At 50.2% G+C, this 57,671-nt stretch carries 58 protein-coding genes (2 of these 58 cut by a window edge); 19 read left to right on the forward strand and 39 right to left on the reverse strand.

Annotation, left to right across the window (positions count from 1 at the left end; all coding sequences use genetic code 11):
- From smc to PAEVO_RS14550, 11 genes are all read right to left on the reverse strand, one after another.
- On the reverse strand, window positions 1-491 hold the beginning of the coding sequence (gene smc, locus PAEVO_RS14500) for a chromosome segregation protein SMC (RefSeq protein WP_100538173.1). 3,079 nt of this gene lie to the left of the window's left edge; the window shows 491 of its 3,570 coding nt (coding positions 1-491); its start codon is at window positions 489-491; its stop codon lies off the left edge, out of view.
- A 205-nt stretch (window positions 492-696) separates the two neighbouring features.
- Entirely contained in the window at window positions 697-1,395 is a 699-nt protein-coding gene (gene rnc, locus PAEVO_RS14505; RefSeq protein WP_071220044.1) for a ribonuclease III, read from the reverse strand.
- Between the two features lie 12 nt (window positions 1,396-1,407).
- Window positions 1,408-2,646 carry a beta-ketoacyl-ACP synthase II gene (gene fabF / locus PAEVO_RS14510; protein WP_100538174.1) on the reverse strand — a complete coding sequence of 413 codons (1,239 nt, stop codon included), beginning with the start codon at window positions 2,644-2,646 and terminating at the stop codon, window positions 1,408-1,410.
- Window positions 2,647-2,807: 161 nt separating this feature from the next.
- Entirely contained in the window at window positions 2,808-3,041 is a 234-nt protein-coding gene (gene acpP / locus PAEVO_RS14515) for an acyl carrier protein (protein WP_006211375.1), read from the reverse strand.
- Window positions 3,042-3,150: 109 nt separating this feature from the next.
- Entirely contained in the window at window positions 3,151-3,900 is a 750-nt protein-coding gene (gene fabG, locus PAEVO_RS14520) for a 3-oxoacyl-[acyl-carrier-protein] reductase (protein WP_100538175.1), read from the reverse strand.
- Window positions 3,901-3,946: 46 nt separating this feature from the next.
- Window positions 3,947-4,879 carry an ACP S-malonyltransferase gene (gene fabD, locus PAEVO_RS14525; protein WP_100538176.1) on the reverse strand — a complete coding sequence of 311 codons (933 nt, stop codon included), beginning with the start codon at window positions 4,877-4,879 and terminating at the stop codon, window positions 3,947-3,949.
- Between the two features lie 50 nt (window positions 4,880-4,929).
- Complete coding sequence (locus PAEVO_RS14530; RefSeq protein ID WP_100538177.1) at window positions 4,930-5,919, reverse strand: beta-ketoacyl-ACP synthase III; 990 nt, start codon at window positions 5,917-5,919, stop codon at window positions 4,930-4,932.
- A gap of 8 nt (window positions 5,920-5,927) precedes the next feature.
- On the reverse strand, window positions 5,928-6,914 hold the full coding sequence (gene plsX / locus PAEVO_RS14535; RefSeq protein ID WP_100538178.1) for a phosphate acyltransferase PlsX: 987 nt from the start codon (window positions 6,912-6,914) through the stop codon (window positions 5,928-5,930).
- A 24-nt stretch (window positions 6,915-6,938) separates the two neighbouring features.
- The gene (fapR, locus tag PAEVO_RS14540; RefSeq protein WP_036664034.1) at window positions 6,939-7,505 is read right to left on the reverse strand and encodes a transcription factor FapR; all 567 of its coding nucleotides are present in this window, start codon (window positions 7,503-7,505) and stop codon (window positions 6,939-6,941) included.
- Window positions 7,506-7,693: 188 nt separating this feature from the next.
- A complete protein-coding gene (gene rpmF / locus PAEVO_RS14545; protein ID WP_006211382.1) occupies window positions 7,694-7,867 on the reverse strand; it encodes a 50S ribosomal protein L32 in 174 nt (57 codons plus the stop codon).
- A gap of 53 nt (window positions 7,868-7,920) precedes the next feature.
- Window positions 7,921-8,430, reverse strand: coding sequence for a YceD family protein (locus tag PAEVO_RS14550; RefSeq protein WP_100538179.1), 510 nt, complete (start codon window positions 8,428-8,430; stop codon window positions 7,921-7,923).
- 198 nt (window positions 8,431-8,628) lie between these two features.
- Between PAEVO_RS14550 and PAEVO_RS14555 the strand changes: the two genes are divergently transcribed.
- Window positions 8,629-9,864: a nucleotidyltransferase gene (locus tag PAEVO_RS14555; protein WP_100538180.1), complete on the forward strand. Its 1,236-nt coding sequence runs from the start codon at window positions 8,629-8,631 to the stop codon at window positions 9,862-9,864.
- On the opposite strand, the gene PAEVO_RS14560 is transcribed toward PAEVO_RS14555, so the two are convergent.
- On the reverse strand, window positions 9,854-10,894 hold the full coding sequence (locus PAEVO_RS14560; RefSeq protein ID WP_100538181.1) for a SepM family pheromone-processing serine protease: 1,041 nt from the start codon (window positions 10,892-10,894) through the stop codon (window positions 9,854-9,856). The genes PAEVO_RS14555 and PAEVO_RS14560 overlap by 11 nt on opposite strands.
- Before the next feature lie 113 nt (window positions 10,895-11,007).
- Between PAEVO_RS14560 and PAEVO_RS14565 the strand changes: the two genes are divergently transcribed.
- Entirely contained in the window at window positions 11,008-12,240 is a 1,233-nt protein-coding gene (locus PAEVO_RS14565; protein WP_100538182.1) for a nucleoside recognition domain-containing protein, read from the forward strand.
- Here PAEVO_RS14565 and coaD read toward each other — a convergent pair.
- Entirely contained in the window at window positions 12,218-12,733 is a 516-nt protein-coding gene (coaD, locus tag PAEVO_RS14570) for a pantetheine-phosphate adenylyltransferase (RefSeq protein WP_100538183.1), read from the reverse strand. The genes PAEVO_RS14565 and coaD overlap by 23 nt on opposite strands.
- Window positions 12,723-13,328, reverse strand: a complete 606-nt coding sequence (rsmD, locus tag PAEVO_RS14575; RefSeq protein ID WP_100539459.1) for a 16S rRNA (guanine(966)-N(2))-methyltransferase RsmD — start codon at window positions 13,326-13,328, stop codon at window positions 12,723-12,725. Before rsmD ends, coaD begins: the two co-directional genes overlap by 11 nt.
- Window positions 13,329-13,805: 477 nt before the next feature.
- Here rsmD and PAEVO_RS14580 point away from each other — a divergent pair, with 477 nt between their 5' ends.
- From PAEVO_RS14580 to PAEVO_RS14585, 3 genes are all read left to right on the forward strand, one after another.
- Entirely contained in the window at window positions 13,806-14,015 is a 210-nt protein-coding gene (locus PAEVO_RS14580; protein ID WP_100538184.1) for a DUF5316 family protein, read from the forward strand.
- Window positions 14,016-14,100: 85 nt separating this feature from the next.
- Complete coding sequence (locus tag PAEVO_RS33835) at window positions 14,101-14,274, forward strand: hypothetical protein (protein ID WP_165789667.1); 174 nt, start codon at window positions 14,101-14,103, stop codon at window positions 14,272-14,274.
- Window positions 14,275-14,510: 236 nt separating this feature from the next.
- Window positions 14,511-16,484, forward strand: a complete 1,974-nt coding sequence (locus tag PAEVO_RS14585) for a stalk domain-containing protein (RefSeq protein ID WP_100538185.1) — start codon at window positions 14,511-14,513, stop codon at window positions 16,482-16,484.
- A gap of 278 nt (window positions 16,485-16,762) precedes the next feature.
- Here PAEVO_RS14585 and PAEVO_RS14590 read toward each other — a convergent pair whose 3' ends face one another.
- Together PAEVO_RS14590 and PAEVO_RS14595 are read right to left on the reverse strand one after the other, a co-directional pair.
- A complete protein-coding gene (locus PAEVO_RS14590) occupies window positions 16,763-16,870 on the reverse strand; it encodes a YjcZ family sporulation protein (protein WP_243390772.1) in 108 nt (35 codons plus the stop codon).
- Window positions 16,871-17,075: 205 nt separating this feature from the next.
- Window positions 17,076-17,330 carry a helix-turn-helix domain-containing protein gene (locus tag PAEVO_RS14595; protein WP_100538186.1) on the reverse strand — a complete coding sequence of 85 codons (255 nt, stop codon included), beginning with the start codon at window positions 17,328-17,330 and terminating at the stop codon, window positions 17,076-17,078.
- 178 nt (window positions 17,331-17,508) lie between these two features.
- On the opposite strand from PAEVO_RS14595, the gene PAEVO_RS14600 reads away from it, so the two are divergent.
- Entirely contained in the window at window positions 17,509-18,180 is a 672-nt protein-coding gene (locus tag PAEVO_RS14600) for a tetratricopeptide repeat protein (RefSeq protein ID WP_100538187.1), read from the forward strand.
- A gap of 88 nt (window positions 18,181-18,268) precedes the next feature.
- On the opposite strand, the gene PAEVO_RS14605 is transcribed toward PAEVO_RS14600, so the two are convergent.
- The 4 genes from PAEVO_RS14605 to rpiA all read right to left on the reverse strand — a co-directional run bounded on the left by PAEVO_RS14605 (window position 18,269) and on the right by rpiA (window position 20,711).
- Entirely contained in the window at window positions 18,269-18,904 is a 636-nt protein-coding gene (locus PAEVO_RS14605) for a GDSL-type esterase/lipase family protein (protein WP_100538188.1), read from the reverse strand.
- Window positions 18,905-19,033: 129 nt separating this feature from the next.
- Window positions 19,034-19,465, reverse strand: coding sequence for a GNAT family N-acetyltransferase (locus PAEVO_RS14610; RefSeq protein ID WP_100538189.1), 432 nt, complete (start codon window positions 19,463-19,465; stop codon window positions 19,034-19,036).
- A gap of 30 nt (window positions 19,466-19,495) precedes the next feature.
- Entirely contained in the window at window positions 19,496-19,945 is a 450-nt protein-coding gene (locus PAEVO_RS14615; protein WP_100538190.1) for a MarR family winged helix-turn-helix transcriptional regulator, read from the reverse strand.
- 49 nt (window positions 19,946-19,994) lie between these two features.
- Window positions 19,995-20,711 (reverse strand): ribose-5-phosphate isomerase RpiA, encoded by a 717-nt coding sequence (gene rpiA, locus PAEVO_RS14620; RefSeq protein WP_100538191.1) that lies wholly within the window; start codon window positions 20,709-20,711, stop codon window positions 19,995-19,997.
- A gap of 89 nt (window positions 20,712-20,800) precedes the next feature.
- Here rpiA and PAEVO_RS14625 point away from each other — a divergent pair, with 89 nt between their 5' ends.
- Window positions 20,801-20,998: a hypothetical protein gene (locus PAEVO_RS14625; RefSeq protein ID WP_100538192.1), complete on the forward strand. Its 198-nt coding sequence runs from the start codon at window positions 20,801-20,803 to the stop codon at window positions 20,996-20,998.
- An 82-nt stretch (window positions 20,999-21,080) separates the two neighbouring features.
- Here PAEVO_RS14625 and PAEVO_RS14630 read toward each other — a convergent pair whose 3' ends face one another.
- The 3 genes from PAEVO_RS14630 to PAEVO_RS14640 all read right to left on the reverse strand — a co-directional run bounded on the left by PAEVO_RS14630 (window position 21,081) and on the right by PAEVO_RS14640 (window position 22,838).
- Window positions 21,081-21,656 carry a macro domain-containing protein gene (locus tag PAEVO_RS14630; protein WP_100538193.1) on the reverse strand — a complete coding sequence of 192 codons (576 nt, stop codon included), beginning with the start codon at window positions 21,654-21,656 and terminating at the stop codon, window positions 21,081-21,083.
- 69 nt (window positions 21,657-21,725) lie between these two features.
- A complete protein-coding gene (locus PAEVO_RS14635; RefSeq protein ID WP_100538194.1) occupies window positions 21,726-22,157 on the reverse strand; it encodes a hypothetical protein in 432 nt (143 codons plus the stop codon).
- Window positions 22,158-22,214: 57 nt separating this feature from the next.
- Window positions 22,215-22,838 (reverse strand): TraX family protein, encoded by a 624-nt coding sequence (locus PAEVO_RS14640; protein WP_100538195.1) that lies wholly within the window; start codon window positions 22,836-22,838, stop codon window positions 22,215-22,217.
- Between the two features lie 216 nt (window positions 22,839-23,054).
- Here PAEVO_RS14640 and PAEVO_RS33840 point away from each other — a divergent pair, with 216 nt between their 5' ends.
- Entirely contained in the window at window positions 23,055-23,228 is a 174-nt protein-coding gene (locus PAEVO_RS33840) for a glycine zipper domain-containing protein (RefSeq protein ID WP_165789668.1), read from the forward strand.
- A gap of 68 nt (window positions 23,229-23,296) precedes the next feature.
- On the opposite strand, the gene PAEVO_RS14650 is transcribed toward PAEVO_RS33840, so the two are convergent.
- The 4 genes from PAEVO_RS14650 to PAEVO_RS14665 form a co-directional block, all read right to left on the reverse strand.
- Entirely contained in the window at window positions 23,297-26,518 is a 3,222-nt protein-coding gene (locus PAEVO_RS14650; protein WP_100538197.1) for a cellobiose phosphorylase, read from the reverse strand.
- A 109-nt stretch (window positions 26,519-26,627) separates the two neighbouring features.
- Entirely contained in the window at window positions 26,628-27,638 is a 1,011-nt protein-coding gene (locus PAEVO_RS14655) for a LacI family DNA-binding transcriptional regulator (RefSeq protein ID WP_100539461.1), read from the reverse strand.
- 149 nt (window positions 27,639-27,787) lie between these two features.
- Window positions 27,788-28,996, reverse strand: a complete 1,209-nt coding sequence (locus tag PAEVO_RS14660; RefSeq protein WP_100538198.1) for an SLC45 family MFS transporter — start codon at window positions 28,994-28,996, stop codon at window positions 27,788-27,790.
- 4 nt (window positions 28,997-29,000) lie between these two features.
- Complete coding sequence (locus PAEVO_RS14665) at window positions 29,001-29,738, reverse strand: glycerophosphodiester phosphodiesterase (RefSeq protein ID WP_100538199.1); 738 nt, start codon at window positions 29,736-29,738, stop codon at window positions 29,001-29,003.
- 224 nt (window positions 29,739-29,962) lie between these two features.
- On the opposite strand from PAEVO_RS14665, the gene PAEVO_RS14670 reads away from it, so the two are divergent.
- Together PAEVO_RS14670 and PAEVO_RS14675 are read left to right on the forward strand one after the other, a co-directional pair.
- A complete protein-coding gene (locus tag PAEVO_RS14670; RefSeq protein WP_100538200.1) occupies window positions 29,963-30,409 on the forward strand; it encodes a MarR family winged helix-turn-helix transcriptional regulator in 447 nt (148 codons plus the stop codon).
- 8 nt (window positions 30,410-30,417) lie between these two features.
- A complete protein-coding gene (locus PAEVO_RS14675; protein ID WP_100538201.1) occupies window positions 30,418-31,656 on the forward strand; it encodes an MFS transporter in 1,239 nt (412 codons plus the stop codon).
- 150 nt (window positions 31,657-31,806) lie between these two features.
- On the opposite strand, the gene bcbE is transcribed toward PAEVO_RS14675, so the two are convergent.
- From bcbE to PAEVO_RS14700, 5 genes are all read right to left on the reverse strand, one after another.
- Window positions 31,807-33,111 (reverse strand): bacillibactin exporter BcbE, encoded by a 1,305-nt coding sequence (bcbE, locus tag PAEVO_RS14680; protein ID WP_326114106.1) that lies wholly within the window; start codon window positions 33,109-33,111, stop codon window positions 31,807-31,809.
- A gap of 85 nt (window positions 33,112-33,196) precedes the next feature.
- Window positions 33,197-34,900 carry a methyl-accepting chemotaxis protein gene (locus PAEVO_RS14685; RefSeq protein WP_100539462.1) on the reverse strand — a complete coding sequence of 568 codons (1,704 nt, stop codon included), beginning with the start codon at window positions 34,898-34,900 and terminating at the stop codon, window positions 33,197-33,199.
- Between the two features lie 312 nt (window positions 34,901-35,212).
- Window positions 35,213-37,543, reverse strand: a complete 2,331-nt coding sequence (helD, locus tag PAEVO_RS14690; RefSeq protein WP_100538203.1) for an RNA polymerase recycling motor HelD — start codon at window positions 37,541-37,543, stop codon at window positions 35,213-35,215.
- Between the two features lie 293 nt (window positions 37,544-37,836).
- Window positions 37,837-38,895 carry an FUSC family protein gene (locus PAEVO_RS14695; RefSeq protein ID WP_100538204.1) on the reverse strand — a complete coding sequence of 353 codons (1,059 nt, stop codon included), beginning with the start codon at window positions 38,893-38,895 and terminating at the stop codon, window positions 37,837-37,839.
- Between the two features lie 107 nt (window positions 38,896-39,002).
- On the reverse strand, window positions 39,003-39,692 hold the full coding sequence (locus PAEVO_RS14700; protein ID WP_100538205.1) for a phosphatase PAP2 family protein: 690 nt from the start codon (window positions 39,690-39,692) through the stop codon (window positions 39,003-39,005).
- Between the two features lie 192 nt (window positions 39,693-39,884).
- On the opposite strand from PAEVO_RS14700, the gene PAEVO_RS14705 reads away from it, so the two are divergent.
- Window positions 39,885-40,529 carry an SDR family oxidoreductase gene (locus PAEVO_RS14705; protein WP_100538206.1) on the forward strand — a complete coding sequence of 215 codons (645 nt, stop codon included), beginning with the start codon at window positions 39,885-39,887 and terminating at the stop codon, window positions 40,527-40,529.
- A 184-nt stretch (window positions 40,530-40,713) separates the two neighbouring features.
- Here PAEVO_RS14705 and mnmH read toward each other — a convergent pair whose 3' ends face one another.
- Both mnmH and selD read right to left on the reverse strand, forming a co-directional pair.
- Entirely contained in the window at window positions 40,714-41,766 is a 1,053-nt protein-coding gene (mnmH, locus tag PAEVO_RS14710) for a tRNA 2-selenouridine(34) synthase MnmH (protein ID WP_100538207.1), read from the reverse strand.
- A gap of 39 nt (window positions 41,767-41,805) precedes the next feature.
- Window positions 41,806-42,858 carry a selenide, water dikinase SelD gene (selD, locus tag PAEVO_RS14715; RefSeq protein ID WP_100538208.1) on the reverse strand — a complete coding sequence of 351 codons (1,053 nt, stop codon included), beginning with the start codon at window positions 42,856-42,858 and terminating at the stop codon, window positions 41,806-41,808.
- Window positions 42,859-43,153: 295 nt separating this feature from the next.
- Between selD and PAEVO_RS14720 the strand changes: the two genes are divergently transcribed.
- The 3 genes from PAEVO_RS14720 to PAEVO_RS14730 all read left to right on the forward strand — a co-directional run bounded on the left by PAEVO_RS14720 (window position 43,154) and on the right by PAEVO_RS14730 (window position 46,021).
- Window positions 43,154-44,224: a permease gene (locus PAEVO_RS14720; RefSeq protein ID WP_100538209.1), complete on the forward strand. Its 1,071-nt coding sequence runs from the start codon at window positions 43,154-43,156 to the stop codon at window positions 44,222-44,224.
- 134 nt (window positions 44,225-44,358) lie between these two features.
- On the forward strand, window positions 44,359-45,543 hold the full coding sequence (locus PAEVO_RS14725; RefSeq protein ID WP_100538210.1) for a peptidyl-prolyl cis-trans isomerase: 1,185 nt from the start codon (window positions 44,359-44,361) through the stop codon (window positions 45,541-45,543).
- Between the two features lie 133 nt (window positions 45,544-45,676).
- On the forward strand, window positions 45,677-46,021 hold the full coding sequence (locus tag PAEVO_RS14730) for a LytTR family transcriptional regulator DNA-binding domain-containing protein (protein ID WP_009590070.1): 345 nt from the start codon (window positions 45,677-45,679) through the stop codon (window positions 46,019-46,021).
- Between the two features lie 88 nt (window positions 46,022-46,109).
- On the opposite strand, the gene PAEVO_RS14735 is transcribed toward PAEVO_RS14730, so the two are convergent.
- Window positions 46,110-47,054 (reverse strand): hypothetical protein, encoded by a 945-nt coding sequence (locus PAEVO_RS14735; RefSeq protein WP_243390773.1) that lies wholly within the window; start codon window positions 47,052-47,054, stop codon window positions 46,110-46,112.
- Between the two features lie 87 nt (window positions 47,055-47,141).
- Here PAEVO_RS14735 and PAEVO_RS14740 point away from each other — a divergent pair, with 87 nt between their 5' ends.
- Window positions 47,142-47,912 carry a YwaF family protein gene (locus tag PAEVO_RS14740; protein ID WP_100538211.1) on the forward strand — a complete coding sequence of 257 codons (771 nt, stop codon included), beginning with the start codon at window positions 47,142-47,144 and terminating at the stop codon, window positions 47,910-47,912.
- Between the two features lie 106 nt (window positions 47,913-48,018).
- Here the strand turns inward: PAEVO_RS14740 and PAEVO_RS14745 are convergent, their stop codons facing one another.
- The 4 genes from PAEVO_RS14745 to PAEVO_RS14760 all read right to left on the reverse strand — a co-directional run bounded on the left by PAEVO_RS14745 (window position 48,019) and on the right by PAEVO_RS14760 (window position 53,820).
- On the reverse strand, window positions 48,019-49,011 hold the full coding sequence (locus PAEVO_RS14745; RefSeq protein ID WP_100538212.1) for an aldose 1-epimerase: 993 nt from the start codon (window positions 49,009-49,011) through the stop codon (window positions 48,019-48,021).
- Window positions 49,012-49,139: 128 nt separating this feature from the next.
- Window positions 49,140-50,870 (reverse strand): glycerol-3-phosphate dehydrogenase/oxidase, encoded by a 1,731-nt coding sequence (locus tag PAEVO_RS14750; RefSeq protein ID WP_100538213.1) that lies wholly within the window; start codon window positions 50,868-50,870, stop codon window positions 49,140-49,142.
- A 187-nt stretch (window positions 50,871-51,057) separates the two neighbouring features.
- Complete coding sequence (gene glpK / locus PAEVO_RS14755; protein WP_100538214.1) at window positions 51,058-52,548, reverse strand: glycerol kinase GlpK; 1,491 nt, start codon at window positions 52,546-52,548, stop codon at window positions 51,058-51,060.
- Window positions 52,549-52,617: 69 nt separating this feature from the next.
- On the reverse strand, window positions 52,618-53,820 hold the full coding sequence (locus PAEVO_RS14760; protein WP_243390873.1) for an ROK family transcriptional regulator: 1,203 nt from the start codon (window positions 53,818-53,820) through the stop codon (window positions 52,618-52,620).
- Between the two features lie 431 nt (window positions 53,821-54,251).
- Between PAEVO_RS14760 and PAEVO_RS14765 the strand changes: the two genes are divergently transcribed.
- The 4 genes in view from PAEVO_RS14765 to PAEVO_RS14780 are tightly spaced (at most 47 nt apart) and all read left to right on the forward strand, a layout consistent with a single transcriptional unit that may run on beyond the window.
- Window positions 54,252-55,514: an ABC transporter substrate-binding protein gene (locus tag PAEVO_RS14765; RefSeq protein WP_100538216.1), complete on the forward strand. Its 1,263-nt coding sequence runs from the start codon at window positions 54,252-54,254 to the stop codon at window positions 55,512-55,514.
- A 47-nt stretch (window positions 55,515-55,561) separates the two neighbouring features.
- A complete protein-coding gene (locus PAEVO_RS14770) occupies window positions 55,562-56,503 on the forward strand; it encodes a carbohydrate ABC transporter permease (RefSeq protein WP_100538217.1) in 942 nt (313 codons plus the stop codon).
- A 16-nt stretch (window positions 56,504-56,519) separates the two neighbouring features.
- Complete coding sequence (locus PAEVO_RS14775) at window positions 56,520-57,356, forward strand: carbohydrate ABC transporter permease (RefSeq protein ID WP_100538218.1); 837 nt, start codon at window positions 56,520-56,522, stop codon at window positions 57,354-57,356.
- Between the two features lie 43 nt (window positions 57,357-57,399).
- On the forward strand, window positions 57,400-57,671 hold the start of the coding sequence (locus PAEVO_RS14780; protein ID WP_100538219.1) for a Gfo/Idh/MocA family protein. It continues 751 nt past the right edge of the window; only the first 272 of its 1,023 coding nucleotides appear in the window; the start codon lies at window positions 57,400-57,402; its stop codon lies beyond the right edge, outside the window.

A 57,671-nucleotide genomic window follows, 5' to 3' on the forward strand; every position in this document is an offset into this window, starting at 1 on the left:
GCTTCCTCAAATATCCCCCGGCGATCTTCTGAACGTGTACTCAAAATTTCCTCAATGCGGCCTTGTCCAATGATGGAATAGGCTTCTTTACCGATTCCGGTGTCCATGAACAGCTCCGTAATATCCTTCAGCCGGCACGATTGCCGATTAATGAAATACTCGCTGTCCCCGCTCCGGTGCACCCGTCTGGTTACAGTCACTTCATTAAAATCCAGCGGCAATACATGATCCTCGTTATCCAGCGTAAGGGAGACTTCTCCATAATTAACCGCTTTGCGCGCATCGCTCCCGGCAAAGATAATATCCTCCATCTTGCCGCCGCGAAGCGATTTGGCGCTTTGCTCGCCAAGCACCCAGCGGATTCCATCGGAAATGTTACTCTTACCGCTGCCATTCGGACCTACAACGGCTGTAATTCCCCGGACAAATTCCATCTCCGTCTTGTCGGCAAACGATTTAAATCCTGCTAACTCGATCCGTTTCAAAAACATATTCGACCTATCACCTCTCCTGCTATTGTACCATAAGTAGAATCGGCTTCACCGCCGTCTTTGGACGAGGTCCATCTACATTGTAAGCAGCTGTCCCTTTACAAAAGACAGACAACGAAAAGAGCAAAAAACAGTCATCCTATCCGGGTCCGGTTATCCGCTTGACTGCTCTTTGCTCTTTGTTTGTCATCACATCAGCGAAGCTTTAGGCATCCGCACGTTTCAGCTGCTTTAAGGCTACTGCCGCTGCCTGCTGCTCGGCTTCTTTCTTGGATCTGCCGCTTCCGCGTCCAAGACATTCGCTTCCCATGTATACCTCCGAGACAAACTCCCGCTCATGTGCCGGTCCTCGCTCTTCTACGATACGATATTCCAGTGCGCCCATGCCGTGATGCTGGGTCAGTTCCTGAAGCTCGGTCTTATAATCGCTCATCTGCGGACGACCGTTGACGGTCACCGTGGGAAAGACATGGTCGCTCAAAAACCGGCGAACCGCTTCCAATCCCTGATCCAGATAAAGCGCCCCCACAAATGACTCAAATACGTCTGCCAGAAGAGCCGGGCGGGTTCGACCGCCCGTCATTTCCTCTCCTTTGCCTAGCAGAACGTAACGACCAAAGTCCAGACCTACAGCGAATTGCACCAGGGAGGGCTCACATACGATAGCAGCCCGCAGCTTGGTTAACTCGCCTTCCGGACGGTCCGGAAAAAGGTTGTATAAGAATTCACTCACCGTCAGCTCCAGAACAGCATCTCCTAGAAATTCAAGACGCTCGTTGTCCTGGCTCTGACTGAAGCGATGTTCGTTTACATAAGATGCGTGGGTAAAGGCCTGCTTCAGCAGCATTGCATTGCGAAACTGGATTTGAAGTTTATGCTGTAACTGCTTCAGATCTCCACTCAACACACTGTCCCCTTACTCGGCGTATTTTTTTAGGATAATCGTAGCATTATGCCCGCCAAATCCGAACGAATTGGACATGACGATATCCAAATCGGCTTTACGCGGGTGATTCGGTACGTAGTCAAGATCGCATTCCGGATCTTGATCCTCCAGGTTAATCGTTGGTGCAATGGTTTGGTTCTTCAAGCTCAGTCCGCAGATAACCGCCTCAACGCCGCCGGCAGCTCCAAGCAAATGACCTGTCATCGACTTGGTTGAACTAACGGCCACTTTATAGGCATGGTCACCAAGAGCCATCTTAACGGCCTTCGTTTCCGAGCGGTCACCCACCGGCGTTGAAGTCCCGTGAGCATTAATGTAGTCCACTTCCTCGGGAGCAATGCCCGCGTCGCGGATCGCCATCTTCATGCAGCGAGCTGCTCCGTCCGGATCCGGCTCGGTTATATGATGGGCATCGGCACTAAGGCCATAGCCAACCACTTCGGCATAAATTCTGGCTCCGCGCTTCAACGCATGCTCCAGAGATTCGATCACGAGCACGCCTGCGCCTTCACCCATAACAAAACCGTCGCGGCCGGTATCGAACGGCCGGCTGGCTTTCTCCGGCTCGTCATTGCGGGTTGACATTGCACGCATAGCGCAGAAACCAGCCATCCCTGTTGGACGAATGGTTGCCTCCGCCCCGCCGCAGATCATGACATCCGCATCACCGCGCTGAATCAGACGGTATGAATCGCCGATCGAATGCGTTCCGGTGGCACAAGCCGTAACCTGTGTGGTGTTCGGACCCTTGGCTCCCAGATTGATCGACATCTGGCCTGAGGCCATGTTGGCGATCATCATCGGAATAAAGAATGGGCTTACACGTTTCGGGCCCTTCTCGAGCAGGATATTATGCTGATCCTCCCAAGTTCCCAAACCGCCGATACCCGATCCGATCGAAACGCCAACCCGCTCTGCATCCGCATTCACGCCAATTTCAAGACCACTGTCCTCAAGCGCCTTCGAGCCGGCTGCAACCGCAAGCTGTACAAAACGGTCCATCCTGCGGGCTTCTTTGCGATCCATGTAATCCTCCGGATTAAAATCCTTCATGGATGCTGCGATCTGCGTGGTGTAATCACTCACATCAAATGCCTCGATGCGGGATACGCCAGACTTGCCTTCCATTAAACTGTTCCAGAATGTATCCAGGTCTTGACCAATCGAGGTCATGACTCCCATTCCTGTTACAACGACTCTATGTTTCAAACAGACTCACCTCTATATGGACTGCCCGTCCATCTATGAAGCCGCAAATGCAGACTCATGATAACGACGGCAGTAATAATCTATCACTTGTTCGTACTGAAGCTTGGATTGAATGTGGAGAAGTCCCGTCTTGCTAAAGAACGGGACTTAACTGTAATGACTTAGGTATGAGATTGTATGTAATTTACAACTTCACCTACGGTCGTAATTTTCTCCGCATCTTCATCAGAGATCTCCATATCAAACTCATCTTCCAACTCCATCACCAATTCAACTACATCGAGAGAATCAGCTCCAAGGTCGTCTTTGAAAGATGCTTCTAATGTTACGTCGGCTTCGTCAACACCCAGGCGGTCGATAACGATGCGTTTCACGCGTTCCAATACATCGGACATCCGGCTCACCTCCTCTTGGTAATTATACGAGATATGACTTCAAATTGCCATAGAAGGCATTTGAAAACGATTTAATGCCCGGCGGCCAGCGCCGGAACATTGGCGGCGCCTACATATACATGCCGCCATCCACATGCAGCACTTGTCCAGTCATATAGGATGCACTGGAAGATGCTAGAAAAGCAACCACGCCGGCAATCTCCTCCGGCTGACCCAGTCGGGCGAGCGGAATTCCGCCAAGCAGGCCTTCCCGCATGTCCTCAGGAAGTTCCCGGGTCATATCGGTGTCGATAAAACCAGGAGCCACGGCGTTCACCGTAATTCCACGGGAAGCCAGTTCCCGCGCGGCTGATTTGGTCAGACCGATGACTCCGGCTTTGGCCGCAACATAGTTGGCCTGCCCTGGATTGCCAAGCGCTCCGACAACGGAGGAAATGTTGATAATGCGTCCATAACGTTGTTTCATCATAGGACGCGTCACCGCCCTAAGACAATTGAATACCCCTTTCAGATTCGTTTCGATTACCTGATCGAACTCCTCTTCCTTCATCCGCATGATTAGATTATCTCTAGTAATCCCTGCATTATTCACCAGGATATCAATTCGACCAAAAGTCTCCAACACCTGCTTTACCATGGCATCGGCTTCTTCGGTCCGTCCAACGTTGGATTTAACCGCGATGGCCGATACGCCCTTTGCACGAATCGCTTCCACGACCTCGGCTGCAGCTGCTTCGCTTCCTGCATAATTGACGGCAACGTTAGCGCCCAGATCCGCAAGTCCGAGAGCAATGCTCCGGCCAATGCCGCGGGAAGCACCCGTAACAAGCGCAGTCTGTCCTTTTAGAGCTTCACTCATACCTATTCCTCCTTTCCAGAGTCATCTGACTTTCATCCATCGTTATTTATACGACCGTCTCCAAACTGCTGATGCTGTCCAGACTATTTACATTAATGACTTTGACGGATTTGTCAATCTTCTTGATCAAACCGCTGAGAACACTCCCCGGACCAATCTCGACAAAGGTATCCACGCCTTGAGCGATCATCCACTCCACACTGTCATGCCAAAGCACGGGGGAGTATACCTGCTCTACCAGCAAACCGCGGATGGCAGCGGCATCTTCCACTGGACGCGCCGTCACATTGGCAACTACCGGAACGGAAGGGGGATTAAACGCAGCCTGCTCCAGTTTACCAGCCAGCTGGTTAGCCGCCCCCTTCATCAAGGTCGAATGGAAGGGTCCGCTTACCTCCAGAGGGATGGCCCGCTTACCGCCTGCTTCCTTAACTCTTTCTGCGGCAGCTGCAACGCCTTGGGCGGAGCCCGAGATGACAATTTGACCCGGACAGTTCATGTTCGCAAGTTCTACAACATGTCCCTCTGCCGTAATGCTCTTGCACAGCTCGGACAAAGCCTCGCGGTCTGCGCCAAGCACGGCCGCCATTGCGCCTTGACCACCGGGAACGGCTGCCTCCATGTATTCTCCGCGCGCTCTAACGATCGACACAGCTTCTTCGAACGATAGCACGCCTGCGCTTACAAGTGCGCTGTATTCGCCAAGCGAATGTCCCGCAACGTAATCCGGTTCGATCCCCTTGCCGCGAATGGCTTCCAGATAAGCCATACTGGTAGCCAGTAGAGCTGGCTGAGTGTTTGCCGTTTGTTTCAAATCTTCATCAGGACCATTAAAAATAATGGAGCTGAGCGGAAATCCAAGCTGAGCATCCGCGGTTAGAAACAGATCCCTTGCGGCAGGAACCGCATCATAGGCATCCTTTCCCATTCCGACGGACTGAGCGCCTTGACCTGGAAATATAAATGCTGTTTTACCCAAAATCGTTAGCTCCCTTCTCTTATTTCACTAGGCCTAAAAAAGCATTCTGTTTACCAGATTAGTACGGAAGAACCCCATGTCAATCCGCCGCCAAAACCAACCATCAACACCTTGTCTCCTTCTTTCAGGCGGCCGGACTCCTGTGCTTCGACAAGAGCTAGCGGAACGGAAGCAGCTGAGGTATTGGCGTATTTATCAACATTAATCACGACCTTCTCTTCCGGAAGCTCCAAGCGCTCCATGGCAGACTTAATAATCCGGATGTTCGCTTGATGAGGAATGAATAAGTCGATATCTTTTTTGTCGATGCCTGCTTTGGATAATACGGCTTCCGTGGCAGATCCCATCACCCGTACCGCAAATTTGAACACTTCGCGGCCGTTCATATAAATAAAGTGTTTATTCGTGTTAATCGTTTCAGCGGATGCCGGCAATCTCGAGCCGCCTGCCTCAATATAGAGATGTGCTCCGCCCGCACCTTCAGCACCCAGATCAAAGGCTTGGAACCCGCGGCCTTCCGGCACTTCACCGACAATCGCCGCACCGGCACCGTCACCGAACAGGACACAGGTATTGCGGTCGGTATAGTCCGTAATGCGGGACAAGCAGTCCACCCCGATCACCAAAGCGTTGTTGTACATGCCCGTCTTCACGAAATTTGTAGCTGTAGCCAGTCCGTATACAAATCCCGAGCAAGCAGCCGACAGGTCAAATGCCGCCGCTTTTTTAGCACCAAGCCGATCCTGGAGCAAACATGCGGTTGAGGGAAAGAACATATCCGGCGTAATGGTCGCCACAATAATCAATTCCAGATCCTCGGCGTTCATTCCAGCGGATTTCAACGCGTTCACAGCAGCGTGGTAAGCCAGATCCGACGTCGCTTCATTCGGAGCGGCAATATGCCGTTCCCGGATTCCCGTCATCGAGACAATCCATTCATCGCTTGTATCTACCATTTTCTCTAAATCACGATTTGACAATATTTTCTCAGGTACGTATTTGCCTGTGCCAATAATACCGACCGGACGCAAATTGTTCATTTCCTCACTCACTTCCCGCTGATTTCATTCGAAATACTCTCTACCAACTGGTTCTGCAGCGCCGTCCGCGCTTGGCGAACCCCATTCTTGATGGCGTTCGCATCCGATGAACCATGGCTCTTAACGACCAGACCGCTCAGACCAAGCAGGGGAGCTCCGCCATGCTCCTTATAATCGAGCGTTGATTTCAGGCTGCGCAGCTCCGGCATCATCAAGGCAGCAGCCATCTTGGTCTTAAGCGACTTGCTGAACTGCTCTTTCAACAGCGAAAAGAGTGCGCCAGCCGTTCCTTCAATCGATTTCAACAAAATATTGCCCGAGAACCCGTCACATACGAGCACATCACAAACCCCGTTCATGACGTCGCGCGACTCGACGTTGCCAACAAAATGAATAGGCAGCTCCTCCAGCAGCGGATAAGCATGCTTCGTCAATTCATTCCCCTTGCCCGGCTCGGTACCGACATTTAACAGCCCGACCCGCGGTTTGGTGATTCCGTGCACCTTCTCGCGATACAGGCTGCCCATTAATGCGTACTGCTGCAGATGCTCAGGCTTCGAATCCATGTTCGCTCCGAGATCCAAGGCGAGCATCCCCTTGCCGTCGAGAGTAGGAATCATAGGCGCAAGGGCTGGACGCTCAATCCCCTTCATCCTGCCCACAACGAGCAACCCGGTCGTCATAAGGGCCCCCGTATTGCCTGCCGAGATCATGGCATCGGCTTCACCTTCGCGAATCATGCGCCCCGCCACAACCATCGAAGCATCCTTCTTCCGGCGAACAGCCTTAACCGGCTCATCCTCCGCTTCAATGACTTCACTTGCATGAACCACCTTCAGATTGGACGGCTTGTCCTTTAGCAGCGCTCCAATCTGCGCTTCATCCCCAACGAGGATAATCTCGGTATCGCTCCATTCCCGTGTGGCAATCAGCGCTCCCTCGACGTTACTCTGGGGGGCATTGTCGCCGCCCATCGCATCAATCGCTATTCTCATGCCAAACTTCCTCCTTTACTTATGTCATTCCCCTGCAGATCGGTAGATTACGAAATTCCCCTGAAACACCATTTCATCAGCGACATAAGTAAACACTTCCACCTTGGCCTTTCCCTTCTGGCCGGCAATGGACCTAACGTAGGCTTTGGCAATGCATTTCTCGCCGAGACGCACCTGTCTCAAAAACCGTATATCCGCTGAAGACGTCAATGCGATTTCTTCATTGATTACGGCAATGGCAAGTGAATTGGCTTGAGCGAACACGTAATGCCCGCGGGCAATCCGCGTTTTGCTGAATACATGCTCCTCACGGATTTCAAATATCGATATTCCGCTCTTGTCCAACTGCAAGTCAACGACATCCCCGATCACCTCTTCGAGTGACAAGGAACGAACCTGGTCATAGGAATGCTCCGCCATCTGCTTCATTCGCTCACGAAGCTCCGGAATGCCAAGTTCCATACGGTCAAGGCGTATCGTCTGAATGCTCACTTTAAGCTGGCGAGTCAACTCGCGGTCTGTAACAAAGGGATTCTCGTCGATCAGCTGAATCAGCCGCTGGTGACGGTCTTTCTTGGATAAACGATCGATGACGAAACAACTCCTTCTGCCGCTATGAAAGCCGCCATTCTTCAAACATACATATATGTAAATTAGTCGCAAATATTAGAACCTGGTACTAATGTTAAGTATAAATCATGTCACGTCAAAAAGAAAGGGGGGACTTCAGACAAAAAAAATAGCACCTCACCAAAGATGAAGTACTACTTATTTAAAAACTATTGTTTGATGATCTCTCTTGCCTTATACGTTCCGCATACTTTACATACGCGATGAGCAAGCTTCAATTCTCCACATTGCTCGCATTTCACCATGCCTGGCACAGCCAGCTTAAAATGAGTACGACGCTTGTCACGACGTGTTTTGGACGTTCTACGTTGAGGTACTGCCATGTTCCCACCTCCTTATCAGTTCAACCCGCTGAACACGGGTGCCATATCCATCATCATTTAAAGAAGTCCTTCAGTCCGGCTAGCCTAGGATCGATCACTTCCGTATCGCAGTCGCACGTGCCTTCATTCAGGTCTTTGCCGCAATTCGGGCAGAGTCCCTTGCAGTCGGCTTTACATACCGGAGCTAGCGGCAGGTGGAGCAAAAATGCTTCTTCTACATAGGGAGTGAGATCCACACTCTCACCTTGCACGTATGTAGTGTCATCATTCTCATCCTGAATGGTTTCAGGATCTTCCACCGGCTGGAATACTTCATGAAAGGGGATGTGCACATGTTCGCTGATCGGCTTCAGGCAGCGGGAGCAATTCATCTCCAGCTCGCCTTGCAATCGTCCACGAACATCCACCGTACCCGAAACCGTTGGGGTTGCTGTCAAATCCACGTCTAATGGCTGAACAGCAATGATATCCTTTCGGTCCTTAACGGCATTGCTTACATCCACGGTTTGATGGAACTGTAACGGTTGATCGCTGGTTGTCAATTTACGAAATTGAATTAGCATATCCATCACTCCAAACAAACAAAGATTATTATACCGATTCCCGAAGACTTTTGTCAACAGGATAACCCTAACAACCTCTATATTGTTACCCGATATTTCACTTCATACTACCAGAATTACAACGCTCCGAGGAGAGGCGCTTATTGTTGCAGGAACGTCATGCAATTATGTTATATTCTAATCAAGGAGTTGAAACGAATGAAGACGGTTGGCATTGTTGTTGAATATAATCCCTTACATAACGGTCATGTGCTGCACTATCGCAGATCCAAAGAAATAACGGGGGCGGATGCCGTCGTCGCGGTGATGAGCGGTCCGTTTCTCCAGCGCGGCGAACCTGCCATTGCAGGCAAGCGCGCACGGGCGGAAATGGCTCTTGCCATGGGAGTTGACCTGTGCATTGAACTGCCGGTAACCTATGCCGTGCAGCCTGCGGAATGGTTCGCATACGGTGCGGTAGCCATTCTGGAAGCCACAGGGGTGGTGGACTATCTTTCCTTCGGATCGGAGAGCGGTACGCTGGAGCAGATTCTGCCGCTATCCCGTTCGCTTGCCAGCGAATCCGGCGAGCTCCAATCCGAAATTGAAAAGCGACTCCAGGAAGGCATGAACTTCCCGTCTGCTTACGGCGCTGCCGCTGCAGCCCTATTCGGTGAGTCCGGACCTGCAATTGCCCACTTGCAAGAGCTGCTCACCCAGCCGAACAATTCCCTGGGCCTGCACTACCTGATCGCTCTAGAGCGCCTGGGAAGCCGCATTACACCCTATACCATTCCAAGAGAAAACGCACAGTACCATGATCCCGTGCCGGGAGCGTCGTCCATTGCCAGTGCTACCGCCATCCGGAACATCATACTTTCACAGGGATTGGAAGCAGCCAGACCCTACATCCCCGAATTCACGCATAGCATCATGGAGCGGGAAATGGAGAACGGACTAGCTCCCGTCCACTGGGAACGGTTTCGTCAGCCACTGTTTCAATCCCTGCTCACGCATACGCCCGCGCAGCTTGAAGGCTTCCTTGAAGTGACCGAAGGCTTGGAGTATCGGGTTCAGCGCATGCTTGCCCGGTTAAAGCAGCCTACGGTTGAAGCTCTCCTCGAAGCGTTAAAAACCAAACGCTATACCCGCACCAAGCTTCAGCGGATGCTCCTGCATATCATGCTGAATCATGACAAAGCATCCATGAATCGCCAAGAATTGGCCAAAGGTCCGGGATATATCCGGGTCCTCGGCTTCAGCGACACCGGGCGTTCCTTGTTGAAACGAATGAAGCAGACTGCCTCGCTCCCCGTCATTCAGAAGCCGACAACGCTGGAGCATCCACAGCTGGAGAGGGACCTGATGGCAGCCGCCGTTTACGCCAACGGACACCCTAAACCGAATATCCGCCATTATTACAGTGATTACCTGCTGCCGCCACTCACCCCTTAGGCGGCAGCTGCTCCAGATAATCTACTGCATCCTGCAGATCCTCAACCGGGATCAGCTCCATGTCCGTTTTGATTCGGTCCGCCCGCTTCTTGGCTTCCTCGTAATTTTTTTGCGGCACAAAAAAGATATCGGCTTCCTTCCGGTCAGCCGCGACGATCTTGTGCTTCACGCCGCCAATGGGACCTACGGCGCCTGATTTGTCAATGGTACCCGTTCCCGCTACCCGGTAACCTTTGCTTAAATCACCATCGGTGAGCTGGTTATAAATTTCAAGGGTAAAGATCAGTCCGGCTGACGGCCCACCGATATTGGTATCCGCAAAATGAATGGTGTGATCGGGATTCGCCGGCTCCACGCTTTGCATCGTAGCAATCATGACGCCCAGACCCGGACGCTCCGCTCCGGTCTTCTCATCCTTAATGCTAACAAGCTGAACTTGTTCCTTCACGGTTTTCCCCTTGCGTTCGAGCTCCACGGATACCACTTCCCCGATGCTTTTCCCGCTTAACAGGCTGGCAATTTTCTCATTATCCTCTGCCGGCTGCCCATTGATCTTAATCAATTTATCGCCTGGCCGGAAATGCTCGGCATTAGCAGAATTCTCGGAGATCGACATCACGAATACATAAGCAGGCTCGATGCTGTAGTCAATTCCTGCTTCCTGATAGGCAGCTTCCATCGCAGACGACTGGGAAGAATTCATGTAATACACTTGTGTGGCTGCATATTCATCCTTGTTCTGATCGCCCATTTTTTCTGCCTTTTTCACAACCTCCGCATTGGGGTTAAACGCAGACATCATCAACAAAGCCATATTGGCATAGCTTGCCGACACGGTTGTCATCATAAATGTGCCCTCTTCCGCCGGATCGCTCTTCTCGACATTGATCATGGGCCGAACCTCTTCGGCACTCCCGGGCTGGTATACAAGATAAGGGGTCGGCATATAAACGACAACGTACAGCATGACCCCAACCATTAACAAATACAGCGCAATTTTTAAGCCATTCGGTTTTACAGACTTCTTCATGTAGTTTCCTTCCCTCCGCCTTATATATCCAGCCTTCCACCAAGTTTGGTCTGACGGTTGTCTCCTTTGCATAAAGTTGTACTAGCCATGTTTACGCTGAAAGGAGATTCCTTATGAATAAAGACAACGCCGTCAAGTCATCAAACGGGCTGTGGAACACCATCCTGCTGGGTGCCGCCGCTTTCCTGCTTGTACTGGCTGTCGTCAGCGCGCCCGAACCTGCCTTCCAAGCCACCCTGCAAGCACTCAAGCTATGGTGGAATATCGTATTTCCCGCTTTGCTGCCTTTTCTCGTTCTGGTGGAAATACTCATTGCCTATGGCTGGGCCCATGGAATTGGCGTACTGCTGGACCCTTTGATGAAAAAAACATTCAAACTTCCCGGTGCTGGCGGCTGGGTTCTTATAACAGGAATGACTGCCGGGTTCCCGGCAGGGGCGCAGGCCGCCTCCGGAATGTATAAACAAGGCGAGCTTCGTGCCATTGATGCTGGCAGGCTCGCTGCTTTATCCCACTTCTGCAATCCAATGACCATTCTCGTTGTCATCGGAACTGGCCTGCTGCATAAACCGGAAGCCGGTTATCTGCTGCTGATCGTTCATTGGATTTCCGGGCTACTGGCCGCATGGATATTCAGCCTCTTCCATAAACAGGCTTCTTCAGAAGGCACACGGCCGTTTACAGCAACTTTAAACCAAGTCCGAACAAGCGAATTAGCCCGGCGCCCCCTCATTAAAAGGGCAGCGACTGCAGCGCTGGAGGCCCATCAACGGGATGGACGGAGCTTCGGCAAATTACTGGGAGATTCCGTTACCCGTTCGGTTCAGACCTTAATGATGACAGGCGGGTTTATCTTGTTCTTCGCCGTCCTGACCAGAGTATTGACCGGTCACCTGCTGCCGCAGCTTCCACCCTATCTTGTATCCGGAATATTGGAGGCCCATCTGGCAGCCCAGTCCATTAGTGCCTCGGCATTCCAAGCCGGAGTTTTGCAGCTGGCTGTTCTATCCGCCGCACTGGCGTGGAGCGGCATCAGCGCTCAGCTGCAAAGCTTGTCGCTGATGCGGGAAACCGGTCTCTCTTGGCGTTACTTTATGACGAAGCGAGCCCTGCATTCGGTACTCGCCTTTGGAATTACACTGGCCATGTGGAAGCCGGTCAGCGCCCTTTCAGCAGGCATCATGCCTGCTTTCCGAACGGAACCGCTGGATCACGCCAATACAGATCAGCACTTCAACTTTTGGAGCGGATTACCTTCATTCTTGCAGGTTCAAGGCGTGATCTGCTTATTATTGATAGCGGCGTTCTGGCTGTGTTCCCGTCTTATTGACCGTTATCGCCGCTAAATTTACGGCGCATCGCGGCATGGACCTCAGGGCTAACCAAGTCCGTTGTATCTCCATTAAAATGGGCGATTTCCTTAACAAGACTTGAACTCAGGAACGAATATTTCGGGTGCGTCATCATAAAAATCGTCTCCGCATCCGGGTTCAGCTTATGATTGGTGGATGCCAGTTGAAGTTCATACTCAAAGTCGGTCACCGTGCGGATCCCCCGTACGATGACCTGGGCATTCTTCTGGCGGATATAATTTGCCAAAAGGTCACGGAAGCTGTCGATTTCCACATTCGGAAGATGTGCGGTTTCCTGCCTCAAGAGGTCCTTGCGCTCTTCAATCGTGAACAGCGGGTTCTTGCTTAGATTATTCAACACGGCCACAATCAGCAGATCAAACTGCTTGGAAGCGCGTGTGATGATGTCCATATGTCCCATGGTGACCGGATCAAAACTTCCCGGGTATACGGCAACACGGTATGTACTAGTATTCTCATTTGTCATCCTGTAATTCCTCCTCATCAAGCTCTGACGCTTGATCTTGCGCTGTGTCGTAACGGTATATCGATATGGCGGTTTCTCCGTACTTCGCGGTCCGGAAACAACAAAAATCACCAAATTTCTCAGGATAATTGTAGCTTGATTCGTATTCCAATACCACCACTGCCGAATCTTGCAGTAAACCTCGCTCTGCCATATCTAGCATCAGCTCGTCACCATTCTTAAACCGGTATGGCGGGTCCAAAAAGACCAAATCAAAGCTGTAGCCGCGCTTTTCAAGCGCTTTAAGCGCGCGCGCCGCATCGTTGCGGTACACCTCTGCGCTTTCTTCAAGCCTGGCCGCCTTCAAATTATCCTTGATCGTACTGATGCTCTTCGGTTCCACATCAATAAAAACAGCACGATCCATACCCCGGCTTAACGCCTCAATGCCAAGGCCTCCCGTGCCTGCGAACAGATCAAGCAGGGCGCCCCCCTCAAAGTAAGGGCCGATCATACTGAATATGGATTCTTTCACTTTATCCGTCGTCGGACGGGTGCTTGTACCAGGCACACTTTTGAGCGGCCGGCCCTTCGCACTTCCGGATACTACTCTCACTGCTTCATTCACCCGTTTCATTATCTATAAATTCATTGCCAAGACAACGCCATTGACAGTGATTATCGTAACACAATCATCCCATATATGAAAAACGAAACATAACGACTCTCCATTTTTTTTCAAAGTCATGTATATTTCTACCACAGCCGGGCATCCTTGAAATATCGACATCAATGAATGTCGTAGACAACCGCGGAGAAGACTTACGTTTCCCCATAAGCTCTTCGTCCGGTTTCTCCTCTCCCATGAGGGAATCTCTTCGGAGGTTCCCGAACTAAATCCCTGTAACGGCTATGTTTATTACAGGGATTTAGTTCTTTTTTTTTATGTTGGGCCGCTAAACGAAGTTGAGTGGCATTTTGTCATATCAATCTGCTACTTCTAGTCAGACGATGCACTTACCTGTATAAAAAGTATAACCATTCCCTCTCAGCGAACGTTCTAACAATAAAGGGCATGATGGGGGAACACGTGATGAACCTGTTTTTATATGCAGGATTGGCTTGCCTGGCGATTGCAGGGCTTCTATCCGGAGTGTTTATTACTACGGATTACCAACAAAGAGACTACTTCTTTACTGAACCCAAGGACGACCGCGTATCCAGGGAGAAAGTATCCATCTGGTTCTTACTAGCCGGTTTCGTATTTCTTGCGGTCGCCGGTATTGTGTATTTGTTCCGCTAGGGGGGACACTGTGAATATTTGCCCACTCCCCGCAGCGGACGAATAAAGGCACAGAAGCATCTGTAACGAGAGGAGGATCTGATTCATGAATCTTTTTGTTATTAGCCATGAAGATACAGAAATAGAACGAACGAGAATGAAATATGCCTTGATCGCTTTAATCTCTATTCTCACGTTCAGGAAAATCGCCAAAATCGAAACAGTAAAGAATGATTTATACGCGGCTCTATTGCTGTTGAAGGGAACTGATATTCCTTAATCAGGTTTCTGCAACCACGATGAATCCCCTTAACTAACGCCGTTAGTTCGAGGCAATACAACGAACTATCGCGAGTTTAACCGGCAAGGCGCCCCCGGATATCCGGCGGGCGTTTTTTTGTTCCCTTTTTTAGCCATAACACCAAGCGACAATTGAAGGAATAGCACCGATTTTGTCGAATCAATATAGCTGTTTGAAAAATATTCCTAATTGTAAAGTGAAGAGAGGTCATGTAAGTGAGAAGAACGTTGTATGTTCTCGTATGGTTTAGCATGCTGGTGGGACTTGGTTTTGCAGGCACGACGCACGGGATCGCTTCTGCCGAAGAGTCCAAGCTCCAGATCAGCGACATTGCGGGAAGAAACACCTACCTGATGAGCGATGGCTCCATGTGGTCCCTGATTGACGGACGACATGCCATTCGCACGCCGGGTAAAGTTGCAGCCATCAGCGGTTATGAATATGCAGGCATTGGCATGACGCAGGATGGGCGATTAGTGGAATGGGATATCGGCAAGGGACCCAAGGTCGTTCCGGGAACAAGCGGGGTGAAGCAGATAGCGGGTTACTACTGGCTGAAGTCAGACGGCACCGTATGGAACGGCTCGGAAAAAGCAAAAAACCTCAGCGGCATTTTGCTCATCGCCAATGCGGATCAAGAATTTGCCGCCTTGTCCTCAAACGGGGAGCTGCTATTAGAGGATAACTACAAAAAGGGACAATTCAAAAAGCTCGGTATCGTGGAAAACCCGCCAGGGGTCAAATCCATGACGGTTCACAGCGGGCGTGTTGCTCTATTGCGTGACAACGGTGATGTGGTTGTATACGAAACGTCCAACTTCGACGATAACGGGCGCATCATCCCGGTTACCGTCGCCCAGAACGCAGCTCATATCGTTTACGCATCCAATGAGCCGACGGATCTTCTGATTGTGACGCTCCAAGACGGAACCGTATGGACAACCGGAGTGTATAAAGACCGCTGGAAGCTCAAGGAGCAGGTCTCCGGACTGAGCGGGATCGTGAGAACCTCCATTTACGGAAATGCCAAGGATCTGTCGGAGGGGTTCTATGCACAGCGCTCTGACGGAAGCTGGATACATCACACGAACGGACAGAACAAATCGGTTGATGTGCCTGTCGTTAAGGCCTTATCGGTTTCGGTATCCGATGCCAAGCCTTATGTAGGGGACACCCTGGAAGTCAGTATCCAGGAGACTTACACAAACGGGGCCAAGATTAAAGTGCCGGTTAAAGATGTCCAGATCGATATTGAGAAGTCTTATTTGATGAACATACAGAAGAATGGAACGCTGAAGTCTGCGGGCGTTGGCAAGACACAGATTACGGTAACCTCGGGCGGCTTGACCAAATCGATAACGGTATCGTCCAGTCTGCGCAACAATTTGAAATATGCGAAACAAGTTAACGGGAATATCATGGTTCCAGCGAAATCCGTCATTCAGGCACTGGGCGGCACCTATTCGGTCAAAAACGGAGCCGTGGAGGCCAAGTTCGGAGAGACCGTGCTCTCGCTCACGGCAGGCAGCAACCAGGCCAAGCTGAGTGATAGCCCGCTGCGTTTAAAGGCAGCTCCGATAACCGACAAAGGCGAGCTGCTGATTCCAGCCACCGTATTATCCGATGTTCTGGGCGCGAAAATCAGCTGGGATGCCAAGTGGAAACAAGCGAATATCTCTTTCGGCGGAGATGCAGCTATGACCGTTGTCTCCAGCGAAACGGCCGGCTTGATCAAAAAAGCGATGCAAGGCAGCTTGGTTAAATTTATCGGCCGAACGTATTGGGTGAATGATTTCGAAGACTTGGAACGTTTCTCGAAATTGACGGTAACCGACATTTTGCCGGACGACAAAGGCGAATTCAACGTGATCTTCAAAACGGGATCAGGAAAAACCGTGAAAAGCTATCCTATGCGCTCTTCGGAAGTGATGCAGCTGTTTGCAGACCGTTCTTCGTTATTAAATTACGACCCTTACCAAAAATACAAATGGTCCGCATCCGTCTGGAAACAGATTAAAGCAGGCCAGGTTTCCCTCGGCATGACAAAAGAACAGGTGCAGCTTTCATGGGGGAACCCGGCAGCCAAGGACATTACCACCGGCGGCGGGAAAACCATTGAAACCTGGGGTTACTCGAATTTTGATATCGTATCTTTCGTAAACGGTAAGGTTATATTGATTATGATGTAACGGCAGTAACAGACCGGGACAAGAGCTTGAACCCGGGTCCATGTTCGTTCTCCCAAAAACAGACCACTCTTTCGAGCGGTCTGTTTTTATTAGGGATTTTCTGATAGGCGCTTAACCATATGATTCATAACAAGTTATTAGCGCCGATTGTCGCTTCATCAAAAACAAGACCGCCCTAAGAAGAGGCCATGCCTCTTTTGGACGGTCTGTCGTTGTGACTGCTCAAGGTGCTCGTGTTCACTTATCGATTCAGTTGGTTTGTTCACTCAAAAGATGGATTAGATAAATGCGCGAGTAATGATAACTAACAAGATGAATAATACCAGAATAGCACCTATAGAAGAGCCATATCCATAGCCACCATAACCTTCTCCTACTCCGCTCACATGAATCCCTCCTTTTTTGAACATACCACATGTTATGTCGGTTCCGCTCAAATGAACTGGGCTGCCGCCTGTTCGAGATAAGATTAATGAATTGGCCCATGTATTCGGAACTGCCGGATACGACTATAGAACATCACCCTTGATTCCCATATGAAAAAGGCGCGGTGGAACGGTCGTTCACCACGCCTCATGTAATTTTTGATTCTTATACCTGCGAAAGCAATTCTTTTCCATCCCGCTCGTTGACATGGTCTGAATGTACATTTCGTCTGCGGCGATCGACCAAACCTTCCTCGCCCAACTCACGGTATTTGCGCATCCACACTTTCAGCCGTCCGATATCTGATATTTGTAAGGCGGATGCCACTTCTTTCTTAGTCATACCCTCCAGCCGCATGGCGACTGCCTTTTTTTTCGTTTCGAAACTGTAATGATGGAATATTTGTCCCTTTTTCGCCATGATTATCACCTCTTTACTACCTTTATCGGCTATCATCGACCTTCTTTCAATACCTATGGCCTATTCCGACATGCGCATGTCTTCAAGGTCTATAGAACCGATCGTGTTTCCACCTAAATAAATCCATGTTATGGTATAATTTGTGTTACAACTTTACATAGAAATTGAGGGATCTCTTTTGTTTAAACTCATCATTTTTGGATTTCTGTTCTACATCTTCGGTAATCCGATTACGGCAATTCTTGTGCTGCTTCTCATCGTGTATGTGCTGGATCGCCGTTTTGTCGGGGTATTTCCCAGCTTGACCAAGCCAATCAAGCGTGCACGGAATATTTCCAAGCTGCGCAGACTGATTGCTGTTAGCCCCAGCGACGTTTCATCAAGGCACGAGCTTGCCAGATTGCTTCTGGAGCGCCGTAAGTATGGGGAAGCTCTGAAGCTGCTGGAAGCCATAGAATCCAGTTCAGAGGACTCCGCCGAATTCTGGGACGATATTGGACATGCACGCCTGCATACCGGCAGCATCACACAAGGGGAAGCGGATATTATCCGGGCACTGGAGATCAACCCGAGGGTCAAATATGGCCGGCCTTATCTTAGGCTTGCCGATGCATTTCGGGATTCGGATCGGGAGAAGGCGCTCCATTATTTGGAACAGTTCCATTCCATTCACTCTTCCTCCAGCGAAGCCTTTTATTTGCTGGGTTATATGTATCAATCGCTTGGAAGGACCGAGGATGCCAAGAAGTCTTATCAGGAATCGCTGGATGTGTATCGGTCACTGCCCAAGTACAAGAAACGGCAAGAACGCAAATGGGCCGTACGAAGTTTTTTCAGGAAATTATTTTAAATAATATGTGATTACCATATAAACCAAAGGGCGCCCACACGGTCAAAAGACCATGGGACACCCTTTTTTTTCTTGATCATTCGGTTATTTATGCAAGTGGCTTGTACCCAAGCCGGTTTAATTGTTCCGCGATCACCCGGTACCCTCGGCCATTCGGGTGTAAACCGTCCACCGACATCAGTTCTTTCTCACGGCCTGAAAATTGTGTGTAGATATCAGCTATTCGAAAATAGCCGTCACTTAACCCCATCAAATGCCGATTGAACCGAATCACGTATTCCGTTGCCTCCGTCCAGGCCGGATATGGATTATACAGACCGATAGCGCGAATAAAATAAGGTTTGCTGACCGATGACTTTATTTTACGGATATGTCTAACGGTATTAGCCACATGATTCTGACATCGATACAAAGCAGCGTCCAGCACCTCCCGATTCGGTCGCCCCCCCGTGGACTTTACCGCACGTATCAAGTCATTGCCTCCGATCGATATCGTGATGATCTGGGCCTGCTGCAGATGATAGCGATACGTAGGAAGTCGAACGACACGATCGTATAACTCATCCGAGGTTAATCCATTGACCCCGAGATTCTCATGGGCCACGAACTGGCGAAGCTTCTCCTCCGCCATCCGACGGTATAACGGAACAAAACCGCTGCCAGGCATTGCCCCAAACCCGAAGGTCAAGGAATCGCCGACAGCGGTATAATGGTACACCAACATGTTCACCCCCTGCCCCGCTCGTTACGACATTATATGAGGAAGGCCCCCATTGCGAAACGGGTTTATTGTCTTGAATGGCAATTTTAATTCCACTCGAAGACGGCAAACATGCTTTTTTATAGAAATGGCCTATTCTTCGGACTCCTCCACCTCGTAAATGCAGCGGAATCTTTCAACGCCCGGATACTTCTCTCCCAGGCTGTATACCTCAAAGCCGATACTGCGGTAGAAGTTTACGGCTTCTTCATCCGTTTCCGCAATGACTCGGGCCGGCTTAGGCTGGACCTCAAGGAGCAGCTCCAAAATCAATCCGCGTCCATATCCCTTTCCCCGATTCTCCGGAAGAACGGCAAGATGCCGAATGGTAAGCTCGTCCCGATCGACATCAAAACCGATGATTCCTAAGAGAAGTCCGTCCTCTTCAAATCCAAACAGCCGGCTTCGGCCCGTCTGATAAGAAGCTGCCGCCTGATCCACCGCCTCCGGATCCGGAAATACCGAGTAGCTGAGCAGTTCCTTTACTTCGGGTTGCATCGCTTGCATCGTTATATCTTTAAGCATACATATCTCCAATCTAAAACTTGTTTAGGTCTACAGCATCTTCTCTGCACTGATCCCCAGCTTGCGCAGCAGCGCCGCCGCTTGCACTCTCTCGTCTTCCGACAAGCCGCTGAGAACCTTAACCATTAATTCCTGATGCTGAGGAAAAATGGCTTCGAAGAATTCTTGTCCCTCTGCGGTAAGCTCAGCATAAATGACGCGCCGATCCTCAGCGGAAGCCCGGCGAACCAGCAGATTTTTCTTTTGAAGCTTATCCACCACGTATGTAATGTTACCGCTGGAAATGAGCACCTTCTCCCCTATTTTTTGCAGCGGCTGCGGTCCTTTGTGATAGAGTACATCCAATACACCGAATTCGGTGGAGTTCAATCCGTGACTATTGATGCTGCGATTGGAATGTGTCATCACTGCGTTATAGGCTCTGGCAAGGACAACCAGCAAATGTAACGGGGTATCCTCGTGTTCTTGAATATCCGACATATTTCACCCTCCGAAAGATATCATGTAATTAAGGTTAATGAACGCCAGATCAACTGTCAAATATATTCTTTGCTTCTATGCTCCCGGAATACAATATCCGTACCGTTCCATCCTGGCAGCCTATGATCGCTTGGTCGGCCATACCGATAAACAGCCCATGTTCAACCACGCCCGGAATGGCGCCTAGCCGAGAGCTTAATTCCTCTGGACGGGCAATCTGCTGAAACCGGCAATCAGCAATATAATTCCCGTTATCCGTAACATAAAATTCTTCATCTTGCGTACGGCGGATTAACACCGAACAGCCAAGCTGGGCCAGTGACCGAACCGTCCACTCATAAGCAAAAGGGACAATCTCAACCGGCAGCGGGAAAGCGCCGAGTTGAGTTACGGCTTTCGCTTCATCCGCCACAATCACAAGCCGTTCGCTGTGAAAAGCTGTGATCTTCTCACGGAGAAGGGCTCCGCCTCCTCCCTTGATTAACCGCAGCTGATCATCCAGCTCATCAGCCCCGTCAATCGTCAAATCCAAGCGTTCGATCTGATGTATGGGGGTCAGGGATATCCCTTGTTCCATCGCAAGCTTCTCCGAAGCTTCAGAGGTAGCCACAGCCTGGATCGAGAGCCCGGATCTGACCATCTCGCCGATTTTGAGAATGGCGTAATAAGCGGTTGAGCCCGTGCCCAGCCCTATCTTCATTCCATCCTGCACATACTTGGCGGCATGCTCCGCCGCAATTTTCTTCATATTATATTCACTTGTCATGTGAACCCCCTCCTTCGTCTTAAGCTGAATCAAATGCTATAATATGGGGTGAATTGATGAGATTTCATAACTAACGAAAGGATTATACCATGCGAACAGAGAACCAGATCAAATCCAAGATCAATGAACTTACAATGCAGAAGAAAAAGCTGCAAACCCGCTTGACTGCTCTCGAAGAGAACAGTCCGGAGCGAACCTCCCTTCTCAATCAGGAAATCCGCCTCGACGATATGATCACGATGCTGGAATGGGTACTATTTGAGCCAAGCGGTTCCTATCATATGTAAAGTCGACTGACAAACGGCAGGGGCGCTAACTGCGCCCCTGATTTTTATTAAGGTTATAGAATTAATAATTTTTAAGCGGAGCTTATATTTGCGCCTCCTTCTCCTGCGTGAACTGCTCAAGCCAATGGACATAGAGCTCTTCATTATCAGGAGAAAAACAAACGAAATCAATCCGATCCAGACGGTTATCCGGCAGATCCTCCTCAAGCAGCTTCGTAACCGCCTTTAACGCAACGTCACATGCCGGAGCCTTAGGATACTCATAGATACCCGTGCTTATATTAGGAAAGGCGATGCTTCTGGCACCTACCTCGATTGCAAGCAGAAGACTGTTGCGGTAGCATTCCGCCAGCGTATGCTCCTCACGCCGTCCACCGCCCTCCCAGATCGGGCCGACCGTATGAATGATATGCTGGGCAGGCAGCCGACCTGCTCCGGTGATGACGGCGTTGCCAGGCGGGCATCCGCCTTGCTGCTTGCGAATTTCCATACACTGCTCCATGATCTCCGGCCCGCCGGCGCTATGAATTGCGCCGTCCACGCCTTTTCCACCCAGCAGCCCCGAATTTGCAGCATTGACGATAATGTCGCCCGTCCATGTCGTAATATCGCCTATAAAGACGGAGACCGATGTCCTTCCGATTTTAAATGTTTTCATTTCGGAAAATCTCCTTTCGGTCTTTTATTTCTTTATTACCCCGCAAGTGGGTGGATTGACCCTGTTTGCCTATTCTGCTCTCGGCTTTTTTTTCGCAGCTGCAGACAGTCTGTCGGTCAAACTCTTCTCTTCCGGTCCTTGCAGCGCTTCCTCCACCGTACGGTAGAACATCAGCGTGCCGGTGTCCCTGGCCTTCGTCAAATGATGAAGAAACACATGGCCGGCTTGCTCCAGCTTCAGATCCTCGGATTCATTCTTGACCCGGCAAAGGTATACCTTCATCATGCCTTGCGGATCGCGGAATTCCATGACGCCGATGGGACTCATCGACCTTTTGTCCTCCTCCGTGAACTGAGGCGTCATATAAACGGTATATTCCGAAGCAGGCGGAGGAATGTATGCTTCCCGTTTTTTATCCGCAATTAATTTGGAGTTCATGAATGCGATGTAACCCGCCGCCGCGAACAAAAGAATGCCGGCAGCAATTGCGATATTCAACATGTATGTCTCTCCTTGTATATAATCAATCCATCGGGCATTCACCTATAGAGTTTTTTTCTATAAAAACACCCGTAATAACGCAATAATCAGTAAATGCAGCGGATAAAATGAACGCCATACCCAGCGGCTCACCCGGATGGACTCCAGCTTCTTCCATACATGCGGGCCATAAGCTATTACAGCCGTCGGGATGACGCTCCACATCTGCAGCTCCCAGTTATTAAGGAACCAGAATAACAGGTTCAACACCATATGAAGCGGAACAAGCCAGCTGGCCTGGGCATATCGGAATATCAAAATCAACAGCAGGCCGTAAGCTCCGTAATCAAACGGAAATCCACTCATTAACGCACAGGCGGCAACAACAATCATCCACGATAACAGCCGGGAATCCGATCGTTCCAGCACATACAACACAATGGCCCCAGCTACCAGGGTAATGACCACATTCAACCCTTCGGGATCCAGCGCAAGCTGATAGGGAATTTGGGAAACCGCCGCAATAACGGCTAGCCGAATGATATACTTGGGTCTCGAAGAAGTGTAGCGGTGCCCCTGAACGAGAGCATAGACGTAGATTGGGAAAGCAATGCGGCCGATGATTCTCCAAACCTCCTGGTGCGGAAAAAACACAAGCCCTACATGATCAATCAGCATCGTCAGCATGGCGATCCACTGCATGATAACCCCCTCCTCGCACTCGAAGATGTTGAATCCATATGTACTTGAAATCGATATATCTATTATGGGTTGCAACACGGGGACTTGCAAGCGAAGAAAACATGAAGGAACCGGATATCCGACATCCTAAGTCCATATCCTCTATAATAAGAACAAAAGCAACTGGAGAAGGAAACTTGTTTGGATCAACATGATGCAGATGGAGGTGACGGCCATATGGAAAAGAAAAAAAACAACATCGCCCTTGGGATGAGCATGGGGATCGGCGTTGGCGTAGCGATTGGTGTTGCCATGAAAAATATCGCTATCGGCATTGCGATCGGTGCTGGCATCGGCCTTACGTTTGGCTCAGCCATGACAAGCAATAATAAAAAGCCTCCTAATGAATAAAAAACTTCTCATAACTATCAATAGACCACCCGAGATTTGCCGGGTGGTCTACTTGGAGCAAGTGACTTCTATCTCATTACAGCATGAATTGCCCGGATGTTCCCGTTGCGGACTTCATGAGCCAACTCTCCTGTAAGGAGGGGGCCATCCACCTCGATCGAATCCCCTCCCACCGTAATGAGCGTTAATCGCTGAATCGTAACGCCGTCCTGACCATACGTATTTGCTGCGCGCTCACTGCGATACGTCACCTTGACGGAACCAAGGAAGGTGAACGACACTTCTTGATTCTCATCAAACAGCCAAGCCGGAAGCACAGGGTTCAGATGTAGCTGAAGCTGGTTGTCTTCGTAACGGAATACCTTTTTCCCCGCCATCATCGCAATCCACATGCTTAGGAATTCGGCAGTCGATCCGCTCAGCCTTGCCACAAAGCCTCGTCCATGCACGTGAGGATCCGGATTCACGCTGCTGGCAATGAACGAGGAGTTCTCCAGCGTACTTCGTCCATAAACGGCCGGGTCCAGAAAAGGGATAAGGGAAGTTTTGATTTCCGAGAAAAACTCGTCATACAATCCGGCTTTTAATAATGAAAGCAAGTATTTATAGGTCATATGCAAAAATACGGATTCCCGCTCCAGCCAGCCCGCTGTAAATGCTCGGATGCGTCCGATTTCATCGGTTTCGCCTTCCAGGCTGACGGACGTTTTATACATCCCCAGCGCGGAATCATACAGATCAGAAGCCTTGATCCGGTCATACATCGTTCTTGCCTGGCCTTCATCGGCGAGCTTCATTCCGCGGGCAGGCGCCTCCAGGAAATGCGGGAGCGCATAGGCCTTGAATTCAAGCACTTTTGCAGCGGGCAAACCATAGCGCGTGATGACCGGGTTCCCCGCTGCATCCCGAACCTCTTCATAGCGCTCAGCTTCAAAGCGGAAATACGTTGGCACGATTCCGCCTCCCATCTGCTCAGCACGCTGAATTCCTTCTTCGATTTTGTCCAGAAATGCCGCGTACATATCCTTCACGTTCTTCACCGAAATTTCAACCTCCTGGCCGGTAATCCCGTACCGGACCGATGCACGATAGGTCTCACGCTGCCCCGCTACCCTGTCCCAATAACCGAATGAGTCCAGTGAGCCGGACTGATATTGCTGTACGGCTTCGTATACACTCTCTAAGTAAGACGCAATCTCCTCCGGGACCTGAATCGCTTGATGGCCGAACCGCTCGGCCGCATCCAAGATAAATGAGACCATACGCTTCAATTCCATCGTTTCGCTCATGCCCGACCCAAACAGGCCCGGCAAGCCGTTCATCGCGTCATTCCAGCCCGGCTTGTTCGCCTCCATCTCTACCCCCATCCCGTAAGGATCGAGTGTTGCCATTTTATTAAGGGACAATGAGATCATTTTGACAAACAGATTCGTGCGGTAAATGCTGCCTTGTCCGCCATCTACCCGCAGCCATTCCGCCGCGTTCCGTTTTCTGCCGAGCTTGTTCAGCTTCTCCTCGTCCTCCAGCAGCGCACCGTATTGCCGTACCTTGCCACGGCTGATCACAACCTTCTCACTTCGTGGAAGAACGTGCACCGGGCTGTCGAAGAACGTATACGTATTCTCGCCAAACAATAGTTCCTCATGACGGTCGGGATAAATATCCAAGTAGGTATCAACCAAATCCATATTATAAGTCCAATGATCCGACCAGAAACCCTCGCCGAACGAAGCCGCAAAATGTTGATCGGATATACTCAACAGCCCGGATAAGAACTGTTCCTCACCGATCTCCAGCCGGATGCCTTGATCCGAAATCGCGTTGATGACTTTACCCGGCGTATAATCCCCGGCGCATGTATTTGCCAGCTTCTCATAATCTTCCTGCGCCGCGGAGGCCCGCAGCAGCTTCTCCAGTTCCTCCGCCTTCCCTTCACTTACGCGGAATTTTGTTCCCTCTACGCTAAGCGGGTTATAGCCGTCGGCTTGAATAAGACTGAAGAACATCCGAATGTTGAATGTGCCCACCTTCGGGTTGAAAAACACGTCATTTCGGCGGTTCTGATTCATATCCCGGAAATTGCCGTTCCCTTGTGAATAGTACTCCGGCGAAAGAGAGAAGAAGTTATAATCCCGCTCCGGATCCCCGTGCTTGCGGGAATATAGGTGGACGACCACTCCTTCCTTCCCGTTATCGAATAGGAACGGATATCCGCCCCGCAGAAAATTGTCCAGATAGGACTGACGGCTGTATTCATCAAATAGGGGTAATCCCGTTTTGGTAGCAACATCCTCGGTCAAGTTCCGGGTCAACGCCGAGGCCTCCTCGCGTTTCTTGAGGATATAGGCAGGAGAACACAAATCTTTTGAGCGCTTGTTGATTTTGCCGATATCGTTCACATGACCAATCAGCGTATAAACGGTCGCCGTCTCCCCGGGCGCAAGCCGGGCCGATAACCCGCTGAAGCCGCATGGCACCTTGTTAACGGGATACGGCGTGGCGTTCATCAAAGCTTCCATGGAACTTACAGCAAATCGATCGGGATAGATTAATGAAGTGTTTCCGCCGAATACAAGCTCAAAGTCTACAAGCGGCTTGATCAACTGCCCATGCTGATCAAACGACAGATAGAAGTGACCGCTCGTAACTTCGCTAACTTCCGCCTCGTCGTGCGTACTGGAGCGAACCTTATAGAACGGGATCCCCTGATCAAGGTTCTCCACTTCCATCCAGCTCCGCAGCAGATTGCCAACCTCCTTGTACCCGCTGTTCTCGACACCGTAAGGCAGAATCTCCGGCATGCCGTCCAGCAGCTCAAACGATTCCGTCCGAGTTCCGATATTCGTGATGCTGACCTCGCGGACAAGGGCCGCAAAATCTTCACCGGGCAGCTGAAAATACGATACAGAAGTGCGAAGTCCGTTACCGGCGTGCTCCTCCTCAATGACAAGTTCATTCTGACGGATCAACATCGTTCTCTTCGCATTAGAATCCGGCTGAAAGGATTGGAACGGCTCATAAACGGACGGTGCCCCCGCCATCTTGATAAACGTACGGAAGCCGGTAGCGGAGACGTTCTTATACGAGATATTCGCCGGAGAAAATTCCATGATCGGCGAGTTCTTATCGCGTATGCCGAAGCTGCATATCCCCTGCCCCCGATTCACATAAAAGGTCCACATCGGAATCCCTTTCAAGCCTGCGATTCCGGGCAGAAAGCTGGAAAATGGTTTGGCAAGATCATACTGCTCGATAACAAAGGTATCCTTCTCAAAACGATAATTTGACATGTTCAGATCCTCCTTAAATGGGTTCATAATCGACTCGACTTCAGGATCAACTCAGATTTCGAAACCGGTTTCGAAAAGCGGCAAAAATGAGTCCTGCCTTTAGGTTCACCTAGGTGACCGGGCGGCAGGATTCCCGGATAATCAATTGAACTGGCAGCATAACCGACTTGACTGTTGCGTTTTGTTCTTCGATGGAAGAAAGAAGGATCTCCGCCGCAGCGGTGCCCAGCTGCTCCGTATCCTGGCGTATTGTCGTTAATGCAGGGGTGATGTAACGGGACATTTCAATATCATCAAAACCGATGATGGACATATCTCCCGGTACATTCAGGCCCTGATCCTGAACGGCACGAATAGCTCCAAGCGCGAGTAGATCTCCAGCTGCAAAGACAGCAGTCGGCCGATCCTCTAGCCCCAGCAGCCTTTTCATGGCTTCATATCCACTCTCAGTGGAGAAAAAATCGCTGCCGGTTATGTACTCTTCCCTTAGGTCCAGATCAAGCTCCCGAAGGGCTTGCTCATAGCCTTGTTGGCGCTGCTCGCCTGCAAACGTATTCAATCCGCCCGATATGTGGGCAATGCTGCGATGTCCAAGCGAATGCAAATACCGAAGTGCCTGCACGCTGCCTCCGATGTTATCGGAGTAAACCGAATGCACAAACTCCGGTGAGGAGTCCAGAATGACGCACGGAATGCCGCTCTCCAGCAGCTCCTGGAAATCAGGGTCCTCGCTGCTCGACAGAATGACGACCACACCGTCGACGCCCCGGATTTTGCAATGCTCCACATAACTGCTTCTTCGGCCGCCTACATCCTTGGAGATGAACATCAGATCATACCCTTTGGATACGGCAATTTTCTTAAAGCTTTCAATCACGGCTCCAAAATAGGGGTGACGAATCCCTGCTCCCGTAGCCTCCACAAAGAGAATACCAATGGTCCAGGATCGCTTCGTCGTAAGCGATCTGGCGTTTGCGTTCGGAAGATAGCCCATTTCCTTCGCGGTTGCCAGGATCTTGGCTCTCGTCTTCTCCCGGACATCCGGATAGTTGTTGAAGACTTTGGACACCGTCGTAGGCGAATAGCCTGTTTTTTTGGCAATATCATAAATCGTTGTCAACCTTGGAATCAGCTCCTGCACCTTCGCCGGCATATTCTAATTCAAATCTATCTGATATTAGATTCTACCTGTGCTGGCAGGCTCTCGTCAATGTTATTCCGCACGGACTAGCAGGAGCCGAACCTACGGTTATCAAACAAACCAATCGGCTAGGACAAGCCGGCGGAAGCGGTCTGCGATTGTGCAGGACTTTCCGTTTCCTGATGACGAATCATCAGAACGCAGATCAATGCAAGCAGCATGCTGCCTGCGGCACAATAAAACAGAATCGAATACCCCATGCCATCAATGAGCTTCCCTAGAAGAGGCGGTGACGAGATCGCTGCCAGCGAGGATACCAAATAGTACATTCCTGTCCGCGTCCCAATGCTGTCCTCCGATCCGGTAGATACGATAAACGGATAGGAGTTAATATTGATGCAAGCCCAAAATAATCCGCCAACAGTCAGTAATACACGGAGCCATAGCAGTGATTCGACCCAAGGTACGAGCGCGAAGACAATCAACAGCCCGCTGACGCCGATCAGAATCATCCGTTTCTTGCCGAATTTACCGCCAAGCCATCCGCTTGGAATGGCGAACAGAACAAAGGCGAGTGAAAAAAACGTTAGGGAAAAGGAAGCCTGCGATTCCGTTAGGCCCATCTCATTTTTCCCGTACAAAGTAAACAGCGTCTCAACTCCCTGATAAGCGACAAACCAGAAAAATATCGCCGCCAAGAGCAGCACCGTCGTCCGATTGATCTGACTCTTAAAGGAAACTTTAGCTTTAGCGGCCGTCTGAGCTTGATAGCCTGGAGCGTCACGCTTCTCTTGAATAAACGTTCTCAAAATGAACAACGACACCAGCGTTATGCCGGCTGCGGCAATAAAAGGCAAAGAATGATGAGCGCTATACAGTACCGAGCCCACGCCAAAAGCCAATATGGACCCTATGCCGCCCATAAAATTAATGATGCCGTTGGCTCTCGTGCGGCGTTTCTCCTCCGTAATATCCGGCATTAATGAAACGGTGGGCGAACGATACAGGCTCATGGCCAGGTTCATGAGGACCATGAACAGTATCAATGTTACCATCCCGGTGTGAAACGGAATGATTGCGGTAAACAGAGCGCCAAGCGGCATGCCGATGAGCAGATAAGGCATTCTTCTGCCAAACCGGGTATGGGTCCTGTCGCTGCGACTTCCGATCCATGGCTGCAAGAACAAGGCAAAGTAATTGTCGATCGTCATAAAAAAACCGATCAGTGCGACGCTGGATATGTAATCCTCCAGAAAATAGGGCACAAACGCATTGTACAGCGCCCAGGTAATGCTAATGCTGAAAAAGCCAAAGCCCAGCAGCCATGTTTTCTTCACAAAGTCACGCTCCCTTGGTCTGTAGCAATCCCCCGAGTACATTCGGATAATCCGTAATAATGCCCGCCACGCCAGCATCGATCAAGGCTTTCATCTGTTCCTCGTCATTGACGGTCCAAGGGTGATAGACTACGCCATGCTGCTTTGCTTCCGTTACCCATTCCGGCAGAACCGCGCGATGGTATGCGTGAAGCGCATCCGCTTTCGCCAATTTGGCATACTCCCACGGTTTGTATAACCCTTCCCCATACAGCAGGCCGGTACGGATTTCAGGATCAATATGCTTGCACTCCACCAGAGAATAATGATTGAAGCTTGAAATGACGATTTGCTCAGACATTTTGTAATGCCTTACGGTCTCGATCACACGCTTTTCCAGCTCAGGATATTGAATTGACCCGTTCTTCAGCTCGATGTTCACGATCGTACCATGGCTTTTTGTCAATTCCAGCAGTTCTTCCAGCAGCGGAATCCGTTCCCCTTGAAAGGCGGCCCCAAACCATGAGCCTGCGTCCAACTTGGCCAGCTCCTCATATGTATAATCCTTGACAAGCCCTTCAGCCCCCGTCGTGCGTGCGACACTCTCGTCATGGATCAGAACCAGCTTTCCATCCTTCGTCATCTGAACATCAGTTTCAATTCCGGTAGCACCCTGCTCCAAGCCTTTGGCAAAGGCAGCCATCGTATTCTCGGGGCATATGGCCGATGACCCGCGGTGTGCAAAATTAATCAATTGTGACATTTGTACTTCCTCCTGAGTGGTGAGATATTGGTTTGTACTATAAATATAGCTCTCCATTGTTAGAGCTATGTTATCATTCCATTTTTCATATTCCACATCGTTTAACGAAACCCTGTCATGTAGACAATTAATTTTTTAAATGGTTTGACTGATTTGTATGTCAGGCATATAATTGTTTAGACAACTATTTTTGAAAACTTGAAATGAAAGGTGTGACTTGTTTCTTGAAAATACCTAAACGCAACCCCTCCATCGGTTTTCATCTGGGTTACACCTATCGCCGCGCCTCCCATTTGTTTGCGAATGCCTTGAAGCCCTATGATATTACACCAGAGCAATGGCTGGTTCTGTACCACATCGGAGAGCATGAAGGGTTGAATCAGAAGGAAGTTGCCGCCAAAGCAGACAAGGATCAACCGACCACTACCCGTATTTTGGATCTGCTCGAGAAAAAAGGATATACCCGCAAATCCGTATCGGTTAACGACCGGAGAGCTTTCCAGCTCTTTTTGACGGATACAGGGAAAGAATTGATCGAGGCAACCACAACCATCGAAAGTCAATGCGGAAGCCAGTTAATCGAAGGCATTGACGATCATCAATTAGAGATGTTCTGGGACACACTCTCACGCATTAATGCCAACATAGACAACTTACACAAACAGGAGTGATGTTTCACATGAATGAAATGAATACAAAACAACGTTTATGGACCAAAGAATTCATCACCTTGATGGTCAGCAACCTATTTCTGTTTCTGACCCTGCAGATGATGCTGACCACGCTGCCCGCATACGCCAAGGAGGCGTTTATGGCAAGTCCGCTTCAAGTCAGCCTGATAACCAGCCTGTTCGCCTTCAGCGCGATCGCCTCCCGCTTCGTGTCAAGCAAAGCGCTGGAAAAAGGAAAACTGCGCCTGCTGCTGTACGTCGGGCTGATGATTTCGCTTGCAGCCACGCTGGGCTATTACTGGGCATCCGGGATCGCCTTTCTGCTGCTGATGCGCGTTTTGTTTGGCATCGGCTTTGGCATGACAAGCACCTCGTTTCCTACGATGGCATCGGACGTCATTCCTATCAAACGACTGGGCGAAGGCATGGGATACTTCGGATTATCCACTACGCTCGCCATGTCGATCGGCCCGATGATCGGCTTGACGCTCCTGCAAGACGGGGGGTTCACACCGCTTGTGGTCATCACCGTCATCATCAATATACTTATCTTCCCACTCGCCTACGTTCTAACGTCAAGATCGGCAAAACGGAAAACGGAGCGCCCCGCAGCGGTTCAACCTCGAATTGAGGATCAACCGAAGGGCTCATTCAACAAAAAGCTGATTCTCCCCAGCGTCCTTAACTTTTTGATGTCCATTACGTACGGAGGGCTGCTAAGCTTCATGGCGTTGTTCGGCACCGAGGCTCACCTCCGGAATCCCCAGTATTTCTTCTTGTTCAATGCCATTGCCATCATTCTGGTACGGCCGTTCTCCGGCAGAATCTATGACCGCTATGGACACAAGGCGATGGTTATACCCGCTGCTGTTCTGATGGTCACCGGTCTGCTGTTGCTGACCTTCGCCTCATCGACGGGTACTATGCTGTTATCAGCATTATGTTATGGCCTTGGCTTCGGCGCGATGCAGCCGTCCATCCAGACCTGGATGATCCAGGAGGTTCATCCGCTCCAGCGCGGCATGGCCAACGGCATGTTCTTCAACTCCCTGGATTTCGGTGTCGCTATCGGCTCGATCGTGCTCGGCTCCATTGCCAAATCCACTTCGTACACGATCATGTACCGATATTCCGCCATTGCGCTTGTGCTGTTAATCCTGATTTATATCATCATGCAGGTAACCGGCAAATCGCGCTCCAAAGCAACCTTAAAGCTTGAGGATACCGAACCCACCGCTGCAGGATAACGGAGATTGCAGCGAAGCCAAGAGAAGCAGCGGCATATGAACTTCGAAAACGTCTCAGGAATGGACCAGGAAACAAAGTAGACGATGAAAGTTCCTCGATTTCAATATGCTCCCCGTCCATATCCGGATATGAGAAAAAGGTCTTGTCCATTATTTATGGACAAGACCTTTCTTTTTCAAGCCCTGCGGTTTCTTGAAGTCGACTCGGTATGAGTTCCCTCCGGTGTCGTCTTTCTTCGCCTCCGGCTTCACGGCGAATAATGTGAGCAGGCCGCCTACCGCCGCGACGGCTGCCAACGTGCCGAACAGAACCCAATGATTCGCCCCGAGCAGCAGCGAGACAACTGGCGGACCAAGCGATACGCCGATAAAGCGCATACTGCTGTACAGAGAGGTAATGGTACCGCGCTGTTCCTTCTCTATACCTTCCGTCAGCAGCGTGTCCATGCATGGCAGGACCATCCCGATCCCGATGCCGCCAAGCGTCATCATTCCGACTACAAAATAGATCTGAGCGCTAAATCCGGTGACGATCAGGGAGGCCGTCAATATGGCCATACCCGCGAAACCGGTCCACTTTTTAGCCGCTTTATTTTTGCCCGTGAATTTACCGGCTAAATAGGAAGACAGACATAACAAAGCCAGCGGAATCGCAAGCACCAGCCCTTTCACCACACCTTGTAAATGGTAAGTGCTCTCGAGCGTTTCCGACAAATAGAAAAGTACGCCGAATACGCCAAACATCGCGATGCCGCCGATGGCAAATATCGCATACAGCCATCTTCCCTTCTCGTGCAAAACCTGCTTGGTTGTTTTCAAAAACTCGCGAATGGATTGTTTGTCGTTGTCGTTCGACTTCGGTGTCTTCACAAGAAAAATGACAAGCACGATAGAGATCAAGCATAGAATCGGAATAGCTATAAAGGGCAAGAACCAAATAAAACTTCCGAGCAGGGCACCCAGTATCGGGCTGACTACCTTGCCAAACGTATTGGAGGTTTCGATAATACCCAAACTCTTACTGACCTCTTCTTCCTCTTTAAACATGTCACCGACAAGCGGAATGACAATGGGGAATGCCCCGGCAGCACCAATTCCCTGCAGAAACCGTCCCGCCAAAATAACGTAATAAGCCGCCGTCCCACTCAGCATCCAGGCTGCCACAGCCGAGACAGCTCCGCCTAATGCCGCAATAATTAAGCTGGGGATGATGATCTTCTTTCGTCCATACCGATCCGATAAATAACCGGCAATCGGAATCAGTAAGATGGCTACAACAGCATATACCGTTATAAGCATACTGACTTTGAAGGAACTGATCCCCAGAGCTTTTGAAATCTGCGGCAAGATGGGAATCAGCATGGAATTGCCCAACGTCATGATGAGTGGTATGGATGCAAGGGCAACCAGATCCCATTTCTTGTTTTCCATGAGAGAAGACCACCTTTGCGTTATCTGTCATCCATATTGTAGGTTCTTTTGCCCAGAATATGCATGATTGCAAGGTGGCCGTTTTTTCCCATATGCCATTTTTCCTTATTTATACTTTAAAGCCGGACATCAACTGCCGAAGCTTGCCAGACATTACATTCAAATCTTCAACGGAATTTGTAATTTCCTCCATAGAGGCCAGCTGCTCTTCCGTGGCAGCACTGACGCTTTGGGTTCCGCCTGCCGTCGTCTCCGTGACCTCCTGAATTCTGCGGATTGCGTGAACAAGCTCCCCTGCTCCGGAGTTCATCTGTTCTGTTGCAACGGTGACACTCTGAATTTGTTCGTTCAATTCTCCGACGGATTGCTCAATTTCCTTAAAGGCTCTCTCGGCTCCTTGCGCCACGTTCATGCCCTGGGTCACTTCACGGGTCCCCTGCTCCATGACGCCGGCCAAATCAACAATATCCTGCTGAAGCTCATGGACGAATTGTCTAATTTCAACGGAGGAGTTTGATGCCTGATCAGCCAATTTCCGGACCTCGGCAGCTACAACCGCAAAACCTCTGCCATGCTCGCCCGCCCGAGCCGCCTCAATCGAGGCATTCAAGGCAAGCAGTGATGTCTGCTCTGCAATTTCGATAATGATCTGTCCCATCGCACCGATGTTGGAGGCCTTTTCGCCGAGCGCCCGCACCGACTGCGCGGATTGATCCACACTGGTGCGTATGCCTTCCATTTGAGCCAGTGTATGTATAAGTGCCTGTTCCCCTCCAGCCGCAAGTTGGTTCGTCGTTGCTGCCAATCCGGAGACGTCTTGGGCGGCATGCGCGATATGTTTCATTCCTTCCGCCATGTCCGTTATCGTAGCTGTCGTTTCCTCTGTATCCTGAAGCTGGTTCTCTACCCCGGCCGCCAGCTCTTCCATGATGCCTGAGGTTTGCTGGGAAGCTTGACGGATTTCCTCGGTCGTGGAGTGCAACGTCGAAGCTGCGACACCGACTTTGCCGGCCGTATCCTGCACCTGTACGACAAGCTCCCTGAAGCCATCGACCAATTTGTTATAAGCGTCGGCTACATCCCTGATTTCGTCTTTCGTTGTGATATGTAATCGGGTAACCAGATCACCCCCGCCTTCGGCAATCTTCAAAAGCTGACTGCTCATCTGATTCAACGGACGGATCGAGCGAGTAAGAAGATAACCCTGTATAGCAAAATAAACAACGGCTGCGATTCCGATCAGCATAATGATCAAATTCTGAAATCGGCTGCTGGCCGCAATTTGATCAGCCTGCTTAGCCAAGGCTTCATTTTTATCTACCGTAAATTGTGCGATAAGCGTACTAAATGACTTGCGCACTTCGCGTTCCTGGTTAAATGCAGCTTCATATACCCGAAACGGCACAGCCTTGTAAAATCCGGTATCATACCCCAATTTGTTTAACACCTCAGAAACGGCTTCGGTGTAGATGACATACCCGGTTTCGATCTCGTTAAACACTTTGTGGTCTTCCTCAGCCGTCATCAAGCCTTTGGTTTCGGCCATGAGTTTGGCGACGGACTCCTGTTTCGCTTTCAATGAATCGGCAAAGGTCGAATCACCGGTCAATAAGTAGCCACGCTCATCATTAGATACGCCCGTCAATAGGGTCTCCAATTGCGTCAGGTTATAGATGACCTTCTGATCCACTTCAATAATCTTGCTGAACCTCTTCTCCGTCATATTCGAAGTGATGAACGCGATGATTACGATCACCGCCGTAACCGTTGCAAGAATCGTAGACGAAAGAATTAATTTTGTTTTTATCTTCATCCGCAAGCACCCGACCTTTGATATAAGTAATATACCCCCAATCCTTTTTTCGTCAAATTTGTGTCCAAAATGAATAGACGGGGCGATCGAGAAAGCGCTTTTCCCGAAAATAATTGAAAAAATATTATTAATCACCGGTCAAATCATCATAAATATTGGATAACTCCCTCCTTATGGTATAAAGAATACTCCCCATCTCACCCTAAATATCTTTCCGTTTTTTTCCTTTTCCATGAAACATGTTTGGATTTCATATAATAATCATGAAAAAAAGGCCTGCCTAAGCCGTGGCTCAGACAGACCTTTATTCATTTAATTTTCATCCGGGATAAAATGGCTCTTTTCCCCGATATGATACACATGAAGTTTGTGCATGGCACGCGTACATGCGGTGTAGAACAGTTTGCGGTCGCTTTCGCGGTGGTACACATCCTCGGAGCCGTTGTATATGATCACCGCGTCGAATTCCACGCCCTTGGCTAGATAGGCAGGAACGACAAGCGTTCCTTTCTCGAAAGCAGGAGTGGTTTTGGTAATTAATCGCGCAGGTATATCTGCTGACAGCTGCTCGTGTACGCGTCTGCTCTCCTCTTCTGTCCGGCAGATCACCGCCACGTACTGGAATCCCTGTTCATGAAGCTCACAGATATCAGAGACAATCGCTCCAAGCAGGTGTTCCTCATCGTTCACCGCAACCACACGCGGAGCTTCGCCGCTCCGGTTAAATGGAACGATCCGCTCCCCGCCCGGTATCATCTGCCGTGTGAAATCAACGATTTCATACGTGGACCGGTAGCTTTGCGTCAGATTGATGACCTCCGTATCGCTTTTGCCGTAAAGACTCACCAGATTTTCCAGATTGCCGAGCGCCTCTCCATGTGCGTAAATCGCTTGATTGAGATCCCCCAGCACCGTCATTTTCGCACGCGGGAACAACCGCTTCAGGAATTCCAGCTGAAATCCCGAATAGTCCTGTACTTCATCAACAATCACATGACGAATCGACGTGTTCGTGCGGAAACCTTGAAGCAGCTCCTTCAGATAGAGGAACGGAGTCGCATCCTCATACAACAGCGATTTGTTGTCCAGTGACGCAACGGTAAGCTTGCAGATTTCCTCCCAATCATCCGGGAGTCTCTCCAAATTCCCGGCCGCCCGGCGAAATAGCGATTCATCCGTATATAATTTTCGGTACATGCCCTTCACATCCACATATCGGAACCGCTTGATCCAGCGTCTAACCGGCTTGAGCCGGTTGCTGATGACCATTTTGGCAAGGACATCCCTTTCCTTATCAAAATCGTCAAACGTATCCGCCTTCCGGTTTTGCTTACGACGCATCGTTTGAAAGGCCCGTTGATAATCATCCGTATCCAGCAGCTGGATTTGCTCCTCCACCCACGGGGCGTCTTTTTCGCTCTGAGCGAACTCCGACAGGCGTTTCAGCATCCACTCTTTCATCAGGTCGATCCGGCCAGCGAGCTTAACCGCCGAATCATAACTATAGAACTGCGCGGACATTTCGTCGGAGCTGACGATAACCTTACCTTGGAATACGACCGGCTTAAAGAGCATCCCGCCCTTCTCCAGCAGCTCCTTGTATTGTCTGATGGTGTCAAGATAAGCTCCCGAGGATTTATAGGATATGCTCTCAAGTCGTGCCCGGTACCGCGGCGAATCATCCGCATTCAGCAAGGTTTCCGTCTGTGTGAACACGTCTTCGAGCTCAAACTCTTTCCCGAGCCGGTGTTCCAGATAAGACTGGAAGGTCGTCTGCTGCATATTGTCCTCGCCGAGCTCCGGAAGGACTGTGGATACATAACTATTGAACAGCGGATTCGGGGAGAACAGAATCATCTGATCGGCCCGGAGTGTCTCCCGGTACTTATACAACAGATAGGCCACTCGCTGCAGTGCGGCTGAGGTTTTGCCGCTGCCGGCAGCCCCCTGAACGATCAGCATTCGGGTTTTGTCGTTTCGGATGACGGCATTCTGTTCCTTCTGAATCGTAGCTACGATGCTCTTCATACGATCATCCGCGCTATGGCTGAGCACCTGCTGCAGCAGCTCATCACCAATCGTCACACCGGTATCAAACAATACCTTGATCTCGCCGTTATGGATGACGAATTGTCGCTTAAGCAGCATTTTGCCTTTGACCGTACCCGAAGGCGTTTCATATTGGGCCGGACCGGGTGCCCCGTCATAATACAAGCTTGATATCGGAGCCCGCCAGTCATAAACGAGAAACGTCTCCATATGTTCATCCAAAAAAGATCCTGTCCCTAAATAAATGGTGTCCGTCTCCGTGGTTCCATCCTCTTGAAAATCAATGCGTCCAAAGTAAGGGGATTCCACAAGTTTTCTATACTTTTTAAGCAGCTTGCTGGATTGCAGATGAGCATGCTCACGTTCCGCGAGCACTTGCGACTGCTGTCTCAGGTTGGTGGACGTTTCACCCAAATCGTCCGGGTTGCTGAAGTTGACCGTAACTTCGTCCCAAAAGTCTTTCCGCATATCAATCACGACTTCACGGATATCTCCGACGCTCGCTTCCAGCTGAGATATTTTATTACTGATTTTCGTTGTCACTTCCGTTACCCGTGCCTGTTCTTCTTGCCAATCCTGTTCGCTGATAGCCATTTGTTCATCCCCCTAATATACGGTTGACAGCGCAATTCGTCTGTGATAAAATAAAATTTTGATATTCTAACCATATTGTCAATGTTTAATGACAAACCATTGCTAATTATAGCAATGTGTCCCGTATAATTCAACATCGAATCTCAGTAACCGACCCACCGGGGCGGTTTTTTTGCGTTTATATACAATACCATTCCCAAGGCTCACTGCCAAGAGGAATCATCCTAAATCCTGGTGCATGAAAAGCCGATCAAATATGGCTTCTTGATCGGCACCCAAATGATGAACTTCACTTATTTACGCAGCCACGAGAACAAGGCCTCCTCCTGCTCTTTATCATCCACGACGCGGCTAATTTGATCCGCTACCCGGTTCAGCCGGTCAAGCTGATATCCGTAATCATACATGGAGGCGGCCACCACCGATAGCCGAAGCCCCCCTGGATTGGCGCCTGGTCCGCACATCACCTGCTCCATGAACGCTTCATTGTTCTCCGCCATGGTCTCGGCTTCGTCCTCATTCGGTTTCAGTTTATCTTCGAATTTCCACAAAATATGCTCATGGTACTTCATTAACCGCTCCAGATTGTGATCAAACTGCTCGTCGATTTCTTCGGACCGTTCCGCCTGAAAATAGTGGTTTTCCACCGCATCCAGCACTTCATATCCCTTACGAAGGGATTGCAGCAATTGCTTATACACTACAAGCTGTCTGGCTTGACTGTATTTGGCCCGCTTCAGCTTCTTCTGCTCTTCCTCAAATAAATTGTATTTGTCGGACAACGATTTGATCGCGGATTCCAGTTCCTTCTTCTCCGCACGGTATACCGAATCCTTCATTTCGTGGGAGATGGCCGTGCGCAGCAGCAGCGACATTTTGCCAAATACAATATGAATCCGCGTGATGTACTGTTCCTTGGGTTTCGGGGGAAACACAAGAATATTGATAAGAAATGCTGATATGATACCGATAATCGTCAGAATAAAGCGATTGAGCGCAAAATCCCATTGCCCGGAAGCTTCCATCACGGAGATGACCGTGACAAGCGTAAGTCCGATGGTCTCGCCCATTTTGAGTTTCATGCAAATCATAATCACTAGAATACATACCAAACCGACGGAAATCGGCTGATTCGATAAAAAATATCCTCCGAGCATCGCCAGAATCGCACCGAGCGTACTGGTCTGCAGCTGGTCCAGGAAATATCTCCACGACCTGTATATGGACGGCTGCATCGCAAATATCGCGGCTATGGCGGCAACGACAGGGGATTTAAAATCAAACAGCATGGCTAAATAAAGAGCCAGCGTCACGGCTAAGCCGGTTTTGAACATTCTTGCTCCAAACGCCACAGACAGCCCTCCTTACCTAACCCAATTTCACATCTATGGATACACACCATGATACATACTCCTCCGTTTGAACCGCTATTACATGAATTACCCTTACGCTTCCAATGTTATGCAATTTCAGATTCATTCACATGCTCCGGGTTGGCCCGCTTCCCCATCCTTTTCTCATAAGATCGGACCAGATATGCAAGCCAAGCGCAAGAAGCCAGATATCCGCCAACGATATCGCTTGGATAATGGACCCCAAGATAGACCCGGCTTAGTCCGATGCCGAGAATCATTACGACGGAGATGGATATTAATGTGCCTCTCCCCGCTCTGCTGTCAATATGTCTCCACAACAAGTAAGCCAACACGCTGTAGAACGAGAAGGCGACCATGGAATGTCCGCTGGGATAGCTGTACCCCGTAATTTCAATTAAGCGGTGGATGTCGGGCCTGGCCCGTTGAAAGACCCATTTTAATAATACATTCAGAATAGATGAACCGAAGACGACCACAATAAGGAGAAGGATCTCCACGCGGTGTCCCAGTACCCAATATAGCACGGCGATTACAATCAGACATAACACAATCACCGGTCCGATAGAACCTATAAACGACAGCCCAATGGCGATATCCGTGATAAGCGGATGCTCCCAGGCTTGTACCGTTGTTATGATCGCCAAATCAAACGATGCCAGGCTTTGCCGCATTACCAAAGCAGCCAGCGTGACAAATCCTATCAAGCTGATCATCGAAATGAGGAAAATCCAGCGTTGTCTTCCTGAAGTCGGGTGTAGCTTCTGTCCGCTCAACTCTCTTTTCTCCTTTGCCTTTGTTTCGAATCCGTGCGAATTGGTGAAAACAAGATAATATCATTTTCCTGAGATAAAGGAAAGTCCATTTGGGATATACATGAAATATCTCGTAGTCTATGTCAAAATCGCAATGATTACTCTTTCAAGGGTATTTATACCAAAAAGTTTACCATAAAGGAGCATGTCCACATGAAGGTTCTCGTTGTCGGTGCCAACGGCCAAATAGGCAACCAGCTTACACATCTGTTGCAAGACCATGAAGGCTATACCGTAAGAGCAATGGTACGAAAAGAGGAACAAGCAGCCACATATGAAGCTGCCGGAATAGAGTGTGTTCTTGCGAACCTGGAAGGGTCGGTCGAGGAGCTTGCTGACGCGGCGATGAATTGCCAGGCGGTGGTATTCGCTGCCGGCTCAGGCGGAGCTACCGGATACGACAAAACCCTGTTAATCGATCTGGATGGAGCCGCAAAAATGATGGAAGCCGCCGAGCAGGCGTCTGTCTCGCGCTTTGTGATGGTAAGCGCGATGGGGGCGCATCATCGGGAATTTTGGAATGAGGAGATCAAACCGTATTATGTCGCCAAGCATTACGCGGATCGCCTGCTTCGTCAGAGCAGCCTCTCGTACACCATCATTCGTCCAGGGGGACTTACGAATACCCCCGGTACCGGAAGCATCACCGCTGCGGAGAATATCCAGGGCGGATCGATTCCGCGTGAGGATGTAGCACGAACGATACTGTTATCCCTAGATGAAGAAAATACCTTCCGTCGTTCCTTCGATCTGATTTCAGGAGATACTCCTATATCCGAAGCTTTATCCTCCATTTAAAGAGAATGCCTTTGTCAAAAAAATCGCCCCTTAGCATAAGCGATACGTTGGTATCGGCTCATACTTCAGGGGCGATTTTCCATACTAGTTCCAATCATAACCAGCTCACAATAAAAGCGGTCAATGCCAACGCAGGCGCATAGTTTATGATTTACTTTGTCGCAGTAGCCTTTGTTTTGCTGCCTTACGCGCCTGTTTTCCGCAGCATTTGATTCCGCAATATATCTTTAACCGCAACCACCGCTTCTTCCACCCGGTCCACCGCCACAACAATGGGAGTGCTGCCCTCATATTGGCCGAAGGAGTGATTGTACTTGGGATCATAATAATGCTCGAGCAGCAGCTGTATTCCCTGAGCAAACCGCCCCTCTTCCAAAGACTTGCCGATTTCCGCGGCGATAGGTGTGTGGATCCTGTTTTTGATTAATTGAAAGGCCGCCAAATATTGCTCTTTAAAAGCGGCAGGGTTGTAATCCTCCAGGATCTGGCGAACCCGTTCCGCCATCGGCAGTTCCAACACGATGGCTACCCCCGACTCCTTCTTCTTCATCAGGAAATCGGGAACGGCGATTTTGCCGATCCGTTTGCTCTCCGCCTCAAATAACAAATACGGCGAAGATTCCAGTTGCTTCAGCCGCTCAACCAATCCCGAATCAAACGTCTTCTGATTATTCGCCTGTAGACCAACATGCCCAAAGATCGAGCCGCGATGTCCTGCCAGCCCTTCCAGGTCCACGACCGGGTAGCCTTCCTGCTGGAGCTGTCTAAGCACGGCCGTCTTGCCGGTCCCTGTCAATCCGTGGAGGACAAATGCTTCCGCGTCCAGACTCTTATGCTCCAGCGTATCCAGCACATACTTCCGGTATGCCTTAATCCCGCCCGTAATCCGATTGACATGGATATCCATCAAAGAGAGAACGGTTGCGGCAGTCCGGCTGCGCATGCCACCACGCCAGCAATAGACCGCCTTATCTCCCTCGATGTCCTTGAATTGCTTCACAAAGCTCGGGAGCTTGGCCGACATAATGGCAAGTCCACGCTCTTTAGCCGCATCCACGCTTACCTGCTTATAAATCGTCCCGATCTCCGCCCGTTCTTCATCATCGAAGACCGGAATGTTCAGACTTCCCGGAATCGTGGAATCCCTATACTCCGAAGGGGAACGGACATCAATCAAAGTAATCTTCTTCCTGCTTTGCAGTTCCATTAATTCTTTTACGGTGATGTCTTGAAACATGTCTGTTCGCTCCTTTATTGAAACAAAACGCGATTCACTTTATAACTCAACAACAATGCGATTCGGATGGTCATGCACGACCTCGCCGATTCTTCCAGCTTCCAGCCCGGCATGGCGAAGCTCTGACAGAAGCTGATCTGCCTGCGAGCCATCAACCGCAATGAGGAGTCCTCCCGAAGTTACGGCATCGCACAAAATCCACTTATCGATCTGGTCCATGTTGTCCGGGAAATCCACGTCGTCCTTCACGTGATCATAATTGTTCTTCGTACCGCCTGGAATAACACCGCCGTCGGCCATCTCGCGAACCCGCTCCAGAATAGGAACAGAAGGTTTAGATATCCGGATCCCCGTGCCGCTTCCTTTGGCCATTTCGAGTGCATGGCCAAGGAGACCGAAACCTGTCACGTCGGTGCAAGCATGCACCTCATACGGTTCCATGAGCTCGGCAGCCGTTTTGTTCAATGCCGCCATCACGGCGGTAACTCGGCGAATCTCCTCATCGCTTAACAGATCCTTTTTGATGGAACTCGTAAGGATACCCACGCCGATTGGCTTCGTTAGAATCAAGGCATCGCCTGGCTTCGCGCCGGCATTGGTTCTTATTCTGTCCGGATGGACAGTACCTGTAACGGCAAGGCCGAATTTGGGTTCTTTGTCATCGATGGAGTGCCCGCCAACCAGGGTAACCCCCGCTTCCTTCAATTTATCTCCTGCACCTCTCAAAATATCCGTCAATACCTGCTTGTCCAGCGTGGAGATCGGAAATGCCACGATATTCAAAGCAGTCAACGGCTTGCCTCCCATAGCATAAATATCGCTGATGGCATTCGCTGCAGCCACTTGTCCGAAATCATAGGGATCATCCACAATCGGCGTAAAGAAATCGACGGTCTGAACCATAGCCAACTCATCCGTGAGACGGTATACGCCTGCATCATCACTTGTATCCAAACCTACCAATAAATTAGGATTCGGCTCGGCTTGCGGGAGCTTGCGAATGACCTGAGCCAGGTCCGCTGGCCCGATCTTGCAGCCGCATCCTCCTTTAGAGGAATACGAGGTTAATTTTATTTTCTCCGATTGACTCATCACGGGTCTTCCCTTCGTCTTAAGAGTTGAATTTAACAAAACACATGCAACAAACCCGGCGTGGATGCTTAAAAAACGTCTCATCTACCCCGGGGATAATCTGATATTCGTCCGTTTACTAACACTTGTGATCACACACCATATCTATATTATAAGAAATCGGCTGCTCCAAGTCTAATGATCTTCCTATTTCTTGCAATTACCGGGAATATCTTTCTTCGTTCTGTCCACAATGTGATATACTAATTGATTGGATATGTACATCATTTCATAACGCATCGGGGGAGTATAGATCATGAATCACTCAAGCGACGGCAGAATGGCCTTTGATCATTCGGACCGCAGAAGAACCATCTGGTTCATCACCATCTTCATCATCATTGCAGCAACAGGGCTAACCTACGTAAAATGGTGGCCTTATTACGATAAAGCGCTCAAAGCCATTATGGAGCACAGCATCGGCTCCTCCATATTAGGCATGGACCCGGGCAATGCCGTACCTTCTTGGCAAGCGGCCTGGGACTATGCGGTCACGTATTTTAAAGCCGTTTGGAAAGCGGCGGTGCTCGGTATCCTGCTTGGGACCTTGATTCAGTCGCTGCTGCCTTCCCAGTGGCTGCTCCGCGTTCTCGGCAAAACCACCTTCGGCAGCACGGCGATTGGAGGAATTGCCTCCATTCCGGGCATGATGTGCTCTTGCTGCGCAGCACCGATCGCGATCGGTCTGCGTAAGAAAAAGGTGTCCGTGGGCTCCGCCCTCGCGTTCTGGATCGGCAATCCCACCATCAATCCGGCAACACTCGTCTTCATGACGTTTGTTTTATCATGGAAATTCACCGCGCTGCGTTTGGTCTTCGGCCTCATTCTAACCTTTGGCGTCAGTTACCTCGCTAACCGCTTCGCCAAAGAGGCGGATCCCATCGAGATTGACGCACCAGTGAGCACTGATCACCCCGATGAACGTCCGCTGTGGCTGCGCTGGTTCTCCAGCATTGGTCATATGATAATTCGCGTGGTTCCGGCGTATTTTATAGCCGTGCTTCTCCTAGGCGCATTGCAAGTGTGGATGTTCCCGCATTTGGGAGCCGCCGCCGGAAACACGCTGCTGGCCGTCATCTTCTTCTCCGTGATGGGAATGCTGTTTGTCATTCCAACTGCAGCGGAAATCCCGATCATTCAGGCCTTTATGGCAGCGGGCCTCGGAGCGGGTCCGGCAGCAGCCCTGCTTCTGACGCTGCCGGCCATCAGTCTTCCGTCCCTGCTCATGGTAAGACGCTCATTCCCGAGGAACGTCATGTGGTTTGTTGTTGCTTCCGTTGTCCTGCTTGGAATTGTATGTGGTATAGCGGGAATGCTGATCCTGTAGGTCCAGCTCCAACTTTTTCGATTATCTTTTCAATTTTTATTTTTTCTTAAGGTAAACCCTTGGCTTATCTGGTAAAGTGATTAAAGAATGAACCAACTCATTATTACATGCAGTCGAAGGGAGTCAATCATTAAATGAAAGATAACGATTTGCAGCCAAACCATCCGGGGCAACCCGAGGATGAACAGGGACAAGCCCAAGAGAAAGAGAATAACCAACAAGATCCGGGCAGCTTGTCTAATGAAGAAGAAAGAATAGATTCAACCTATCCTGAGCCCATCGAGCTTCACAAGGATGAGGACGAACAGCCTGCGCTCATGCATCCAGCAGGGGATCAACCGCTTTACGATGAACAGTCTCCTGCAGGTGGCGGCGGGAACGGAAGCAAAGGTTGGATGATCGCTTCGCTGGTATTGGCGGCAGCGTTAATCGTCGTCCTGATTGTCCCTCCGTTTGCCAAGGGATCCGGCAATGAAGCTATAGCTAAAGTCAATGACGTTAACATTACCAAGGATAATCTGTACGATGAGCTTGTCAGCTTAGGCGGTAAACAAACGCTCAACTCCATGATCACTGAGGAATTGATCCAGCAGGAACTCAAGAAGAAATCCATTACGGTGACCGACGCTGATGTGAATAAAGAAGTAGATACCTTGAAGGCGACCTTCCCGTCCGAGGACCAATTCAATATGCAGCTTCAGCAAGCCGGCATGACGCTCGACGATCTTAAAGAACAGACCAAAACCCAGGTTGAGCTCAAAAAACTGATGGCCGACAAAATCAAAGTAACCGATGAAGAAATTAAAGAAATCTACGACCAAAACAAAGAAAGTTTTGCTACTCCTGAGCAAGTTCGCGCTTCCCACATCCTGGTGGAAACCAAGGAAGAAGCCGATGCGATCGTGAAGCAATTGAAGGAAGGCGCCGACTTTGCAGCGATTGCCAAAGAGAAGAACCAAGATGCTACGAAGGAGACCGGCGGCGACCTGGACTTCTTCGGACGCGGCCAGATGGACCCTGCATTTGAAGAAGCAGCGTTCAAATTGAAGAAGGGTGAAATCAGCGACCCGGTGAAGAGTTCTTTCGGTTACCACATCATCAAGGTTACCGATCGTAAAGAAGCCACGAACCCTACCCTTGAAGATAAGAAGGAAGAAATTCGCAGTCAGCTTGAGAACCAAAAGGTTTACTCCGAATCCACAGCCTACATTCAAGAGCTGAAGGACAAAGCAACCATCACCAATACGCTGGAAGAAACTGCGGCTGAAACGCCAGCAGATCCTGCAGCGGAAACACCAGAAGCACCTGCTGCACCTTAAACGTTAGTCCAAGCCCCTACCCTTGCGGTATGGGCTTTTTTTAATGCCAAATAAAAAGTTCTTTAAACCCCAGGGAAAACATGTTAGAATGTAAGCGTTATCAAATGTTGATCTTGGAAAAGGGGGAAGCAGAATGATGAAGCACGTATCGGAATCCCGCAACATGTATGAGGACTTCGTGGTGGAGACAGACATTCTGTTCTTTAAAACCGGATCGCACGGTTTGGTCAGCTTTCACGGCAGAAACTATAATATTAAAAAGAGAATGACTGCCGAAAAAATCGCATCCCTGCTCTCCGGTAAACAGTTCTATCATGTCGGCGGCAACTGCTATGTCAACGTTGACAAAATCACGACGGTAGAACAAGGCATCGTTTACTTTGGGGAGAAGGCACCTTCTGCTAAACATCTTCGGATTCCGAGATGGAAGCAAGAGTCGCTCAAGCGCCTTGTCGCTGAAGTAAAACAGCCTGTTTGAGTGAGCTGCGCTCTCTTCTGAAATGGGGCGCAACACACAGAAGATCCCGTATCCGTTAACCGGAGGCGGGATCTTTTGGTTTGTAGGGTTAAAGCTTCAGTTTTTTAGTATTGACAATGTAAAGGTTCTTCAGCGGCATGGCACCATTTCTGTACTTCCGGGCACCGGATTCAAACAGAACGTACAGGTCATTGCCCCGCATCGCAATATTTTCGGACATCGGAGGCATCGTCAGCGGCGTAGCCGCAGCCTTTCCCTTGGTTCCACGAGTATAGATGAGCAATTTACTTGCATTGTTACGACCGCAGGACTGGCTGTACACCACGCGTGATTTCGTCACGACCGCCCCTTGTATTCGGTCAGGAGTACTCCATGTATAGGTCGCTTTGCGGTTCGACGGCAAGCCGTCGCTGGACGTCAATGGATAACCTCGCAGCTTGCCCTTGGGTCCCGGCGCACACTGTTTGCCGCCTTGATCCTCGCCATCCATATATTCGCCAATCCATAGAATGCCGTCAGAATAAGTGGCATAGGATGCTTTATGGCCGAGCGCATATGGGGTCATGACGATATTGCTGTAATCTTTTTTGCTGCTAATGGTACTCAGCGGAATTTTGTACACATTTTTGCCGGACGCCACCCACAGATGTTTTTTGCTAACCGCAAGCCCTCCGACATGCCCGGTATGCTTTTTGCTGCCGCTCTCATACAAATAGAGTGTTTTGATGCGTTTATTGGTTTTGCTGCTTGTAATCGAGATGCTGCTGGCTTGATTGCTATCCTTATTACCCCAATAATGCGATATAATGATCCAGTTCTTACTCGGAACGAGGGCCAGCCCTTGCGGAATCCACTCCTTGGTCCCGGAGTAATCAGGAATCGGGGCTCCCTTTTTGCTGATATCGAAAAACTTTTTGTACTTCGAGCTGGCTGCTTCGACCTCTCCGGGATGAGCAAGTCCGCTTAAGCTGAAGATCAGCGCTAAGCTAAGCAGGAGACTCGCATAACGTTTGGTTCCCTGTCGTTTACTCACAATAAATGCACCTCTCTTCCATCGTCATATCATCTATAATGGTATTATCAAATTTTAGGTTTATGAACATAGAGAGGATGATCACGCATCGATCCCTATTTTGATCCGAGATATCCGGAAGCGTTTGCTGCTTTCTCCACCGAACATTGGATAGCCATTCTGGTGTTTATCGCCCTTTGCTCCCTATTGTACTTGTTCAGGACGGCAATCGCCTCCAAGTCTTCTCTGCAAAAAAACGTGAGATGGGGGCTGTTTGCTGCACTTTCGTTACCCGAAGCCTCCCTTCATATCTGGTATGCGTCAACGGGAATATGGGACCCTGCCACTTCCCTTCCATTGGAATTGTGCAGTTTGACCCTGTTTCTCTCCATCGCCATCCTGCTTACGGATGAACGCCGTCTATATCCGTTGGTTTACTTCGCCGGAATTGGAGGGGCCTTGCAGGCTATATTAACACCCAATCTGGGTTACCCTTTCCCACACTTCCGGTTCTTTCATTTCTTTGTTGTCCATATCGCGATCATATTCACGGCATTGTACATGACATGGGTGCGAGGATACCGTCCAACCTGGAAATCCATCGCCTGGACGATGGTCTTCCTGAACGTATCCGCATTCGTTGTCGGTCTGGTCAACCTCGCTGTCGGCTCGAACTATATGTTCCTGATGCGCAAGCCCGACACCGCTTCACTGCTGGACCTGCTGGGACCGCATCCCGTATACATCCTCGTTGAGGAGCTCATCGCACTCGCGCTGTTTATCCTTATGTATATCGCCTTTTTTGTCATTCCGGATCGCTTGAAACGGAGTCGCCGCCATAAACAGCAACAACCGCCCTTTTCTTCGGCTGACAGTTGAAGAAGGAGTCCTATACATATAAAGCGTATGGACTGCAAACGCCCGCGTATTCGGGTGCTGCAATATCCATACGCTTTTTTCCATTGAAAAGGCCTAGACCAGATCCTTAATCCTTAAGATACAGCCTGGAGGTTGCTTCCCAAATTTCGCCCGGAGCCAAACCGAACAGACCGATATCGTCAGCCGGCAGGTCCACGTTCGGCGCATTTACCAGGTTAATCTGCGGTTCGGGACAGAAGAACTTCCGGGATGCCTCGTTGTTCCATACCATCCACTGCTTATACGAGTTGCCGACATCATAAACGAATGTTTTCCCGAGCTTGGTATCCGTCAATTCCATACGATTTCTGCCGTTTTGCGGGACGGCCGTGTAATGGTTGTCCATCGAATCAAAATAGGGAGTTACGCCGCTTGTCCGAAGCAGCTCCTCTTCTGCCGTAAGCGTCTGGAATTTGCCTGTCGGCAGCATCCGCTCACTCATTTCCCACCGCTCGCCGATCGTTATTCTCACGACGCAGTCATCCGCCGTGCTCTCGGGAGCAAACGGAGCGTTGATTGCCGTATGGAAAGCAAGCAGGCACGGCATGCTGCCGGTTCCGAGATTACGAATAAACACATGCTGAGCCAAACCATCCTGATTCAGCGTATAGCGAAGCCGGAACGTGAACGGGTGCGGAAGCATGGCATACACGGGATGATTCTCATCAATGGTGACCGAAACCACCACGTAGCTTTCAGCCTCGCTGCTGCCAAAATCCTCGACGCTCCAAGGGATCGTATGTAAAAAGCCATGGAGGTGATTGCCCGTCGCTTCTTCATTGATCGGGAACTGATAGGTTTGTCCATTCCATGGAAACCGGCCGTCCTCATAACGATTAGGCGGAAAAAGAACAGGAATGCCGTGAACGCCCGGATTGGATTTGAATGCTTCCATTTCGTCTGCTTCCGGTTCGCGAAGGAACCGGTAACCGCTTTCGTTATCCCTAAAAGCGATGAGATTGCCTCCGATTTCGGGCAATATCGCCGCTTCGTAAGGGCCGTGCTGGAGCCAAACCGCGCGCTCCCCGTGATATGATCCTTCATACGCTTTGTGGTTCATCGGGTGATCTCTCCTCTCAAGTGTGAACGTATATAGATTATCATACCAAAGCCCTTACTTCTATATTTTCGGGGTGGATGGTCGGCCCATCCCCCCCACTCATTCCGTCCGTTTAAAATTGCTGCCGGTTAAGACGAAAGCTTCGTTTTAGAAGCGTTTTGCGGAATTGGAGCCGGGGCTGATTGATCGCTTGCTGCAGGCTGTGTGGCCGAGACCAACTCCTCATCCAGTTCCTTCGTGTATTCAAGTGTCTGCTGCTCGCTCCACCCCAGTACCGCAGCCATATAATCGATCACAGGCTGCTTCCATTTTCTCGTCCAATCGATATGGAATAACAGGGAACCCGTGCGACGGATAAAAAAGTCAGCCGGCTTCGCTGCCATCTCATGCTGAATCGCATACATCAGCGGAACCAGTACCGATACCGGAAGCGCTGCTGCTTCCGCCTGATCGGAGCCCTCCTTGGCCAAGCGGAACAATTCCGACACGTTGGAGCCGTACATTCGCGCCCACTGCTCGGCGAGCTTACGGTCAATTCCTTGCGTTGCGCCGATCTCCGCCTGCTTGCGGACAAAATCAGGGAATTGGCCGGATCCGCCTACCTGACCGCCGGAAATCGGCAGATTTTTCGTTACGCAGGCACCATACGCTTTGCCGCCGTTCTCTAGAATCCGTTGCGCAACCAGGTCGACAACGGTGCCGGCCATTTTGCGATAGCCGGTCAGCTTGCCACCGGCAATAGTAATCAAGCCGGACGGAGACTCCCAAATTTCATCCTTGCGTGAAATTTCGGAGGGACTTTTGCCTTCCTCCAATATAAGGGGCCGTACTCCAGCCCATCCCGACTCGACGTCTGCCGGACTTAGCTTCACGCCAGGGAACATGTAATGAATGGCTTTCAATATATAATCACGGTCCTCCACCGTGATCAAGGGACGCACGGGATCGGCTTTGTAGACCGTATCGGTGGTTCCCACGTAGGTCTTCCCGTCGCGGGGAATAGCAAACACCATTCGGCCGTCTGGTGTATCGAAGTACACCGCTTGACGAAGCGGGAACTTGGATTGATCGATGACCAGATGAACCCCTTTGGTCAGTTGAAGCATTTTCCCCTTCTTAGACTTATCCATTTCGCGCACCTGATCCACCCAGGGCCCTGCGGCGTTTACAATTTTGGTTCCGGATACGGACTTGACCCCGCCACCCAGCATATCTCTTACGGTGATACCGGTAATTCGTCCATTCGCATCATAATTCAACGATTCGGCCTTCGTGTAATTGAACAGAACCGCCCCTCTGGCGGCTGCCTCCTTCATGACCTCCAGCGTCAGCCTGGCATCGTCCGTCCGGTATTCCACATAATAACCACCGCCCTTAAGACCCTCCTGCTTCAGAAGCGGCTCCCTCTTCAGCGTCTCGGATGCGGACAGCATGGAACGCCGTTCTCCCCGCTTTACGCCGGCCAGGAAATCATACACCATCAACCCGATGGAGGTGCTGAACTTCCCAAAGGTGCCACCCTGGTGTATCGGCAGCAGCATCCACTCCGGCGTCGTTACATGCGGCCCATTCTCATACACAACGGCCCGTTCTTTGCCTACCTCGGCCACCATGCCGACTTCAAACTGCTTCAGGTACCGCAGGCCGCCATGCACCAGCTTCGTCGAACGACTGCTCGTTCCTGCGGCAAAATCCTGCATCTCGACCAACAAAACGGACATCCCGCGCGTGACCGCATCCAGCGCAATCCCTGCACCGGTTATGCCTCCTCCGATAACAATCAGATCGAAGGTTCCCTCTGCCATTTCTTGAAATCGATGCCTGCGGTCCAAACTTGAAAACGACTGTGCCTGCTTCACAATGAATCCCTCCCAGTATGATTTACCCTGTTTTTATCTATCGTTACCTTCCAATGCAAAAAGACAGCAAAAAAGAGACCACGAAACACGCAGTAGCAACCCCATAACATGAGGTATTCCGCGCCTAGTGGTCTCTCCAAGTCTCCAGACATATATTCACTTATTGCTCATTATACCATAGAAAATGCTAATGAAAAGCCATTGCCGCATAAACGGCTTTTTTCCAGCCGCTGTATAATTGCTCCCTTACGTCTTCCTCCATGGTTGGCTTGAAGCTTTGTCCCATGCTCCATTTGCTGCAGATTTCCTCCTGATCCTTCCAGAAGCCGACAGCGAGCCCCGCCAGGTAAGCGGCACCGAGTGCCGTTGTCTCCGTAATGTTCGGCTGTTCCACCGGAACATTCAGGATGTCGCTTTGGAATTCCATGAGAAACGTGTTGGAAACGGCCCCTCCATCCACCCGCAGGGATGTGATATTATAGCCGGAATCTTCTTCCATCACGGATAGGACATCCCGTGTTTGATATGCAAGCGACTCCAGGGTTGCACGGATGAAATGCTCTTTCGACGTGCCCCGTGTCAGGCCGAAGACAGCCCCTCGGACATCGCTGTTCCAGTATGGACTGCCAAGTCCGACAAAGGCCGGCACCACGTACACGCCCTCCGTGGAGTTGACCCGGCGCGCATAGGGCTCGCTGTCCTTCGCTTCGCGGAACATCCGAAGACCGTCGCGCAGCCACTGGATCGCCGAGCCGGCCACGAACACGCTGCCTTCGAGCGCATACTGTACGCTGCCATCCAATCCCCAGGCGATCGTAGTGATCAGTCCATGCTCGGATTTTACGGGCTTGTCACCGGTGTTCATCAGCATAAAGCTGCCGGTTCCGTAGGTTGTCTTCACCATGCCTTCCGAGAAGCAGGTCTGCCCAAATAGCGCCGCTTGCTGATCGCCGGCTGCTCCGGCAATCGGAACCTCGCGTCCGAAGAAATGATAGGAAACCGTTTTGGCATACACTTCGGAAGAAGGCCTGACTTCAGGCAGCATGGACTTGGGGATGTCCAGCAGCTGCAGCAGCTCCTCATCCCATTTCAATTCATGAATGTTATACAGCATCGTACGCGAGGCGTTGGAATAATCGGTCACGTGCGCCTGGCCTCCGGACAGCTTCCAGATCAGCCAAGTATCGATGGTCCCGAATATAATATCTCCGCGCTCGGCCCGCTCACGGGCACCGTCTACATGATCGAGGATCCATTTGATCTTCGTTCCCGAGAAATAAGGATCAATCAAAAGTCCGGTCTTTCCCCTAACCGTCCCGTCATGCCCGGCAGCTATCAGCTCCTCGCAGATACCGGCCGTCTGACGGGATTGCCAAACAATGGCGTGATATATCGGTTCTCCACTATTCCGATCCCATACCACGGCCGTCTCCCGCTGATTCGTAATCCCGATTCCCGCAATCTGATCCGCCTTCACGCCCGCTTCGGATAAGCAGGTCGCAATGACCGCAAGAATGGAACCCCATATTTCATTGGCATTCTGCTCCACCCAGCCCGGCTTGGGAAAATACTGCGGAAACTCCTTATGAGCTGAGTGTACGATATCTCCTTCCTTGTTGAACAGGATCGCGCGCGAGCTTGTCGTTCCTTGGTCAAGCGCCAGAATGTACTGCTCCAATCAACTTCTCCCCTTCCGCATATGCATTTAACCAAAGATAACGCGCAGGTGGAAACGTTGTCAAATCCATTATTCCGTCAGGGAGAAGCCTAGCAAGTCCTGCAGCAGGACCGAAGCCGCACCCATTAGCTTCTCATCCTCGCCAAGAGAGGCCAGACCAAATACCATGTCCTCCTTCAGAATCGGAAGCGCGTGCCGGTCTATATAGCTGCGAACCATTTCCAGCAATTCCGGATTTCCATGCGCCATGTCTCCACCCAGGATTAGCGCTTCGGGATTAAACATATTGACCAGGTTGACGATGGCTGCTCCCAGAAGCTCCGCCACTTCCTCATTCAGATCCCTTGCCAGCTTGTCCCCTCTACGAAGAGCTTCCTTGAATACGGACGGAACAATTTGACTGTAATCTCCCCCGCTCATCTCCTGGATCAGCGTCGGTCTCCCCGTTGCGATCGCCGTAATAATTCGCGAATACACGGCAATCCAGCTGATGTAACTGTCCAAGCAGCCTACATTGCCGCATTCGCAGCGGATTCCGCTGCGGTTCATGCTCGTATGCCCGAATTCGCCGGCACCGCCATGCTTGCCCCTTAGGAGATGATCGTTAATCAAAATACCGGAACCCAGCCCGTCGCCAATGGAAATATAAATCAGGTTCGCGAATGCGTAATCGCCAAATCGGCGTTCAGCCAGCACAACGGAATTCATATCGTTCTCCACCCAGGTTCGCAGCCCGTAGCGTTCTTCAACCATCCGTTTCATCGGAACATCGGTCATGCGAAGTTTTGTGTTATAGTGCACCATGCCCTGACTATCACTCACAATGCCCGGCACCGTAATGGAAATCCCGACACACCGCTCCAAGTCTTCTTGTCCTGTCATGAAATCATCCATCAGGCTCTGCAATCGTTCGACAACGGCTTCTCCTTGGAGGCCGGTTAGAGGATGTGTTTCCTTCTGCAGCACCCTCGCCTCCAGATTCATGCGGGCCAGCATCATGACCGAATTCGTTATCGCTACCGCGAACAAATAATGATTATCCGGATTGAATTTAAGCAGAATGGGCTTTCTTCCTCCGCTGGAGGAGCCAGTTCCAATCTCGGAAACGTAGCCTTCCTTAATTAGCTCCTGTACGGCTGAGGCGACCGTGGAGGGACTCAGCTTGTTTTTTTTGGCCAGATCGATTCTGGATATGGGTCCCTCTGTGCGGATCTTGTTCAGCACCTTGGACCGGTTTAATGCCTGAATCAGCTTGTGGTCACCTTTTTTCATATTGTTCAAAACAAGCTCAACCTTTCTATAGTTTCTTCATCGTAGTGCGACTTTCTGTATCGGAAAAATGAGGATAGAATCACTATAACATTTTCAACAAGCAGATATAAACTTATTCCATCTATCGAATTAACATACGGGGTAAGATCTGATAGCGATTCTCTCATATTGTGAAAAAAAGAATTTAAAAGGTTTTGAAATCGCTATCTTGAAAAATAAACAAGGTGATTATATAATCTTTCGCAATAGAAGCTGGTTATTCTGTCAAGAAAGATAGCATAAGGATGTTAACTTTTTTCGACTTATGGAATAACTACCGCTTTTATACCACCTACATAAAGGGGGCGCTTAAGGGGTCCGATTCTCTCTGTACAAGCCGTACAACCAACCACGCTTGATCAAAATCATATGAATTCAAGGAGGGTTATCTGATGAAAAAAAGAATGTCTGTCCTGATCTCGGTATTATTCGTGCTCACCGCGTTACTGTCCGCATGCGGAGGCGGCAATGCCTCTGGAGGAAATAACGGCAAGAAGGTCATCAACGTTGCGCTATGGGACGAAAATGTGCGGGATACGCTGGACAAATCCATTAAGATTTTCAATGAGAAGCACCCGAATGTAGAAGTGAAAGTGACTTACACCCCCTGGGCCGATTATTGGACCAAGCTGAAAACCAGCCTCGCCGGCAACAGCGGCCCTGACGTTTACTGGATGAACGGTCCTAACTTTCACTCCTATGCCTCCTCCGGTCTGATCAAAGACCTGTCTCCCCTAATTGAGCAAAGCGGTCTGGACACCTCGGTTTATACCGAAGCGCTTGTCGATATGTACACCTATCAGGGTAAGCTTCACGGACTTCCTTATTTCCAGGATTCCGTCGGACTTTTTTATAATAAAGAATTGTTTGACAAGGCCGGGCTGCCCTATCCAGACGATACATGGACCTGGGAAACGGTAGAAGAGAACGCGGCCAAACTGACGGATAAATCAAACGGGATCTACGGCTACATTACGCCGATCGACAGCCAAATCGGTTATTACAACTATATTGCCCAGGCTGGCGGGTTCGTGATATCCGACGATAAAAAAACATCCGGTTACGATACGCCGGAAGCTCTTTCGGCATTCAAATGGCAGCAGAGCTTGATTGAGAAAGGCTACTCTCCGAATGCGCAGCAGCAGCTTGAAACCAAGTCGCGCCAGCTGTTCGGCTCGGGCAAGGCCGCCATGTTCCCGGGAATCTCCGTCAACTCTCCGGAACTCCACAAGCTGCTTGGCGACAAGCTGGGTGTCGCGGTTCTGCCCGCCGGAAAGGAAAAGGCGTCCATCGTTCATGGCCTCAGCTGGGCCATCAACGGCAAGACCAAGGTTGAGCAGGAGTCATGGGAATTGATTCAGATTCTATCCGGCAAGGAAGGACAGGAATTGCTGGCTGACTCTGGCTTCTCGATGCCTGCGTACAAAGGCACGGAGGGCGGCTGGCTGAAGTCTATTCCATCTCTTGATCTGCAGGTGTTCGTGGACAGTCTGGAGTTCGCCGTACCATATCCCGTATCCCAGAAAACCGCTGAGTGGCAAGACGCTGAAGTAAAGGAAATTCAGGCGGCTTTCCTCGGAAAGAAATCGTTTGAAGAAGCGCTGAAAAATGCCGGCGAACAGATGAATGCCATCCTTGCGACAGAAACCAAATGACGAGCAGCCGCTCCCAATACGGAAATTAAGAAAGGACGGTGCAGCCTGTGAGCTCTCCCATCACTGTGACCACAGAACCTCCTAAAACAACAGCCAAGCGAAAAGCAGGGAAACTTGCCGTTCACGAAGCCATGTGGGGATACATCTTCATTCTGCCTGTCGTGCTGGGCCTCGGTCTGTTCTATATGGCACCTTCCGCAGCATCCCTGTTTCTGTCGTTTACATCGTGGGATGGACTAACTTCACCTCAATTCATCGGACTTGATAACTTTGCAAATTTGATGAAGGACGACAAATTCACCGGTTCCATGCTGAACACGATGATGTATACCGTAGGTACGGTGCCGTTATCCGTTGCACTCGCAACGGTGCTGGCCGTGCTCCTGAACCAGAAGATCAAAGGCATGGTCTTCTACCGCACCTTCTATTTCATTCCCGTCATCACCATGCCGATCGCGGTCGGCATGGTATGGAAATGGTTGTACAACTCCGAATTCGGATTGATCAACCATGTGCTGGGGATCATGAACCTGCCGCAGCCCAATTGGCTGTTCGATGAGAGATTCGCCTTGTTCTCCATCGTGCTCGTCAGTGTCTGGAGCAGCATCGGATACAATGCCGTCATTCTGCTGTCCGGCCTGCAAGGCATCTCCGGCAGCTATTATGAAGCAGCTTCGCTTGACGGAGCAGGGACGCTGTATAAGTTCTTCCGGATTACACTGCCCCTGCTGACGCCCAGCTTGTTCTTTGTCTTGGTCATGTCCTTCATCAATTCGTTCCAGGTGTTTGACCTGATCTTCATCATGATGGATCAACAGACCACGATGCTGGAATCCACCCGGACGGTGGTATACAGCATCTGGGAAGACGGCTTCAAATACTTCAACATGGGTTACGCTTCAGCGCAGGCCTTCATTCTGTTTATCGTTATTCTGATCATTACCATGGTCCAGATGTATATTCAGAAGCGCTGGGTCCACTACCAATAACAGGAGGTGTGTAGACGTGAATACTTCAACCAATGCAGGTAAAGCAAGCCGTCTGACGGTCCACATCCTGTTAGCAGTCGGGGCGCTGCTCATGATTATGCCGTTTCTGTGGATGATCTCGACATCCTTCAAGTCATTTGCCGATTCCATGTCCGTTCCGCCGAAATGGCTGCCTGTGGAATGGCATCCGGACAATTACCTGCGGGTCATTCAAACCATCGATTTCGGTACCTATTATTTGAACACCGTTATCGTGACGGTGGGGCGGACGGCTGGTCAACTCATTCTGTGCTCCCTTGCAGCCTATGCCTTTGCCAGCTTGAGATTCCCTTTCAAGAACGCCATCTTTCTCGCGCTCTTGGCCGTATTGATGGTCCCTTCCCAGGTCGTTATGATTCCGAGCTTTGTCATCATGCGCGAGTTCAATTGGCTGGACACGTTCTATGTGCTCATCGTACCCGGCATATTCAGTGCCTTCGGCACATTCTTATTGAGACAGTTCTTTATGACGCTGCCGAAAGACCTGGAGGAAGCCGCCAAAATCGACGGCTGCAGTTATTTCCGGATTTACTGGAATATATACTTGCCGTTATCCAAGGCGGCTCTCGTCTCCCTGGCGATCTTCACCATATTAGCCTCATGGAACGATCTGTTATGGCCGCTCATCATGACGAGCTCTGAGGAGATGCGCGTACTTTCCATCGGGATTTCCAGCTTCCAGGGACAGCATTCCACCGATTACCCGCTGCTGATGGCAGGCGCCCTAATGGCTACCCTGCCCATCATCATCCTGTTTATTTTCCTTCAGCGTTACTTCATTGAAGGCATTGCCATGAACGGGATTAAAGGTTAGAACTCGGTAAGCACCAACCATGCAAAAAAAGGAGTGTACGGAAATGTTACAGGTGTTAGTTATTGGTGCGGGCGCCATGGGAAGAACCCATGCCGCCGCCTACGCTTCGATGCCGGACGTCCAGCTTGCCGGGATTGCCGATATCCAGACGGAGAAAGCGCAGCAGCTGGCGGACAGACACGGGGCACAGGCCTATGCTTCATTCGAAGCAGCAGTTGAAGGTTTGGGTTCTGATGTAGTTGATGTCATTGACGTCTGCCTGCCAACCCCGCTTCACAAGGAATACGTTGTGAAAGCGGCGGACATCGGCAAGCA

Origin of the sequence: Paenibacillus sp. GM2FR (assembly GCF_002803325.1) — a bacterium.
Classification (GTDB): Bacteria; Bacillota; Bacilli; order Paenibacillales; family Paenibacillaceae; genus Paenibacillus_AQ; species Paenibacillus_AQ lautus.

Coding starts and splice junctions, on each gene's coding strand:
- acpP (WP_006211375.1), bottom strand. CDS start 3,041: ATGTCCGATGTATTGGAACGCGTGAAACGCATCGTTATCGACCGCCTG.
- fabG (WP_100538175.1), bottom strand. CDS start 3,900: ATGAGTGAAGCTCTAAAAGGACAGACTGCGCTTGTTACGGGTGCTTCC.
- PAEVO_RS14530 (WP_100538177.1), bottom strand. CDS start 5,919: ATGAACAATTTGCGTCCGGTCGGTATTATTGGCACAGGCAAATACGTA.
- plsX (WP_100538178.1), bottom strand. CDS start 6,914: ATGAGAATAGCGATTGATGCGATGGGCGGCGACAATGCCCCCCAGAGT.
- rpmF (WP_006211382.1), bottom strand. CDS start 7,867: ATGGCAGTACCTCAACGTAGAACGTCCAAAACACGTCGTGACAAGCGT.
- PAEVO_RS14550 (WP_100538179.1), bottom strand. CDS start 8,430: ATGCTAATTCAATTTCGTAAATTGACAACCAGCGATCAACCGTTACAG.
- PAEVO_RS14555 (WP_100538180.1), top strand. CDS start 8,629: ATGAAGACGGTTGGCATTGTTGTTGAATATAATCCCTTACATAACGGT.
- PAEVO_RS14560 (WP_100538181.1), bottom strand. CDS start 10,894: ATGAAGAAGTCTGTAAAACCGAATGGCTTAAAAATTGCGCTGTATTTG.
- PAEVO_RS14565 (WP_100538182.1), top strand. CDS start 11,008: ATGAATAAAGACAACGCCGTCAAGTCATCAAACGGGCTGTGGAACACC.
- coaD (WP_100538183.1), bottom strand. CDS start 12,733: ATGACAAATGAGAATACTAGTACATACCGTGTTGCCGTATACCCGGGA.
- PAEVO_RS14580 (WP_100538184.1), top strand. CDS start 13,806: ATGAACCTGTTTTTATATGCAGGATTGGCTTGCCTGGCGATTGCAGGG.
- PAEVO_RS33835 (WP_165789667.1), top strand. CDS start 14,101: ATGAATCTTTTTGTTATTAGCCATGAAGATACAGAAATAGAACGAACG.
- PAEVO_RS14595 (WP_100538186.1), bottom strand. CDS start 17,330: ATGGCGAAAAAGGGACAAATATTCCATCATTACAGTTTCGAAACGAAA.
- PAEVO_RS14605 (WP_100538188.1), bottom strand. CDS start 18,904: ATGTTGGTGTACCATTATACCGCTGTCGGCGATTCCTTGACCTTCGGG.
- PAEVO_RS14610 (WP_100538189.1), bottom strand. CDS start 19,465: ATGCTTAAAGATATAACGATGCAAGCGATGCAACCCGAAGTAAAGGAA.
- PAEVO_RS14615 (WP_100538190.1), bottom strand. CDS start 19,945: ATGTCGGATATTCAAGAACACGAGGATACCCCGTTACATTTGCTGGTT.
- rpiA (WP_100538191.1), bottom strand. CDS start 20,711: ATGACAAGTGAATATAATATGAAGAAAATTGCGGCGGAGCATGCCGCC.
- PAEVO_RS14625 (WP_100538192.1), top strand. CDS start 20,801: ATGCGAACAGAGAACCAGATCAAATCCAAGATCAATGAACTTACAATG.
- PAEVO_RS14630 (WP_100538193.1), bottom strand. CDS start 21,656: ATGAAAACATTTAAAATCGGAAGGACATCGGTCTCCGTCTTTATAGGC.
- PAEVO_RS14635 (WP_100538194.1), bottom strand. CDS start 22,157: ATGTTGAATATCGCAATTGCTGCCGGCATTCTTTTGTTCGCGGCGGCG.
- PAEVO_RS14640 (WP_100538195.1), bottom strand. CDS start 22,838: ATGCAGTGGATCGCCATGCTGACGATGCTGATTGATCATGTAGGGCTT.
- PAEVO_RS33840 (WP_165789668.1), top strand. CDS start 23,055: ATGGAAAAGAAAAAAAACAACATCGCCCTTGGGATGAGCATGGGGATC.
- PAEVO_RS14650 (WP_100538197.1), bottom strand. CDS start 26,518: ATGTCAAATTATCGTTTTGAGAAGGATACCTTTGTTATCGAGCAGTAT.
- PAEVO_RS14665 (WP_100538199.1), bottom strand. CDS start 29,738: ATGTCACAATTGATTAATTTTGCACACCGCGGGTCATCGGCCATATGC.
- PAEVO_RS14675 (WP_100538201.1), top strand. CDS start 30,418: ATGAATGAAATGAATACAAAACAACGTTTATGGACCAAAGAATTCATC.
- PAEVO_RS14685 (WP_100539462.1), bottom strand. CDS start 34,900: ATGAAGATAAAAACAAAATTAATTCTTTCGTCTACGATTCTTGCAACG.
- helD (WP_100538203.1), bottom strand. CDS start 37,543: ATGGCTATCAGCGAACAGGATTGGCAAGAAGAACAGGCACGGGTAACG.
- PAEVO_RS14705 (WP_100538206.1), top strand. CDS start 39,885: ATGAAGGTTCTCGTTGTCGGTGCCAACGGCCAAATAGGCAACCAGCTT.
- mnmH (WP_100538207.1), bottom strand. CDS start 41,766: ATGTTTCAAGACATCACCGTAAAAGAATTAATGGAACTGCAAAGCAGG.
- selD (WP_100538208.1), bottom strand. CDS start 42,858: ATGAGTCAATCGGAGAAAATAAAATTAACCTCGTATTCCTCTAAAGGA.
- PAEVO_RS14720 (WP_100538209.1), top strand. CDS start 43,154: ATGAATCACTCAAGCGACGGCAGAATGGCCTTTGATCATTCGGACCGC.
- PAEVO_RS14725 (WP_100538210.1), top strand. CDS start 44,359: ATGAAAGATAACGATTTGCAGCCAAACCATCCGGGGCAACCCGAGGAT.
- PAEVO_RS14730 (WP_009590070.1), top strand. CDS start 45,677: ATGATGAAGCACGTATCGGAATCCCGCAACATGTATGAGGACTTCGTG.
- PAEVO_RS14745 (WP_100538212.1), bottom strand. CDS start 49,011: ATGAACCACAAAGCGTATGAAGGATCATATCACGGGGAGCGCGCGGTT.
- PAEVO_RS14760 (WP_243390873.1), bottom strand. CDS start 53,820: ATGAAAAAAGGTGACCACAAGCTGATTCAGGCATTAAACCGGTCCAAG.
- PAEVO_RS14765 (WP_100538216.1), top strand. CDS start 54,252: ATGAAAAAAAGAATGTCTGTCCTGATCTCGGTATTATTCGTGCTCACC.